The sequence below is a fragment of the Streptomyces sp. NPDC020362 genome (assembly GCF_040642095.1).
In the GTDB taxonomy this organism is placed as follows: Bacteria; Actinomycetota; Actinomycetes; order Streptomycetales; family Streptomycetaceae; genus Streptomyces.
Map to the genome: position 1 here is coordinate 1 of NZ_JBFAET010000059.1, position 47038 is coordinate 47038.

Sequence of the window (47038 nt, forward strand, 5' to 3'; positions counted from 1 at the left end):
ACACTATCCGGCAAATTCTCCCACTACCCGCCCCTCTTCCTATCTGCTGTGTTCTGTCCTGGGTTTTCACCTTCTCGCGCCGCGGGGCCGTGTGCACCACACGGCCGCGCGCGCCGTTCACCAGGGGAAGGAAGGGCGCCACGTGGCCGCATTCGACGTCGGCGACGATCGGGACGCCGAGCGGGCCGAGGGCGTCGAGGACGGCCTCGTGCTGGGTGAGGCTGCGGCCGGCAGGGGCGTGGGTGCGGCCCACGAGGACGGCGGCCGCGCGGTCGAAGAACCCGGCCAGGCGCATGCCGTGCAGGCCGCGGCAGATGGTGAACGCGTTGTCCTCGTCGGCCTCGACGTAGACGAGCAGCGGCTCGTCACCGGCGAAGCGCGAGGTGTCGAGGTACGGCGTACCCGCGAGGTTCACGAGGGTCTCGATGCAGCCGCCGATGAGCCGGCCCTCGACGTCCACGTCACCGTCCCCGTCGAGACGGGTCCAGGTGCCCTCGGCGTCCAGGGTGAGGTCGCGGATGCCGGGCTCCTTGGTCCAGTCGTCCCAGCCGCCGGACCGGTACCGGCCGGGCGGGATCTGGGCGAACGGCTCGCCCTGCGGCGCGGCCACGACGTCCAGCCAGGACAGCAGGCCCTCGGGGGTCCGGTAGGGGGTGTCCATGAGGTTGTTGCCGTGGACGGTCGCGACACCGGTGAGCAGGGTCAGCGGGGTGATCACGGTGGCCATGTCCGAGTAGCCGACGACCCAGGTCGGCTCGGCCCGCCCGATCCGCTCGAAGTCGAGCAGCGGCAGCAGGTCGATCGCGGTCTCCCCGCCCCACGGCGGCACCACGGCCCGGATCGTGGGGTCGGTCAGCATGCCGGTCAGTTCGGCAGCGCGCTCGTCGGCCGGGGCGCTGAGGTGCGTCGAGCCGTCCATGCACCGGCCGACGACCACCTCGTACCCCCGCGACTCGATCTCCCGGATCGCGACATCGAGTCGCCCCTGGAGTTCCTTGGCCACCCCGCTGGAGGGAGAGGTCACACCGACACGGTCACCGGGGCGCAGCGGACGCGGATATCGAACAGTCATGCGCCGGATTGTTTCAGGAGGTCAGCGGGGTCCGGCAACGCAATTACGGCCGGTCCAGCCGCAGTCGCTCCGCCTTCGGCAGGCCCGCGACGACGAGGTCGTACGAGTCCTCGATCAGCTCCTCGACCATGCGGTCCGACAGGCCGCCGTCGACCGTCACGGTGTTCCAGTGCCGCTTGTTCATGTGGTAGCCGGGGACGATCAGTCCCTCGTGCTCGCCGCGCAGCCGGACCGCGTCCTCCGGGTCGCACTTGAGGTTGACCGTCAGGGGCTGCGCGTCCAGCCGCGTCAGGGCGAACAGCTTGCCCCGGACCTTGAAGACGGACGTGTCCGGGTTGAACGGGAAGTCCTCCACCGCCGCGTTGAAGGACAGGCAGAAGGCGCGCAGTTCCTGCGGGGTCACTCGGGCGTCTCCTCCTGTGCCGGGGGCGCGGGCACCGGCTCCACCAGCACCGTCACGATCTTGTTCCGGCGGCCGGCCGCGGCCTCCGCCGTGAGCTGCAACCGGCGCTCGTCCGGCAGTTCGACCTCGGCGGACGCGCCCGCGATGGGAACCCGGCCGAGCGCCTTGGCGAGCAGCCCGCCGACCGTCTCCACGTCCTCGTCGTCGTACTCCTCCAGGCCGTACAGCTCGCCGAGGTCGGTGATGTCCAGACGGGCCGTCACCCGGAAGCGGTCGTCACCGAGGTCCTCGACCGGCGGGAGCTCCCGGTCGTACTCGTCGGTGATCTCGCCGACGATCTCCTCCAGGATGTCCTCGATGGTGACGATGCCTGCGGTGCCGCCGTACTCGTCGATGACGACGGCGACGTGGTTGCGCTCCTTCTGCATCTCGCGCAGCAGATCCCCGGCGTTCTTGGTGTCGGGGACGAAGACGGCGGGGCGCATGGCCGTGGAGACCAGGTCGTTCTCCGCTTCGCGGCTGATGTGCGTCTTGCGGACCAGGTCCTTCAGATAGACGACACCGACGATGTCGTCCTCGCTCTCGCCGGTGACCGGGATGCGGGAGAACCCGGAGCGCAGGGCGAGGGTGAGGGCCTGGCGGATGGTCTTGTACCGCTCGATGACGACCAGGTCGGTGCGCGGGACCATGACCTCGCGTACGAGGGTGTCGCCGAGTTCGAAGACCGAGTGCACCATGCGGCGCTCCTCGTCCTCGATCAGCGACTCCTTCTCGGCGAGGTCGACCATCGCGCGCAGCTCCGCCTCGGAGGCGAACGGGCCGCGGCGGAAGCCCTTGCCGGGTGTGAGCGCGTTGCCGATGAGGATCAGCAGCGACGGGATGGGGCCCATGATCCGGGCCAGTGGCAGCAGCACGTACGCCGCCACGGTGGCGGTGTTCAGCGGGTGCTGGCGGCCGATGGTGCGCGGCGAGACACCGACGGCCACGTACGACACGAGGACCATGACGCCGATGGCGACCAGCAGGGCCTGCCAGGTGGCGTCGAACTCCTGCAGGCAGGCGTAGGTCACCAGGGCCGCGGCCGCCATCTCGCAGGCGACACGGACCAGCAGGGCGACGTTGAGGTAACGGGTGGGGTCGGCGGCGATCTGCGCCAGTTTGGCGCTGCCGCGCCGGCCGGACTTGACGGCCTCCTCGGCGCGGAAGCTGGAGACGCGTGCCAGGCCCGCCTCCGCACAGGCGGCGAGCCAGGCGACGACGACCAGCGCGATCGCCCCGACCACGATCTGCGGACTCATCGCGGGACCGGCCCGCCTACGAGACGGTCGGCGCCGGCGACGGGCCGGTCAGCCCCCGCTCGGCCCGCCACCCGTCGACGATGGCGGCCTGGAGCCCGAACATCTCGGCCTTCTCGTCGGGCTCCTCGTGGTCGTACCCGAGCAGGTGCAGCACGCCGTGGACGGCGAGCAGCTGGAGCTCCTCGTCCATGGAGTGCTGCGTGGGCGCTTCCGCTCCCTGCTTGGTGGCGACCTCCGGGCACAGCACGATGTCGCCGAGCAGCCCCTGCGGCGGCTCGTCGTCGTCCTTGCTGGGCGGCCGCAGCTCGTCCATCGGGAACGACATGACATCGGTCGGACCCGGCAGGTCCATCCACTGGATGTGCAACTGCTCCATGGCATCGGCGTCCACGACGATCACCGAGAGCTCGGAGAGCGGGTGGATGCGCATCCGCGCGAGCGCGTAGCGGGCGATGTCGAGGATCGCCTGCTCGTCGACCTCGGTGCCGGACTCGTTGTTGACGTCGATCGACATGGTGCTGCCGTGTCTCTACTTCCCCTTGTGCCCGGACCTGCCACGGCCGCCCTTGTGGGTGCCGTTCTCGGTGCCGTGCTCGCTGTCGTACTGCTCGTACGCGTCGACGATACGGCCCACCAGCCTGTGCCGTACGACATCCTGGGACGACAACCGGGAGAAGTGGACGTCCTCGACGCCCTCCAGGATCTCCTGCACCTGCCGCAGACCGCTCTTCGTGCCGTTCGGCAGGTCGACCTGCGTCACGTCACCGGTGATCACGATCTTCGAGTCGAAGCCGAGGCGGGTGAGGAACATCTTCATCTGCTCGGGGCTGGTGTTCTGGGCCTCGTCCAGGATGATGAAGGCGTCGTTGAGCGTACGGCCGCGCATGTACGCGAGCGGCGCGACCTCGATCGTCCCGGCCGCCATCAGCCGCGGGATCGAGTCCGGGTCGAGCATGTCGTGCAGCGCGTCGTACAGCGGGCGCAGGTAGGGGTCGATCTTCTCGTAGAGCGTGCCCGGCAGGAAGCCGAGGCGCTCGCCGGCCTCGACCGCGGGACGGGTCAGGATGATCCGGTTGACCTGCTTGGACTGCAGGGCCTGCACGGCCTTGGCCATGGCCAGGTAGGTCTTGCCGGTACCCGCGGGGCCGATGCCGAAGACGATCGTGTGCTTGTCGATGGCGTCGACGTACCGCTTCTGGTTGAGCGTCTTGGGGCGGATGGTGCGGCCGCGCGAGGACAGGATGTTCTGCGTCAGTACCTGGGCCGGGGTCTCCGGGCCGTCGCTCGTCCCGTTCTCGCTCGCCTTGAGCATGGCGATCGAGCGTTCCACTGCGTCCTCCGTCATCGGCTGCCCGGTGCGGAGCACCAGCATCATCTCGTCGAACACGCGCGAAATGAGGGCGACGTCGTTGGGGTCGCCGACCGCGCTGATCTCATTGCCCCGGACATGGATGTCGGCTGCCGGGAAGGCCTTCTCTATCACGCGCAGAAGGGAGTCGCCGGAACCCAGTACGGTCACCATGGGGTGCTGGGCGGGGACGGTCAACTGCGCTCTCGCCTGCTCCTGCGCGGGGGTGTGAGCTGTGGGTGTCTGAGTCATGGGCCGGCGCTGTAGGCCTGCGGTTCCTCCTCGTCACGGCCGCACGGCTGAGGGCGGCCTCGCGATTCCAGAGTACGACGGTGCGCTCACAAGACCGTAGGCCTTTTCGGAGAGCCACTTCCCGGCCTTTTCCGAGGGGCGGTTCCCGGCCGGGAGGTTCGGCTGGGCGGGTGGGCAATCGGGGGTCCATGGGGCGGAGCCCCCCGGTACCTCACCCGGACCGACGGAACCCGATGGTCGGCACGGCCCGCCGAAGCGGCCACGGCCGGTCCAGCTCCTCCGGAACGAGCCGGTCCAAGAACGCGTACCGCCCAAGCGCCGCAGGCGCCTGCTCCTGCCCCGGAAGGGACTGCACCCTCCGCCACCACGCCCCGATCTCCGACCACCCCGGCGCCGACAGCGACCCACCGAACTCCTGCACGGACAGCGCCGCCGTGAGCCCGGCAAAGGCGAGCCGGTCGGCCAGCGGCCAGCCGGCCAGCGTGCCGGTCACGAACCCGGCCACGAAGACGTCCCCCGCTCCGGTCGGATCCAGCGCCTCCACCGCGATCGCGGGCACCTCCGCGGTCTCCCCGGTCCGCCGGTCCACCGCGTACGCGCCCTCCGGCCCGAGGGTCACGACGGCCACCGGCACGTGCTCGGTCAGCGCACGCGCCGCCGCCCGCGGGCAGGCCGCGCCCGTGTACCGCATCGCCTCCTCGGCGTTGGGCAGGAACGCCTCGCAGTGTTCGAGATCGGCGAGCCCCGTGAGATCCCACGCACCGGTGTCGTCCCAGCCGACGTCCGCGAAGATCCGGGTGCCCTCGCGGGCGGCCTGGGCGATCCAGGGGGCGCGCCGGCCCGGCGTGAGGGAGGCGACGGCGGCACGTGCGGGGGGCGGGTAGTCAGGCGCAGGCTCCTCCGGGGGCGGCTCGTGGCCGTGGGACACCATGGTCCGCTCGCCCTCGTAGGCCATGGAGACGGTCACCGGCGAGTGCCAGCCGGGCACCGTGCGCGAGGGCGTGAGGTCGATGCCCTCGCCCTGTTCGAGCGCGTCCCAGCAGTACTCGCCGTAGTGGTCGTCGCCGAAGGCCGCGGCGAGCGACGTCCTCAGGCCGAGGCGGGCGAGCGCGGTGGCCATGTTGGCGACCCCGCCGGGGCTGGAGCCCATCCCCCGGGCCCAGGACTCGGTGCCGCGCACGGGCGCCGAGTCCAGGCCGGTGAAGATGATGTCGAGGAAGACCGTGCCCGTGAGGTAGACGTCCCAGGGCGGATCGCCCGGTGTGCGCAGGGCGGCGAGCGGGTCGATCTGGGCCCGGCAGCGCGCTGCCTGCGTGAGGTGCTCGGGTTCCTCTCCGGCGATCGTGCGGGACGGGGTCACGGTGCGCTCCCTGGGGTGGTGCGGGTCTGGCCAGTGTGCACCACATCGCCCTCCGCGCACGGCCCCTCGCACGGGGAGCGGTGCTACCAGCGGGGCATCACCGGTGTCCGCCACCCCGGTTCGCCCACCCGCATCGCCGCCGCGTCGTCCCGCTCGCGCATACTGCCGTCGTCCTCGGCCCATCGCCGGTGCAGCCGGGCCAGTTCGTCCCGGTCGAGTTCGACGCCGAGGCCGGGTGCGTCGGAGACGGCGACGCGGCCGCCGGTGAAGGTGAGCCGCTCGGTGAGGACGTCCTCCGGCTGCCAGGGGTAGTGGGAGTCGCAGGCGTGTCGCAGGTTCGGCACGGTGGACGCCACCTGGGTCATCGCGGCGAGGCTGATGCCGAGGTGGGTGTTGGAGTGCATGGACACCTCGACGCCGAAGGCGGCGCAGATCGCGGCGAGGTGCTGGGTGTTGCGCAGCCCGCCCCAGTAGTGGTGGTCGGAGAGGACCACTTGAACGGCGTCCTTGGTGAACGCCTCCTCGATCTCCCCGAACGTCGTCACGCACATGTTGGTGGCGAGCGGGATGCCCGCCCGGTGCCCGCCGCCGCCCCTGCCCGGGGTGCTTCGCGCCGCCCCTCTCAGGGCCGCGGCCACCTCGGCCATCGCGGGCGTGCCCAGCGTGGGGTCCTCCAGGTACTCCAGGACGTCGCCGAGTTGCTCTGCCACCTTCAGCGAGGTCTCGACGGACCAGGCCCCGTTGGGGTCGAGCCGCAGCGGGTGCCCGGGGAAGGCCTCGGCGAGGGCGCGTACGGCCGCGATCTCCTCGTCGGGCGGGAAGACGCCGCCCTTGAGCTTGAAGGAGGTGAACCCGTACCGCTCCTTGAACTTCCGCGCCTGGGCGACGACCGAGGCCGAGTCGAGGGCGGCGCCCCAGTCGTCCGGCTCGGCCGCGACGCCCTCGGGGTGGCCGGCCCACTTGTAGAAGAGGTAGGCGCTGTACTCGACCTCGTCGCGCACCTTGCCGCCGAGCAGCGCGTGCACCGGCAGCCCGAGCGCCCTGCCCTGGGCGTCCAGGCAGGCCACCTCGAAGGCGGACAGCACGGACAGCCGCAGTTTGTCGGCGCTCTGCACCCCGCGCAGTCCCCCGGCGTCCAGGGCGCCCCGGACCCGGCTGTCGTCCACGGCGAGGTCCAGGGAGAACAGGCTGTTCACATCCATGACCGAGCGCCCGGTGACTTGCCCGGCGAGCGCGTGGGCCGGTTCCAGGTATTTGGTGTCGCCGTAGGTCTCGCCGAGGCCGGTGATCCCGTCGGCCGTCACGACCTCCACGATCAGCCGGGGGGTGTACGGCTGGTGCACGCCCTGGGTGTTGAGCAGCGGCTGGTCGGCGACCAGGATCGGCGTCAGACGCACCTCGGCGATGGTCAGGTCACGAGTCACAGGGAGGCTCCCACGAGGTCGAGTCCGGTGGCGAGGAGGGCCTTGAGGCCGGCGAGATCGGCGGGCGAGGGGTCGGCGAGCGGGGCGCGGACCGGGCCGACGCGCTGCCCGCGCAGCCGGGCCGCCGCCTTCACCAGCGAGACCGCGTATCCGGGTGCGCGGTCTCGGAGTTCGACGAAGGGGACGTAGAAGGCACGCAGCAGTTTCTCGGTCGTGCTGTGGTCGCCGCTCCGCAGGGCGGCGAAGAAGGCGTCGGCGATCTCCGGGGCGAAGGCGTGCACCGCGGAGGAGTAGGCGGGGACGCCGACGGTGGCGTAGGCGCGGGCCTGGATCTCGGCGGTGGCGGCGCCGTTGAAGAAGAGGAAGTCCTCGGGGGCGGCGAGGGTGAGGCGCTGGAGCCGGTCGAGGTCGCCGTGACCGTCCTTGAGGCCGATGACGTTCGGGATGCGCGCGATGCGCCGTACCGCGGCCACGCCGTAGGCGACCTGGCCGCGCTGGTAGGCGACGAGCGGCAGCCGGGTGCGGGCGGCGAGCTGCTCCAGCTGGGCGGCGAGGCCGTCCTGCGGGGCGGCGACCAGGTAGTGCGGCAGCACGAGGAGGGCGTCGGCCCCGGCCTCCTCGGCGATCCGCGCGAACCGGGCGGCCTGCGCCCAGCCGTATCCCGTGCCGGCCACCACGGGCACCTGCCCGGCCGTCTCCTCGACCGCGATGGCGACGACCTGCCGGTACTCGTCCTCGTCCAGCGAGAAGAACTCACCGGTGCCGCAGGCCGGGAAGACGGCGCCGGGCCCGGCGGCGAGCCGGTCGGCGACATGGGCACGGAAGCCCCCGGGGTCGAGGGAGCCGTCGTCGTGGAAGGCGGTCAGCGGGAAGGACAGCACGCCGTGCGCCATGCCCTTCCGCAGTCGCCGCGCCACACCCTCAGGACTCTGATCGCCGGCCACCAGACCATCTCCCCTTATGAATGTCGTCCATGTATGAGAACAGAGGTTAGATACACGAACACCGAGCCGTCAATGGGGCCCCGCGGGCGGGAGGGCGAAGGGAAACAAAAAAGAGCCCCACCCCGCACACAGCGGGATGGGGCTTTATCAGAGCGCCGGGCAGGCCTTGCACCTGCATTTCCCCGCAGGAAGCGGGGCGTCTTTCCTTGGACCACCAACGCACGGTCAGCCACCGGGAGTTCCGGCGACCGCGACGTGATCAACCATAGCGCATCCGGCCGGGTCCAGGCCAACCGCCCGACGAGCGCTCCCTTCTACCCCCGGCTTGTCGATCACAAACACAACAGTGACCCGGATCACTCATGTCGGCCTTCTTCTCGAACCGCGTGCTTGATACAACTTGCTCGCGCGTTCCTGTCCGTCGACGGTCGTCGCTCCCTCTCCCCTCTCCGAGCCGCCGCTCCTTTCGCATGCCCCGGGAACGCCCGTGTCCGCCCCCTGCTCCCGTCCCTGGCCCCTCGTCGCCCTTTTCACGGCCGGGTATCTCGCCCCGTACCTGCTGCCGACCACCGTCGGCCGGCTCGACACCGGGCTTCCGCTCACCACCGCCCAGGCCGGTGCCATCGGCAGTGCGCTGCTGCTGAGTTCGGCCGCGGCGGGCTTCCTGCTGGCCATGGGGGTCCCCCCGCTCGAGCGGGGGAGGGTCGAGCGGATCGGCGTCCGCGCCCTCGCCCGGATCGGGCTCGCGCTCGCCGTCCTCGGCTACGGCACTGCCGCCCTCACCGGGGTCGTCCCGCTGGTCGTCGCGGGCACGCTCGCCGGCGGCTTCGGTTCGGGGACGGTCACCGCGGTCGCCGCCGGCGGCATCGCCGCCCTGGGGGCGCCCCCGGCTCCGGCGAAGGCGAGAGCCCGGGGGAACGACCCGCAGCGGGTCACCACGCTCGGCCTGCTCGGCGTATCCGCCCTCGCGGGCGCCCTCTACCTGACGATCCCCCGCCTCGGCCCCGGTCACGGCCAGCCGCTGGCCGCGCTCGCCCTGACCGCACTCGCGGTGTGGCCGCTCACCGGCAGCCTGCCGGGCCGTACGGCACCGGCCCGCACCCACGCCGGGCCCGGCAGGCTCCCCCACCTGCGGTCCGGCCTGCTGCTGGCCGCCGCCATGCCCTGCTGGTCCCTGGCCCAGAACTCCCTGTGGGGCGTCAGCGGCCGCATCGGACTCGGCCAGGCGAACCTCACCGAGGTCACCGTCGGAGCGGTGTTCGCGGTCGCGCTCGGGGCCGGCCTGGTCGGGGTCGTGGGCGCGGGGGCGCTCGGTCCGCGGCTGGGCCGGGCGGTGCCGATCGGCGCGGGTACGGCGCTCATCGCGGGCTGTGTCGCGCTCAGCGCGTCGGCCACGGACCTGCCGTCCTTCGCCGGGGGCGAGATCGCCTGGAACCTGCTCTATCCGGTCGTGCTGTCGTACGTCATCGGCCTCGCCGCCTCCCTCGACCCGCGCGGCCGCTGGGCGGTGTTCGTCGGCTCGGCGTCCTCGCTGGGCACGGCGGCGGGCCCGCTGACCGGGAGCCTGCTGGCCGCGCAGGCCGGCTTCCCGGTCATGGGCGAGGTCCTGGCGGCGGGCCTGCTGGTGATGGCCGTTCCGATGACGGTGGTGGCGCTGCGGGCGGGCCGGCAGCCGCTGTCCGTCGTGGAGATCCACGTGGACTCCCCCGCCGTGCCCGCCCGGGACACCTACGGCACCGCCTACCCGAACTCGTACGCGTCCACCTCGGCGAGGTAACGGGCCCGCCGCTCCTCGTCGTCCTCCAGGAAGGAGGCGCGGAAGGAGTTGCGGGCCAGCTCGCGCATCTGCTCCCTGTCCAGCCCGAGGGCGTCGCGGACGGCGTGGTAGTTGTCGCCGACGTACCCGCCGAAGTAGGCCGGGTCGTCGGAGTTGACCGTGCACAGCAGACCCGCGTCGAGCATGGCGGGAAGGGGATGGTCCGCAAGGACGTCCACCGCCCGCAGCCGGACGTTGGACAGCGGGCACAGGGTCAGCGGGACGCGGTCCCGGACCAGCCGCTCGACCAGCGCCGGGTCCTCCATGCAGCGCAGGCCGTGGTCGATCCGCTCGACGCCGAGGACGTCCAGCGCCTCGGTGATGTACGCGGGCGGACCCTCCTCACCGGCGTGCGCCACCCGCCGCAGCCCGAGCGCGGCGGCGGCCTCGTACACCTCCCGGAACTTCACCGGAGGGTGTCCGACCTCGGCCGAGTCGAGGCCGATGCCGGTGATCCGGTCCAGGTACGGCCGGGCCGCCTCCAGCGTGCGAAGCGCCGAGTCGGCGGACTCGTCGCGCAGGAAGCACATGATGAGCCTCGTGGAGACGCCGTGGTTCTCCTCTCCCCCACGCTCGGCTTCGCTCGGGCGGGGGGACCCCCATCGGCCGAGCGCCCGCCACAGCCCCTCCACGACCGTGCCCATGCTCACGCCCCGGGCCAGGTGGGCCTGCGGGTCGAAGAAGATCTCCGCGTGCCGCACGCCCTGCGCGGCGGCGCGGGCGAGGTAGGCGTCGGCCAGATCCTCGAAGTCCTGCTCGGTGCGCAGGACGGCCATCAGCTCGTAGTACAGGTTCAGGAAGGACTGCAGGTCCTCGAACTGGTACGCCTTGCGCAGCTCGTCGGTGTCGGCGTACGGCAGCTCGACGCCGTTGCGGGCGGCCAGCTCGAACGCCAGCTCGGGCTCCAGGGTGCCTTCGATGTGGAGGTGCAGTTCTGCTTTCGGGAGAGGCATCAAAGCATCGTACGATCCCCCTCCCACCTGCGCTTTCAACGACGCTTGGGGACCGGCACCCGTTGCAGGTCGTGCGCCACGGTCAGCTCGCCCTGGAACCCGGCGGCGCGTGCCTGCCGCTCGAACTCGTCCGGGTCCGAGTAGCGCTGGCTGAAGTGGGTGAGGACGAGGTGCCGCACCCCGGCCTCCCGTGCCACGGCCGCCGCCTGCCCGGCCGTCAGATGGCCGTGGTCCGCGGCGAGCGGGGCGTCCTCGTCGAGGAAGGTGGACTCGATCACCAGCAGGTCGCAGCCTTCGGCGAGCGCGTGCACCCCCTCGCACAGCCGGGTGTCCATGACGAACGCGAACCGCTGCCCGCGCCGCACCTCGCTGACCTCGTCCAGCGTCACGTCCCCGAGCCGCCCCTCGCGCTGGATCCGGCCGACGTCCGGCCCCTTGATCCCGTGCGCGGCGAGCCGGTCGGGCAGTATGCGGCGCCCGTCGGGTTCGATCACGCGGTAGCCGTAGGACTCGACGGGGTGGGAGAGCTTGCGGGCTTCCAGGGTGTACGACGGGGTCTGCGCGAGGATGCCGTCCGCGGCGACCGGTGCCTCGGTGAGGCGGACCGTCTCCCGGTAGGCGGTCGCGTACCGCAGCCGGTCGAAGAAACGCTGACCGGAGCGCGGGTAGTGCGCGGTGACCTCGTGCGGCACCTGGTCGAGGTTGATCCGCTGAATGACTCCGGCGAGGCCGAGCGAGTGGTCGCCGTGGAAGTGCGTGACGCAGATCCGGTTCAGGTCGTGGGCGGCAACCCCGGCGCGCAGCATCTGCCGCTGTGTGCCCTCGCCGGGGTCGAACAGGATGCCCTCGCCGTCCCAGCGCAGCAGATAGCCGTTGTGGTTGCGGTGCCGGGTCGGGACCTGGCTGGCGGTGCCGAGGACCACCAATTCACGGACGGACATGGCGATTTATCCCGGGGGCCATTCCATGCCACGGCCGCCGAGGAGGTGCGCGTGGGCGTGCCAGACGGTCTGGCCGGCGCCGCTGCCGGTGTTGAAGACGATGCGGTAGCTCTCCAGCTCTTCCTCGTCGGCCACGGCCTGGGTCTCGGCGAGCACGTCGGCGGCCAGCTGGGGGGCACCGACGGCAAGGGCGGCGGCGTTTTCGTAGTGAGCCTTGGGAATCACCAGAATGTGGGTAGGGGCCTGGGGGTTTATGTCCCGGAAGGCGACGGTGGTCTCGGTCTCGCGTACGACGGTCGCCGGGATCTGGCCCGCGACGATCTTGCAGAACAGGCAGTCGTCCTGCGGTTCGCCTGGCATCGCCTGTGCGCTCCTTCTTTCGCCGGTGATCACTCAGGAGGCATCGTAGTCGCTCGGGTGCGGGCAGTCGGTGGCTGCTCGCGCCCACGCGGCGGAGCCGCACATCGACACGGCCCCGCGCCCCTCAAGTCGGCAGGACCGGCGGTGTTTTCGCCGGTACCGACTCCAGCGCTTCGAGCGCGAGCCGGACGGCCTCGTCCAGTTGGGCGTCCCGGCCCTGCGCCCAGTCCTGCGGGCGCTGGACGACCTCCACGTCCGGGTCCACCCCGTGGTTCTCCACGTCCCAGCCGTAACCCTCCAGCCAGATCGCGTACTTCGGCTGGGTGATGAGCGTGCCGTCGACCAGGTGGTAGCGGCTGTCGATGCCGATCACCCCGCCCCAGGTGCGGGTGCCGACGACCGGGCCGATGCCGAGGGCCTTGATCGCCGCGTTGACGATGTCGCCGTCGGAGCCGGAGAACTCGTTGGCGACGGCGACGACCGGGCCCCGCGGTGCGTCCAGCGGATAGCTGGTGGCCCGCATGCCACGCGGGACGTCCCAGCCGATGATGCGGCGGGCGAGCTTTTCCACGACGAGCTGGGAGGTGTGCCCGCCGCGGTTCTCCCGGACGTCGACCACGAGCCCCTCCCGGGTCACCTCGACGCGCAGGTCGCGGTGGATCTGCGCCCAGCCGGGCGCCTGCATGTCCGGGACGTGGAGGTAGCCGAGCCGGCCGCCGGAGGCCTGGTGGACGTGGGCGCGCCGGTCGGCGACCCAGGCGTGGTAGCGCAGCGGCCCCTCGTCGGCGAGCGGGACGACGACCGTGTGCCGCGGCTCGCCCCCGTCGGCCGGTGCGACGGTCAGCTCGACGGGCTGTCCGGCCGTGCCCACGAGCAGCGGTCCGGGGCCTCGCACCGGGTCGACCGGGTGGCCGGCCACGGCGACGACCGCGTCCCCGGGGCGTACGGCGACGCCGGGCGCGGCGAGCGGGGAGCGGGCGTCCGGGTCGGAGGTCTCCGCCGGGAGGATGCGGTCGATGCGCCAGCTGCCGTCCTCGTGGCGGGAGATGTCGGCGCCGAGCAGGCCCTGACGCGGGGCGCCGCCCGCGCCGCCGGACGGGCTGACGTAGGCGTGCGAGGTGCCGAGTTCGCCGTGCACCTCCCACAGCAGGTCGACGAGGTCGCTGTGGGTGGCGAGGCGGTCCAGCAGCGGGCGGTAGCGGTCGAGGACGCCGTCCCAGTCGACGCCGTGGAGGTCGGGCCGCCAGAAGTGGTCGCGCATGAGGCGGCCGGCCTCGTCGTACATCTGCCGCCACTCGGCGGCCGGTTCGACGGTCTGCCGGACGCGGGCGAGGTCGACGGTGACGCTGCTGTCGCCGTCGTCGTCGGATCCGGTGCGGCGGTCGCTGGGCACGACCCGGAGCCGGCCGTCGCTCCACAGCAGGACCCGTTTGCCGTCGCCGCTGACCTCGAAGTGGTCGGCGTCGGCGGCGAGGTGCTCCAGGCGGCGCTGGGCCAGGTCGTAGCGCTCCAGCTCGGAGTGCGGGCCGGGGTCCTCCGGCTGGGCGCGGGAGGCGCCGAGGACGCCGTGCACGGGGTGCCGCAGCCAGAGCACGCCGTCCTTGGCGGCGCGCAGGCCGGAATAGCGGCCGGCCTCGACGGGGAAGGGCACGATCCGGTCGGCGAGGCCGTCCAGGTCGATGCGGGTGACGGGAGTGCCCTCGCTGTCGGGGGTCTCGTCCTTGTCGGGGGCCTCGAAGGGGCGGCCGTGCCGCTGCGGGCCGAAGGGCGAGGGGGTGGTGGCGGCCAGGGTGATCAGGTGCGGGCGGGCGCCGACCACGAACGCGAGATCGAAGACATGTTCGTCGTAGACCGGGTCGAAGGCGCGGTTGGAGAGGAAGGCGAGGTGTTTGCCGTCCAGGGTGAAGGCGGGCGCGTAGTCCTGGAAGCGCAGCGGGGTCGCCTCGGTGACCGACAGGTCGGTGGTGTGGGCGAGCCGCAGCTGGGACAGCGGGCGGGGGCCGGGGTGGGTCCAGGCGAGCCAGCCGGAGTCGGGCGAGAAGGCGAGGCCGGAGACCTCGCCGTCGTCGCTGCGGTCCACTTCGCGCACCTCGCCGGTCTCCCGCTCGACCAGCAGCAGCCGTCCGTCGTGCGCGGCGACGGCGACCCGGCTGCCGTCGGGCGCGACGGCCAGCTCCAGGACCCGGCCGAGCCGGCCGGCGGCGAGCCGCCGGGCGGTCGTCCCCGGGGCGAGCCCGGTCGCGGGGGCGAACTCCAGGGCGTCGTCGCCCTCGGCGTCCGTCACCCACACCACCCACTCCTCGCCCTCGGCCCGGAAGGTGCGCGGCCGGCGGGCCCGGACGCCGGGGGTGGCGGCGAGGGCGCGGGCGGGCCCGGAGCGATGGGTGACCCAGTGGACGCCGCCGCGCACGCAGACGGCGCTCCCGCGCGCGGTGTGGTCGGGCGCCGCGGCCCCGAACCACCGCGCCGCGTTCACCGGGTACGGCCGCAGGTCCAGCCGTGGCCCGCCCAGCCGCACCTCGAGCCGGCGCGGCTCGCCGCCCTCCAGGTCGTCCAGCAGCCACAGTTCACCGGCCGAGCTGTAGACGACCCGGGTGCCGTCGCCGGCCGCGTGCCGGGCGTAGAAGCCGTCGATCGGGGTGTGCCGGCGCAGGTCGGAGCCGTCGGCGAGCGAGGAGTACAGCGCGCCCGTGCCCTCGTGGTCGCAGAGGAAGGCGAGGCGGTCCCCCGCCCACACCGGGCACTCGATGTTCCCGTCCAGCTCCGCGTGCAGCCGCTCGAACGCGCCGTCACCGGCGCGGTCGATCCACAGCTTGCCCGCGGTACCGCCCCGGTAGCGCTTCCAGTACGCGGCCTCCCGGCCCATCGGAGCGGACAGCAGGACGGTGGCGGGCCCGAACGCCACGTCGCCGACGGGACCGTAGGGCAGGACGGCCGCCGGGCCGCCGTCGAGCGGGACGGCGTGCGCCCACGTCCGGTCGGTGCTGGGCCGGCCCTGCGCGCTGAGCGCGAGCACCTGTCCGTCCGGGGTCCAGCCGCGCACCTCGGTACGCCGGTTGCCCCAGTGGGTCAGCCGCTCGGCGGGGCCGCCCGCCACCGGGGCGAGATGCACCTCGGGCGCGCCGTCGCGGGTGGAGGTCCAGGCGAGGGCGGTGCCGTCGGGTGAGATCCGGGGCAGTGTCACCGGCATGTTGTCGGCACTGACCCGCCAGGCCCGGCCGCCGTCGAGCGGTGCCAGCCATACGTCGTCCTCGGCGACGAAGGTCACCAAGTCGCCCTGCAGATGAGGGAATCGGAGATAGGCGGAAGATGCCGCGGAACCCGTCGAAGCGCCCTGAGTCACCCCGTCACCTTACGCAGCGGCGGCCCTGCCGCGCTCCCGGTTCTGATCACTTGCCCTGCACGGGCCAGCAGGTGGGGTCGCCCTTGCACCAGATGGTCCGGGTGACGGTGACGGTGGGGCCGGGCTGCTGATGGGTGGGGTGGTAGGGGGTCGGCGGCTTGTACGTCACGTGGGGCGCGGCGTCGCAGTTGCCGAGCCCGCTGACGTGGAACACCTGCCTGCCCCCGACCTTGGCCGTCAGATCCCCGCGCACACAGGCCCCGTCGACGGCCCGGGTCACCCTGCCGGTGACGGTGATCCTGCGCTTGTCCGTGGTCTGCCCCTGGCAGTCGACGGAGACGACGGTCTTCGTCGCCGACGGGGCGCCGGTCTTTCCGGAGCCGCCGTCGGTGCTCCCGGTGCAGGTGAGCCAACTCACGTTCACATCATGGTGTTTGAGTTCGGCGGTCGCGGTCCGGTCGGTGGTGTACGCCACCGTGGCCGAGTTGAGTCCGCCCGGATCGCAGGCCACCACGGCGCCCAGGGCCACCACCGCGAGCCCTGCCCCGGCCGCCACCCGAGTCCCGCGCGCCCGCCGTGTCCGCTGCCCACTGCGCTTCAAAGGCCCCATGCACGGCAGCGTCCCACCGGCGCCGGACCGGGCGGTAGACCGGAAACGGCCACGTGACTTGAACCTGCGCTCCGCCCCTGCCGGCCCGTACGCTGGTTCGATGAGCAGTGAACGCAGGCTCCGGCGGCTGGTCGTGGACGAGGGGCACGAGTGGCGGTGGACCGTCCGGCACCGGCACGCCCACGACGTGCCCTGCCAGGAGGTGCTGACGCTGTCCCGGGACGGGGTGGTGGTGCGGGTGGTCTTCCGGGGCGGCCCCGGGCGCGTGGTCGCCGACGGGGGCTACGCCCACTCCGGGCTCGTGGTCGACGAGCAGGGGCGCTGGGTCAATCTGCACGAACCCGGTGTCGTACGGGCCTTCGTGGACGAGGTGCTGGGGCGCGGGTGTGCGGCCGGTGACGTGGACGGCTGGGAGCTGTTGCCGGCCGTCGTCGTCAGGCGCGCAGCAGCAGCCACTCCTGAAGTTCCACCAGATTGCCCTCCGGGTCCTTGAGGTGGGCCACGCGCATGCGGTCGGTCATGGGGGCCGGGCCGTGCAGGAGGGTGGCGCCGCGGTCCGTGATCTGTGCGCAGTAGGCGTCGAGGTCGTCGACGCGCAGGACGACCAGGGAGCGGTGGCCGCAGGCCGTCTCGCCCAGTTCGCCCAGGACTTCGGCCATCATGGCGCGGTCCTGCAGCGCGATCCCGGCGGAGCCGGTGTGCGGGCTGAACTTCTCGTAGGGTCCCTCGGTCGCCCCGGACTGCGGCTTGAGTCCGAGGACTTCGGCGTAGAAGTGGTAGCAGGCGGTGAAGTCGGTGACGAGCAGCCGGACTTGGGCGAGTTCCACGGTGATTCCCCCTGGTGTCAGGACCAGCGGCCGGTGCGGCCCAGCAGCAGGGCCGCGGCGGCGGTGCCGGCGGTGGATGTGCGCAACACGGTGGGACCGAGCACGTAGGCCCGCGCGCCCGCCTCCTCGAAGAGCGTCAGCTCGTCCCGTGAGACACCGCCTTCGGGCCCGACGACCAGCACGATCTCGCCCTCGGTGGGGAGTTCGGCGGTGGCGAGCGGGGTGCTGCCGTGCTCGAAGTCGGAGTGGAGGACGGCGGCGAAGTCGGCTTTGGCGAGAAGTGCGGCAACCTGCTTGGTGGTCGCTGCGTCCGCGACCTCGGGGAAGCGGACGCGGCGGGACTGCTTGCCAGCCTCGCGGGCGGTGGCCCGCCACTTGCCGAGGGCCTTCAGCCCGCGGTCGCCCTTCCACTGGGTGATGCAGCGGGCCGCCTGCCAGGGCACGACGGCGTCGACGCCGACCTCGGTCATGGTCTCGACGGCGACTTCGCCCCGGTCGCCCTTGGGCAGGGCCTGGACGACGGTGATGCGCGGGGCGGGCTCCGGCTCCTCGGTCACGGAGGTCATGTGGACGATCAGCCGGTCCTTGCCCTCGGTGCCGATCACCTCGCACACCGCGTAACGCCCGGCGCCGTCGGTGAGGACGACCTCCTCGCCGGGCTGCAGCCGCTTCACGGAGACGGCGTGCCGTCCCTCGGGTCCGTCCAGGACGTAGCGGTGGCTGTCCGGGTCGAAGTGCTCGACGACGAAGACCGGGGCCGTCATCGCGCATCACCCCCGGCCGACAACGCTGTCCGCGCGTCGGCGAGTTCGCCCGCCAGGACCTCCACCAGCTGACCGGCCGGAAGCTCCCGGGCCATCCGGTGCCCCTGTCCCGCCCACAGTGCCATGCCCTGCGCGTCCCCGGCCTTGGCGGCGGCCTTGCGCAGCGGCGAGGTCAGGTGGTGGACCTCGGGGTAGGCCGCGGGGGCGTACCGGCCGTGTTCGCGCAGGAAGCGGTTGACCAGGCCGCGGGCCGGGCGGCCGGAGAAGGCGCGGGTCAGCTCGGTGCGCACGAACAGGGCGTCGGTGAGCGCCTGTTTGTGCACGGCGGCGGCGCCGGACTCGGGGGTGGCGAGGAACGCCGTGCCCAGCTGGGCCGCGCTCGCGCCCGCGGCGAGCACGGCGGCGATCTGGCTGCCGCGCATGATGCCGCCGGTGGCGACGATCGGGATGCCCACGGCCTCCCGGACCTGTGCGATCAGCGAGAGCAGGCCTATGCCGGAGCCGTCGTTCTCCGGGACGTCCCGGTGGGTGCCCTGGTGACCGCCGGCCTCCACGCCCTGCACGATCACCCCGTCCGCCCCCGCCTGCTCGACCGCGCGGGCCTCCTCGGCGGTGGTGGCGGTGACCAGGGTGAGGGTTCCGGCGCGGCGCAGGGAGTCGACGACCTCGCGGCTGGGGACGCCGAAGTGGAAGGAGACCACCGGCACCGGGTTGTCCAGCAGCACGGCGAGCTTGGCGTCGTAGCCGTCGTCCCGGCCGCTGTCGGGGTCGCCCAGCTCGGTCTCGTACCAGGCTGCCTCGCCCGCCAGCTGATGGGCGTAGACCTCGACGGCACCGGAAGGGGGCGCGGCATTGGCCGCTCCGGTGGAGCCGGTGCTTGCACCGGGGTACTCGGGCTGGGGCATGAACACGTTGACGCCGAAGGGCCGGCCCGTGAGGCCCCGCAGCTGCTTGATCTCCTGGTACATGCCGTCGGCCGTCTTGTATCCGGCGGCGAGGAACCCGAGACCGCCCGCCTCGGAGACGGCGGCGACGAGCTGCGGGACGGAGACACCGCCCGCCATGGGGGCCTGCACGATCGGGTGGGGGAAGAGATCGGTCAGCGCGGAGGACATGACGGCATGTTGTCACGTCCTCCGAACAAGTCCGAATCGGGGCTTCCCGCGGCATAGGCCATCGGCATACGGGGTGCCGAAGCACCCCGCAGACGACGACTCAGCGCCCGTTGAACGCGTCCTTCAGCCGCGAGAACAGGCCCTGCTGACCCGGCTGGAACTGCCCCTGCGGGCGCTCCTCGCCGCGCAGCTTCGCCAGCTCGCGCAGCAGTCGCTCCTGCTCGGGATCCAGCTTGGTCGGCGTCATGACCTCGACGTGCACGATCAGGTCACCCCGGCCGCCGCCCCGCAGATGCGTGACACCGCGGTTGTGCAGCGGGATCGACTGCCCGGACTGCGTACCGGGCCGGATGTCGACCTCCTCCATCCCGTCCAGCGTCTCCAGCGGCACCTTGGTGCCGAGGGCCGCCGCGGTCATCGGGATGGTGACCGTGCAGTGCAGATCGTCGCCGCGCCGCTGGAAGGTCTGGTGCGGCAGCTCGTGGATCTCGACGTAGAGGTCACCGGCCGGACCGCCGCCGGGCCCGACCTCGCCCTCGCCGGCGAGCTGGATCCGGGTGCCGTTGTCGACACCGGCCGGGATCTTCACGGTGAGGGTGCGACGCGAGCGTACGCGGCCGTCGCCCGCGCACTCCGGGCACGGCGTGGGCACGACCGTGCCGAAGCCCTGGCACTGGGGGCAGGGCCGGGAGGTCATGACCTGGCCCAGGAAGGACCGGGTGACCTGCGAGACCTCACCGCGGCCGCGGCACATGTCACACGTCTGGGCGGAGGTGCCCGGAGCCGCGCCTTCACCGTTGCAGGTGTTGCAGACGACGGCCGTGTCGACCTGGATGTCCTTGGTCGTCCCGAAGGCCGCCTCGTCCAGCTCGACCTCGATGCGGATCATCGCGTCCTGGCCGCGGCGGGTGCGCGAGCGCGGGCCGCGCTGCGACGCCGTGCCGAAGAACGCGTCCATGATGTCGGAGAAGTTGCCGAAGCCACCGGCCCCGAAGCCGCCCGCACCGGCGCCGCCGGACTGCGAGAGCGGGTCGCCGCCGAGGTCGTAGACCTGCTTCTTCTGCGGGTCCGACAGCACCTCGTAGGCGGCGTTGATCTCCTTGAACCGCTCCTGGGTCTTCGGATCGGGGTTGACGTCCGGATGCAGCTCGCGTGCGAGCCTGCGGAACGCCTTCTTGATCTCATCCTGCGACGCGTCGCGGCGCACGCCGAGAACGGCGTAGTAGTCCGTGGCCACTTACGACTCCGCCAGGATCTGTCCGACGTACCGTGCCACTGCGCGTACCGCTCCCATCGTTCCCGGGTAGTCCATGCGGGTCGGTCCGACCACGCCGAGCTTGGCAACCGCCTCGCCGCCCGAACCGTAACCGACCGACACGACGGAGGTGGAGTTGAGTCCTTCATGGGCGATCTCGTGCCCGATGCGCACGGTCATGCCCGGATCCTTGGCCTCGCCGAGGAGCTTGAGGAGCACGACCTGCTCCTCAAGGGCCTCCAGGACGGGCCGGATCGTGAGAGGGAAGTCATGTCCGAAGCGGGTGAGATTGGCGGTTCCGCCGATCATCAACCGCTCCTCGTTCTCCTCGACCAGTGTCTCCAGAAGGGTGGAGAGCACCGTGGAGACCGTACCGCGGTCCTCGGCGTCGAAGGCGTCGGGCAGGTCCTCGACCAGCTTCGGCACATCGGTGAACCGGCGGCCCGCGACCCGGCTGTTCAGCCGTGCCCGCAGATCGGCCAGGGACGCCTCGCCGAACGGCGCCGGGCAGTCGACCATCCGCTGCTCGACCCGGCCGGTGTCCGTGATCAGCACGAGCATCACACGCGCGGGCGCGAGCGAGAGCAGCTCCACGTGCCGCACGGTGGACCGGGTCAGGGACGGGTACTGCACGACGGCGACCTGCCGGGTCAGCTGCGCGAGCAGCCGCACGGTCCGCGCCACCACGTCGTCGAGGTCGACGGCGCCGTCCAGGAAGTTCTGGATGGCCCGCCGCTCGGGCGCCGACATCGGCTTGACGCCCGCGAGCTTGTCCACGAAGAGCCGGTAGCCCTTGTCGGTGGGGATGCGCCCGGCACTGGTGTGCGGCTGGGCGATGAACCCCTCGTCCTCCAGGGCGGCCATGTCATTGCGCACGGTCGCCGGGGAGACACCGAGGTTGTGCCGCTCGGTGAGCGCCTTCGACCCCACCGGCTCCTCGGTGCCCACGTAGTCCTGGACGATGGCGCGCAGAACCTGAAGCCTGCGTTCACTCAGCATCCGCGCGCACCTCCAGCACGTCGTCTCTCGGCTCTTCGGTCGTCTGCCTGGCACTCTGCGTGTGCGAGTGCCAGACTTCCCCGGCCCAGTGTACGGCCGTGGGGTACTGACTGGGCAAGGTCGGTGCCGCCTTACCTGGTTGAACGGCTAGCGTCGCGGTATGACGGTGACTTGGGAAGAGGTCGGGTGGGAGCGGCTGGCCGCCGGGGTCGGGCGGTGCCGGCTCCCCGGCTGGGACTGCACCGCGGGCCTGGTCCTCGGAGAGGGTACGGCGCTGGTGGTGGACGCCGGATCGAGCCTGGCCGAGGGCGCGCGGGTACGGGAGCGCGCGCAGCGGCTCGCGGGCCGCGGTGTGACCCATCTCGCGCTCACCCACCCCCACTTCGACCATGTCTTCGGCGCGGCCGCCTTCGCCGGCGCGCAGGTGTACGGGGCGGTGGGTATCGACACGGTGTTCGCGTACGAGCGCGACGAGCTGCGCCGGGACGCGATCGCGAACGGCCTGCCGGCGGCGGACGCGGACGAGGCGGTGGATTCCCTCGCCGCGCCCCGCCACCTGGTCTCCGGCGAGTGGACGCTGGACCTCGGCGGCGGCCGCCAGGCGCTGCTGGCCAATGTGGGCCCCGGCCACACGGCCCACGATCTCGCGGTACTCGTCCCCGGCTCGGTCTCCGGCGGGCCGGAGATCGTCTTCTGCGGCGACCTGGTGGAGGAGTCCGGCGAACCCCAGGCGGGCCCGGACGCCGTACCGTCGCGCTGGCCCGACGCCCTGGACCGGCTGCTCGCCCTCGGCGGCGAGGACGCGCTGTACGTGCCCGGTCACGGAGCGGTGGTGGACGCGGAGTTCGTACGACGGCAACGCGACGAGCTGACGGCGCGTTTCGGCGTGTCGTGAGTGCGCACCCGCCGCTTCTCCTATCGTCATCCGAATGCGCCAGTACTCCCCCGACCTGACCCCGCCGTGGAAGAAGCCCAGGCCCGTCCCCGAGGTCCCGGCGGAGCCCGGGCTGGTGGTGGAGGAGCCCGGTACCGGGTTCTGCGGGGCGGTGATCCGCTGCGAGGCGGGCACGGTGACCCTGGAGGACCGCTTCGGCAAGCACCGGGTGTTCCCGCTGGAGCCGCGCGGCTTCCTGCTGGAGGGGCGGGTGGTGACGCTGGTGCGCCCGACGGCCGGCGGCCCGGCCGGCCCGGCCCGTACGGCATCCGGCTCGGTCGCCGTCCCCGGCGGCCGCGCCCGCGTGGCCCGCGCCGGCCGCATCTACGTCGAGGGCCGGCACGACGCCGAGCTGGTCGAGAAGGTGTGGGGCGACGATCTGCGCATCGAGGGCGTGGTCGTGGAGTACCTGGAGGGCGTCGACGACCTGCCGTCGATCGTGTCGTCCTTCGCGCCGGGTCCGGACGCTCGGCTGGGCGTGCTGGTGGACCACCTCGTGCCGGGCACGAAGGAGTGGCGCATCGCGGAGTCGGTGACGAGCGAACACGCGCTGGTCGTCGGCCATCCCTACATCGACATCTGGGAGGCCGTGAAACCGTCCTGCCTGGGGATCCCCGGCTGGCCGCGGGTGCCGCGCGGGCAGGACTGGAAGACGGGGGTGTGCCGGGCGCTGGGGTGGCCGTCGGAGAACACCGGGGCCGTGTGGCAGGCGATTCTGAAGCGGGTGGGTTCCTACAAGGACCTGGAGCCGGAGTTGCTGGGGCGGGTGGAGGAGCTGATCGACTTCGTCACGGGTAGCGGTGAGGCCTGACCTTCTCGTACGTGGCGAATTCGCTGGTGTCCAGTTCGATACCCAGCGGCTCCAACGGCGTGAGGTCGCCGAACTTGGTGATCCGCTGACACCGGTGGTCCGCGTCCTCTCCATGGCCCGTCGGCTCAGTGAGCAACACACACTGGCCCATCACGGGGTCGATGACGAAGTAAGCGGGAATCTTCGCCGCTGCGTAGATCGACCGCTTGACGCCGTAGTCACGGTCCACGCTTGTCCTGGAGACGACCTCCACGAGCAAGGTGATGACCTCGGACGGCATCAGCCTTCCCTGACCGGGTCCGGCACCACGCTCAACGACCACAAGGTCAGGCTGCGGCTCGCTGGTCTCTTCGAGGATGGCGATGTCCTGGGTCTGGAGCCGCCGCCAGTGCCGCCGGGGGATCTGGTCGTCCACAGCGGTCATCTCCGCAGTCCTCCGGTTCCGCCACCATGCAATTACGGCGGCAGCGTACGAACCAGGTTAGGGACCGAACCGGCGCTCCGCACCGATTCACCCGCTGGAGCGATCAGTCCACCAGGTCCCGCACCACCGCGTCCGCCAGCAGCCGCCCCCGGAGCGTCAGCACGGCCCGCCCCTCCTCGTACGGCCCGGCCTTCAGCAGCCCGTCCGCCAGCGCCCGCCGCGAAGCCGCGAGCCCGTCCTCCTTCAGGAGCGACAGCGGCACCCCCTCCCTCAGCCGCAGCTCCAGCAGGATCCGCTCCACCCGGCGGTCCTCCTCGGAGAGCAGTTCCCGGCCCGCCCCCGGTGAGCGGCCGGAGGCGAGGGCCGCCGCGTAGGCGCCCGGGTGCTTGACGTTCCACCAGCGCACCCCGCCCACGTGCGAGTGCGCCCCGGGCCCCGCACCCCACCAGTCGGCGCCCCGCCAGTACAGCTCGTTGTGCAGGCAGCGCCCGGACTCGGAGGTGGCCCAGTTGGAGACCTCGTACCAGTCGAAGCCCGCCGCCGACAGGGTCTCCTCGGCGATCAGGTAGCGGTCGGCGTGGACGTCGTCGTCCGTCATCGGGACCTCGCCCCGGCGGATGCGGCGGGCGAGCTGGGTGCCCTCCTCGACGATCAGGGCGTAGGCGCTGACGTGGTCCGGGCCCGCGCCGATCGCCGCGTCCAGCGACGCCCGCCAGTCGTCGTCGCTCTCCCCCGGAGTGCCGTAGATCAGGTCCAGGTTGACGTGCTCGAAGCCCGCGGCCCGTGCCTCCGCCACGCACGCCTCGGGGCGCCCCGGCGTGTGCGTGCGGTCGAGCACGCGCAGCACATGCTGCCTGGCGCTCTGCATGCCGAAGGAGATCCGGTTGAAGCCGCCCTCGCGCAGCGTCGCCAGGTAGGCGGGGTCGACCGACTCCGGGTTGGCCTCCGTCGTGATCTCCGCGTCCGGGGCGAGACCGAACTCGTCGCGGATCGCGCCCAGCATCCGGACCAGGTCGTCCGCGGCCAGCAGCGTCGGCGTGCCGCCGCCCACGAACACCGTGCGGACCGCGCGCGGGTCGTCGCCGAGCACCTTGCGGGCCAGGCGGACCTCGTCGGTCAGGGTGTCCGCGTAGTTGTCCCTGGAGGCGAGCACGCCGCCGGTGCCGCGCAGCTCGGTCGCGGTGTAGGTGTTGAAGTCGCAGTAGCCGCAGCGGGTCGCGCAGTACGGGACGTGCAGGTAGAACCCGAGGGGTCGCTCGGCAGCGCCGGCGAGCGCGGTTGCGGGCAGCGCGCCGTCGTCGGGTACGGGCTCGCCGTCGGGGAGTGCGGAAGGCATGTCCTCCATTGTCCCGTACGACGGCACTCACTCCGCCTGGAGCACGAGGAGGGCCAGGTCGTCCTCGGGCTGGCCGCCGCCGAACTCGTGCACCATGCGCCGGATCCTTTCCGCGATCAGCTCGGCATTCAGGCCCGCACAGCCGGACAGGGCCCGCGCGAGCCCGTCGCCGTCGTCGAACTGGTGCGGGCCGGAGCGCCGCTCGGTCACCCCGTCGGTGACGCACAGCAGGCTGTCGCCGGGCCGCAGGTCGAAGGTCTCACTGGTGTACGTCTCGTCCTCGACCACCCCGAGCAGGGTCTGCGGCCGGGCGACGGTACGCACCTCGCCGTCGGGGCCGAGGACCAGCGGCAGCGGGTGCCCGGCCGAGGCGAGGGTGCAGCGGACGCCCTCGTCGTGCGGGGTCAGCTCGCCGTAGAGGAGGGACAGGAAGCGGGTCTGCGGGCTGTCTCCGGGCGCCACGGGCCGGCCGCCGGCGGCGACCAGGGCGCGGGCGGCCGCGTCGGCGGCCTCGGTGGCGTCGTCCAGGAGGAGCTGGTTGAGGCGGTCCAGGACGTCGGCGACCCGGTAGCCCTCGCGGGCGAGCAGGCGCAGCCAGGGCCGGGCGAGCCCGATCACGACCGCGGCCTCGGGGCCCTTGCCCTGGACGTCGCCGATCGCGAAGCACCAGCGGCCGTCGCCCGCCGGGAAGAGGTCGTAGAAGTCGCCGCTCGGTCCGCCCTTGTCGCAGGGCTCGTAGACGAGTGCGCTGCTCACCCCGGGGATCTCGGCGACCGCGCCGGGCAGCAGGCCGCGCTGCAGGACGGCGCTGATGGTGGCCTGCCGGGCGTACTGGCGGGCCGCACCGATGGCGAGCGCCACCCGGCGGCTGAGGTCCTCGACGAGTCCGGTGACCTCGTCGGGGAACCGGAGCAGCCCGCAGCGCCCGATGACCAGCGTGCCCAGGGGACGGCCGCCGGCGATGAGCCGGTAGGCGAGTGCGGTGCCGTCGGCGCCCTGCGGGCCGAGCGCATCGCCGGGCCAGGGGTAGGGCTCCGGCCCCGACCGCAGTCCCTCGCGCGGGCACGGCGGATCCTTCTCCAGGGCGCGGGTCAGTTCCTCGATGCGGTTCTCGCTGGCGTGCCACACGCGTGCGGGCGCTCCGTCGTCGCCGCCGCGCACGCTCGCCTCGTCCTCCAGCCACACCGCGCACCAGTCGGCCAGCCGGGGCACGATCAGCTGCCCGGTGAGGGCGGCGACCAGGTTCTCGTCCAGCTGTCCGGCGAGCAGGTCGGAGGCCTCGGCGAGGAAGGACAGCGCGCCCCGGCCGAGCCAGTCCCGGTCGGCTCCGGGGCGCAGCGGCTGCGGGGCGAGGGCCTCGGCGGCCTCCAGCGCGGGCACCGGGAGGGGACCCCGCGGCTCGTCGCGGCCGCCCGGCGGCAGCCGCGCCCACACGGTCTTCGTGCCCGTGCGGTAGGTGACGCCCCAGGACTCGGCGAGGGTGGCGACCAGGCGCAGGCCGCGCCCCTGCTCCAAGACCTCGTACGGGCCTTGGGCGCGGGCGCAGTCGCGTGGGGGGCGGGAGGGGTGCCGGTCGTGGACCTCGATGAGGAACTCGCCGGTGTCCTCCACGCGCCAGTCGATCTCCACGTCCGTACCGGCGTGGACGACGGCGTTGGTGACGAGTTCGCTGACGACGGCCATGGCGTCGTCGACCAGGCGTGCGCAGACCCCGGGGACCTCGGACAACGCGGCGCGCACCAGGACTCGGGCGGAGCCGGGCGCGAGGGGGCTTCCGGGCAGGGTGGTACGCCCCTGGGCCGCACTGGCCCGGGCTTCGTTCTCCCGCTGCGTCGGTATGGCCGCCATGTCCATGCGGCCAGGGTGACAGACCGGCCCCAGGGATAAGCGCAGAGTTACCGAAGTGGACAGCGGTGTGCGAAAACTGTGCTAAGAGAGCATCAGAAGACGGATGCTTTTGAGCGGGGCTGAGCGCAGTCCCCCGGGGGCGCGGGCCGTGTCGACATGCGGCTCCGCCGCGTGGCCGCGCCCCGCCAGGGCGCAACCGCAGCGGCAGCCGCAGCCGCAGCCGACAACCGGCCCGCAGTCCCCCGCGCTACGCCTCCCGCGTCCCCGCGTACATCTCGTCGATCAGCTGCTTGTACTCCCGCTCGACGACCGGCCGCTTCAGCTTCAGGCTCGGCGTGATCTCGCCGTGCTCCACGTCCAGGTCCCGCGGCAGCAGCCGGAACTTCTTGATCGTCTGCCAGCGCTGGAGCCCGGCGTTGAGCTCCTTCACGTAGCCGTCGACCAGCTCCACCGTCTGCGGCGCGGCGGCGACCTCGGCGTACGACTTGCCCTCCAGGCCGTTCTCCTTCGCCCACTGGAGGATCGCGATCTCGTCCAGGGCGATGAGGGCGGTGCAGTAGTTCCGGTCGGCGCCGTGCACCAGGATGTTGGAGACGTAGGGGCACACCGCCTTGAACTGACCCTCGACCTCCGCGGGGGCGACGTACTTGCCGCCGGAGGTCTTGATGAGGTCCTTCTTGCGGTCGGTGATGCGCAGGTAGCCGTCGGGCGTCAGCTCGCCGATGTCGCCGGTGTGGAACCAGCCGTCGGACTCCAGCACCTCGGCGGTCTTCTCGGGCTGCTGGTGGTAGCCCTCCATGATGCCGGGGCCGCGCAGCAGGATCTCGCCGTCCTCGGCGATGCGCACCTCGCAGCCGGGCAGCGGCTTGCCGACCGTGCCGGTGCGGTAGGCCTCGCCGGGGTTGACGAAGGAGGCCGCCGAGGTCTCGGTGAGGCCGTAGCCCTCCAGGATGTGGATGCCGGCACCGGAGAAGAAGTAGCCGATCTCGGGGGAGAGGGCGGAGGCGCCCGAGACGCAGGCGCGCAGCCGGCCGCCGAAGGCCGCCCGCAGCTTGGAGTAGACGAGCGCGTCGGCGGCCTTGTGCTTGGCGGCCAGGCCGAAGGGCACGGAGGCGGTGCCGGTGCGGCGGAAGTTGTCCTGGGTGGTCTTGGCGTACTCGCGGGAGACCTCGGAGGCCCACTGGAAGATCTTGTACTTGGCCCCGCCGCCCTCGCGGGCCTTGGCGGCGACGCCGTTGTAGACCTTCTCGAAGATGCGCGGCACGGCCGCCATGTACGTCGGCTGCACCACCGGAAGGTTGTCGATGATCTTGTCGACGCGGCCGTCGACGGCGGTGACGTGGCCGACCTCGATCTGGCCGGAGGTGAGCACCTTGCCGAAGACGTGGGCGAGCGGCAGCCACAGGTACTGCACGTCCTCGCCGCTGACCAGGCCGGTCGCGGCGATGGCCTTCGCCATGTACGCCCAGTTGTCGTGCGGCAGGCGCACGCCCTTGGGGCGGCCGGTGGTGCCGGAGGTGTAGATGAGGGTGGCGAGCTGGTCCTTGGTGATCGCGCCGACCCGCTCCTTGATCAGCTCGGGGTTCTCGTCCAGGTAGGCGGCGCCGCGCTGCTCCAGCTCGGTGAGGGTGATGACCCAGTCGTCCGTCTCGACGCCGGCCGGGTCGATCACCACGACCTTGGTCAGCGCGGGCAGCTCACCGCGCTTCTCCACCGCCTTGGCGAGCTGGGCGGCGTCCTCGGCGATCAGCACCCGGCTCTCGGAGTCGGAGAGGATGAACGCCGACTCGTCGGCGTTGGTCTGCGGGTAGACGGTCGTGGTGGCGCCGCCCGCACACATGATGCCGAGGTCGGCGAGGATCCACTCGACGCGGGTCGAGGAGGCGAGCGCCACCCGCTGCTCCGGCTGCACTCCCAGTTCGATGAGCCCGGCCGCGATCGCGTAGACCCGCTGTGCCGCCTGGCCCCAGCTCAGCGACTTCCAGTCGTCCGGGCCCTGCCCGGAGGCCGACGGGACGGGGTAGCGGTAGGCCTCGGCGTCCGGTGTGGCCGCCACGCGCTCCAGGAAGAGGGCCGCCACGGACGGCGGACGGTTCTCGATCAGGGTCTGTGTGTCGGTCACGACATCCTCCGGGGCCCGCGACGGTGCGGCTGGCTCAGGTGCGGCTGGGTTGACTCACGGTGGGGGTTCGCGTTTGTTGTTTAACTCGCGAGTAACTATCGAGCAGGCATCAGACTAAGCCGCGACCGGCCGCTGCGTAAGGGGCTTCGGCCTGTCACTTTCCACGCTGAGCGACGCTACGCACGCGTAGGGGCCCGCCGCGCTTTCGCACGACGAGCCCCCGTTGCACCCGGTTTGCGGACGCAGACCGCAGTTACCCGCGGTTACTTCTTGCTCTTGGCCGACCCCGCGCTGTCATCGCTGGACAGGACCGCGATGAAGGCCTCCTGCGGAACCTCCACGGAACCCACCATCTTCATCCGCTTCTTGCCTTCCTTCTGCTTCTCCAGCAGCTTCCGCTTACGGGAGATGTCACCGCCGTAGCACTTGGCGAGGACGTCCTTGCGGATGGCGCGGATGGTCTCGCGGGCGATGACCCGGGAGCCGATGGCGGCCTGGACCGGCACCTCGAAGGCCTGCCGCGGGATGAGCTCCTTGAGCTTGGCGACGAGCCGCACGCCGTACGCGTACGCCTGGTCCTTGTGGGTGATCGCCGAGAAGGCGTCCACCTTGTCGCCGTGCAGCAGGATGTCGACCTTGACCAGGCTGGAGGTCTGCTCGCCGGTGGGCTCGTAGTCGAGGGACGCGTAGCCGCGGGTCTTGGACTTCAGCTGGTCGAAGAAGTCGAAGACGATCTCCGCGAGCGGCAGCGTGTAGCGGATCTCGACCCGGTCCTCGGAGAGGTAGTCCATGCCGAGCAGGGTGCCGCGCCGGGTCTGGCACAGCTCCATGATCGAGCCGATGAACTCGGTGGGCGCGAGGATCGTGGCCCGCACGACCGGCTCGAACACCTCGTCGATCTTGCCCTCGGGAAACTCGCTCGGATTGGTGACCGTGTGCTCGGTGCCGTCCTCCATGACCACGCGGTAGACCACGTTGGGGGCGGTGGCGATCAGGTCGAGGCCGAACTCGCGCTCCAGCCGCTCGCGGATCACGTCCAGGTGCAGCAGGCCGAGGAAGCCGACGCGGAAGCCGAAGCCGAGGGCGGCGGAGGTCTCCGGCTCGTAGACCAGCGCGGCGTCGTTGAGCTGCAGCTTGTCGAGGGCCTCGCGCAGCTCCGGGTAGTCGGAGCCGTCGAGCGGATACAGACCCGAGAAGACCATGGGCTTCGGGTCCTTGTAGCCGCCGAGCGCCTCGGTGGCACCCTTGGCCTGGCTGGTGACGGTGTCACCGACCTTGGACTGACGCACGTCCTTCACGCCGGTGATGAGGTAACCCACCTCGCCGACGCCGAGTCCGTCCGCCGGGAGCATCTCGGGCGAGCTGACGCCGATCTCCAGCAGTTCGTGCGTCGCGCCGGTCGACATCATCCTGATGCGCTCGCGCTTGTTGAGCTGGCCGTCGATGACACGGACGTACGTCACGACACCGCGGTAGGAGTCGTAGACCGAGTCGAAGATCATCGCGCGGGCAGGCGCGTCGGCGACCCCGACCGGGGCCGGGATCTCCTTGACGACCTTGTCCAGCAGCGCGTCGACGCCGAGTCCCGTCTTGGCGGAGACCTTCAGCACGTCCGACGGGTCGCAGCCGACCAGGTTCGCCAGCTCCTCGGCGAACTTCTCCGGCTGCGCGGCCGGCAGGTCGATCTTGTTCAGCACGGGGATGATCGTGAGGTCGTTCTCCATCGCCAGGTAGAGGTTGGCGAGGGTCTGCGCCTCGATGCCCTGGGCAGCGTCGACGAGGAGGACGGTCCCCTCACAGGCGGCCAGCGACCGCGAGACCTCATAGGTGAAGTCGACGTGCCCCGGGGTGTCGATCATGTTGAGGATGTGCGTCCTGCCCTGGTCCGGGCCCTCGGTCGGGGCCCAGGGCAGACGCACCGCCTGGGACTTGATCGTGATGCCGCGCTCGCGCTCGATGTCCATCCGGTCGAGGTACTGAGCACGCATCTGCCGCTGCTCGACCACACCGGTCAGCTGGAGCATCCGGTCGGCGAGCGTGGACTTGCCGTGGTCGATGTGCGCGATGATGCAGAAATTGCGGATCAGAGCCGGGGCGGTACGGCTCGGCTCGGGCACATGGTTAGGGGTCGCGGGCACGCAGGGTCCTGTCTCTTGAGGCGCCTTATGCCTCGGGTCGGATCGATACGTAGTCTCCATGGTCCCACGCGGAGGGACCGGGGACCGTTTTGGGCCGCCCGTAGGGCCACTGGTACTGTAGATGGCTGTGCCTCATGCCCTCTCAGCGCGAGGCGCGACAGAAAATTCTTGGATCACCGGTACGGGACCCGAGCGGCCCCGCACCAGAACCTGAAAAGGCTCCTTCGTGGCGAACATCAAGTCCCAGATCAAGCGGATCAAGACCAACGAGAAGGCTCGGCTGCGCAACAAGGCCGTCAAGTCCTCCCTGAAGACCGCGATCCGCAAGGCCCGCGAGGCCGTTGTCGCGGGTGACGTCGAGAAGGCCGCCGAGCTGCAGCGCGCTGCAGCTCGTGCGCTCGACAAGGCCGTCTCCAAGGGCGTCATCCACAAGAACCAGGCCGCCAACAAGAAGTCGGCGCTTGCTTCCAAGGTCGCGTCCCTCAAGGGCTGAACCTCCTTCTGATCTGATCGCCGGAAGGACCCAGAGCGGGCCCTCTCTCATCCGCTCCCGTCCGGCACCCAAGAGCCTGTTCGCGGCCTGCGTTCGCCACGCGGGAACGGGCTCGACAGCTTGGTCCGAAGGCCCCGGCACCCTCCCTTCCCCAGGGCGGGCGGCGGGGCCTTCGGCATGCCCGCCCACGAGCCCGTGCGTCACGACCAGAACGCGTTGTCCAGGTCGATGTCGGGTACGCACGCGTCGATGTCGGTGATCTTGTCCCCGACGATCCGGAAGACGAGGCATCCGTCCTCGTGATAGCGCCTGCCCTCGCGCTCCGCGGTGACGTGGTGCAGGGCGACGGCGTGGCCCCGGCCGTCGACGAACACGCTGCGCAGGTCGGCGCGCAGGCTGCCGCTGCTCTCCTGGAAGAGCCTGCGGTACATGCCGATCACGGCGTCCTGGCCCTTGAAGTCACCGGACACCGGGTGGCTGCCGGGCACATGGTGGGTGACGTCCGCCGTCATCAGCTCGCGCAGGGCGTCCAGGTCGGCGTGGAACAAGGCGTCGTAACTCTTGCGGACCAACATCACGTGCGGATGTTCAGCCATCGCGATCGCCACCTTCCCGTGCCTCGGCGACATACGGCTGAGGAGATGCACGGCCGGGAGATGTCCCGCTGAGGAGATGTCCCGCTGATACGTACGATTCTCCTCGCAGGCCCCTGCCCGGCGACTGGATCAACACCGCGGACGGGTGGGCGAGGCCCTACGACTGGATCACTGCCGCGGGCGGGCGGGTGGGCGAGGCCTTGCGACTGGATCACCGGCGGGCGAGGGGGCTAGGCCGTGCAACTGGATCACTGCCGCGGACGGGTGGGCGAGGCCCTGCGATTCCGGCGTGCTCCGCCGGACAGGTGCTGGCTAACCGCGGCCGCGGGACCGGGCGGCCCGGGCGATCGTCACGACCGCCTTCTCCAGGGCGTACTCGGGGTCGTCACCGCCGCCCTTGACCCCCGCGTCGGCCTCGGCGACGGCTCTGAGCGCCACCGCGACCCCGTCGGGCGTCCAGCCCCGCATCTGCTGGCGCACCCGGTCGATCTTCCAGGGCGGCATCCCCAGCTCCCGCGCGAGATCGGCGGGCCGACCACCGCGCGCCGACGACAGCTTGCCGATCGCCCGCACGCCCTGCGCGAGCGCGCTGGTGATCAACACCGGCGCGACTCCGGTCGCCAGCGACCATCTGAGCGCCTCCAGCGCCTCCGCCGTACGCCCCTCCACGGCCCGGTCGGCGACCGTGAAGCTGGAGGCCTCCGCCCGACCGGTGTAGTACCGCCCCACGACGGCCTCGTCGATCGTCCCCTCGACGTCGGCGACGAGCTGCGCCACCGCCGATGCCAGCTCCCGCAGGTCGCTGCCGATCGCATCGACCAGGACCTGGCAGGCCTCGGGCGTGGCCGACCGGCCGAAGGAGCGGAACTCCCCTCTCACGAACGCCAGCCGGTCCGCCGGCTTGGTCATCTTCGGGCAGGCCACCTCGCGCGCGCCCGCCTTGCGCGCGGCGTCCAGCAGGCCCTTGCCCTTGGCTCCGCCCGCGTGCAGCAGCACGAGGGTGATCTCCTCGGCAGGGGACCCCAGGTAGGCCTTCACGTCCTTGATCGTGTCCGCGGACAGGTCCTGCGCATTGCGCACGACCACGACCTTGCGCTCGGCGAAGAGCGAGGGGCTGGTCAGCTCGGCGAGCGTGCCGGGCTGCAGCTGGTCCGGGGTCAGGTCCCGTACGTCCGTGTCGGCATCGGCGGCCTTGGCGGCAGCCACCACCTCCTGCACGGCACGGTCGAGCAGGAGGTCCTCCTGGCCCACGGCGAGCGTCACCGGGGCGAGAGGGTCGTCATTCACAGTCTTCCTGGCCATCGCCTACAGCATCCCACGCGGCACTGACAACGAACCGGCCGCGGACCCCGACCAGTCCCCGACCGGGTCCCCGACCGGGTCCCCGACCGCAACCGGAGTCCGCCTCGGAATCACGGCTCCTCGCGCCAGCCGTCCCACTCCCGCGCGAACCCGTCCAGCTCGGCAGGGTCCAGACGTTCGTCCTCGTCATGCAGGACGACCAGCCACTGGGCGTCCTCGGCGTCGTCCTCACCGGCCAGTGCGTCCCGGACGAGCTGGGGCTCCTCCGCGAGGCCGAAGCGCTCCCCGAGCGCCTCGGCCGCCTCCTCGGCGGCATCGCGATCGGGTAGCACCAGCACATGTCTCACATCGCTCACGGGCTCATTCTCCGGCACCCCGCCGAAGCCCGGACGCCAGGTCAGCTCCTGGACACCACCCTTGTTCGGCCCTGCCGTATTCAGCCCCGCCGTATTCAGCCTTGCCCTATCCGGTCCAGTCCTATCTGGTCCCTAGATATCCCGTCCTGCCTTATCCAGTCCCGCCTTCTCCCGTCCCGCCCTATCCGGTTCTGCCTTATATGGTCATGACCTATCCGGTGCTGTCCTATTGGGCTCTGTCGCACTCGGCTCTGTCGCTGCGGTTCCGGATCCGGACGGTCGGCACAGAGCCGAGGCCGATCCCGAACCGCTCCCGGTACACAGCCAGCACCTCCTCGTCGGTGCCCAGTTCCCGCGCCTCCTTCCTCCCGTCAGCGGCCGTCGTGATCAGCTTCCGCCCGCTGAGGGTGATCCGCCCTCCGTCCTCGGTCACCCGTGAACACACCAGGGACTGAGTGAAGTGCGATTGTGGCGAGGTGCTCTGCCACCAGACCCCGGACACGAAGTCCCCGAGCACCCTGGGCCGCCGCTCCAGCCGGTACTGCGGCGTGCCGTTCCGCAGGACATCCAGGTCCACAGAACCGGCCGCGCCCTCCCCACCACCGCGCACCCCGGCAGCATCCGGGCCGTCCCCGCCACCCCGCACCCCGGCAGCGTCCGGTCCGGCCTCCGCCACCCGGAACGTCCCACCGGGATCCGACTGCTCCCCGCGTTCCGCGAACGCCAGCGGATAGTGGCTGTGCGCCCCGAACCCGACATCCGCGAGCCAGTCACCGCCGTCGGCCGTCCGCACATGCAGCGCGAGATGGTCGTACGGGATCCCGAGCCGCCCTTCGTCCCCGTACACCCGCCCCGCGAGGAACTCGACCTGGTAGCCGAGGGCAGCGAGCAACGCCCCGAACGCTCCGTTGAGTTCGTAGCAGAAACCGCCTCGCCGCGCCTCGACCAACTTGTCCAGCAGCCGCTTCTCCTCCAGCACGATCTCCTCGCCGAGGTGGATCGACAGGTTCTCGAAGGGGATGGTCCGCAGATGGCGCATGTGCAGCTCGCGCAGCGCCTCGGTGGTGGGCTGCTGGGGGCGCGCTACTCCGAGCCGACGGAGATAGGCGTCGATCTGTGCTGAGTTCATGCCCCCAGTCTGTGCCCGGCTGCCCACCTGGGCTGCGGGACGGTCGCATCCTTGTCCCGGCCCGATCCGGCCTCCTCTTCGTCCGGCCCGATCCGAACTCCTCTTCGTCCGCGCAGATCCGCTCTCCTCCTCTTCCGGGTCGGGTCAGCCGTTACCCTCCGTCCGGCTCCGGCCTGCTGGTCCCTCCGTCCGAGTCCGGTCCGCTGGTCCCCCGTCCGGGGCCGGTCCGCCGTTCCCCCCGTCCGGGGCCGGTCCGCCGTTCCCCCGGTCCGGGGCCGGTCCGGTGGTCCCGGGCCACCCGCATCGCTAGTCCCGGGCCACCCGCACCTCCCCTCCCGCTCCTCCGGTCCCGCCCACGGCGAGCGCGCCGTCCCGGTCCGTGCGCAGCACCATCGCGCCGCCGGCCCGTAGCGCGGCCACGGTCGCCGGTGCCGGGTGGCCATAGGGGTTGTCGACGCCGCAGGAGATGAGCGCCACCCGGGGAGCTGCCAGCCGTATCAGGTCCGGATCCTGATAGGCCGAGCCGTGATGGGCCACCTTCAGGACGTCCACCCGGGCCAGCTCGGCTGCCACCGGTGACCGCAACAGCTCCTGCTGGGCCGGGGGTTCGAGGTCCCCCAGCAACAGCAGCCGCAGTCCGCCGGACCGTACGAGCAGGGTGACGCTGGCGTCGTTCGGGCCATCCGGCACCGGTGCGGGACCCTCGCCGAGACCCTCGCCGGGTGGCGGGGCCGCACGCGGCCACAGCACCTGCCAGGCGAGCGCTCCGGTGCGCCGTTCCTCCCCGGCCGCGGCCCGCGTGAGCGGGATGTGCCGTTCGGCTGCCTCCTTTCTTACGAACTCGGCCTGGTCCGCCGGCTCTTCGAAGTCCGTGGTCTCGATCGCGGCCACCGACCGGCCCCGCAGGACACCGGGCAGGCCCGCGACGTGGTCGGCGTGGAAATGGGTCAGGACGACCAGCGGGATGCGGGTGATGCCCAGCTCCCGCAGGCAGTGGTCCACCAGCGCGGGATCGGGTCCCGCGTCCACGACCACCCCCGTCCCCTCGCCGGCGGCCAGCACCGTCGCGTCACCCTGTCCCACGTCGCACATCGCGAACCGCCAGCCCGGCGGCGGCCACCCCGTGATGACCCGGGTCAGCGGCACCGGCCGCACCACCGCCAGCACGAGCAGCACGCCGACGACACCGGACCACCAGGGGTGGCGCAGCAGCCGGCGTCCGGCCAGGACCACGGCCACGGTGACCACCGCGAGCAACAGCGCCCCGGCCCAGCTCCCCGGCCAGTCCACGCCGCCGCCGGGCAGCGCCGCTCCGGTCCGGGCGACCCGGGCGATCCAACCGGCGGGCCAACTCGCCCCCCAGGCGAAGAGCTTGGCCACGGGCATCGCCACCGGCGCGGTCGCCAGCGCCGCGAACCCCAGCACCGTCGCCGGGGCGACCGCCGCCTCGGCGAGCAGATTGCAGGGCACCGCCACCAGGCTCACCCGGGCCGACAGCACCACCACGACCGGCGCGCACACGGCCTGCGCGGCGGCGGCCGCGGCCAGCGCCTCGGCCAACCTGGGCGGCACCCGGCGCCGCCGCAGCGCCTCGCTCCAGCCGGGCGCCAGCACGAGCAGTGCTCCGGTCGCCAGCACGGAGAGCAGAAAGCCGTAACTGCGCGCCAGCCACGGGTCGTACAGGACCAGCAGGAGGACGGCCGTGGCGAGCGCCGGGATCAGGGATCTGCGGCGCCCTGTTGCCAGGGCGAGCAGCGCGACCGTGCCGCAGGCCGCTGCCCGTAGCACGCTGGGGTCGGGCCGGCACACGATCACGAAGCCGAGCGTGAGCGCTCCCGCGGCCAGCGCGGTCGCCCGCAGCGAGAGTCCGAGGCGCGGGGCGAGTCCGCGGCGCTCGATGCGCTGGGCCAGGCCGGGCGGCCCGATGAGCAGGGCGAGCAGGATCGTGAGGTTGCTGCCGGAGACGGCGAGCGTGTGTGCCAGGTCCGTCTCCTTGAAGGCCTCGTCCAGTTCGGGTGTGATCCGCGAGGTGTCGCCGACGACCAGCCCGGGAAGCAATGCCCGGGCGTCCCCCGGCAGCCCGTCGGTCGCCTCCCTCAGCCCGGCCCTGAGGCGGCCCGCCAGTCGCTGCGGGCCGCTCGGCCCCGCGACGATCTCCGGCACCGTCTCGCGCCGCACACGCAGCACGGCCGCGGTGCGGTCGCCGCCGGTGAGGGCGGGTGCCAGCCGGGCGTGCACCCGCAGCCGCGTGGACGGCAGCAGCCCGAGCCAGGCCGGACGTGCGCCGCGCGCGCCCCGGGCGGCGGGCGCGTCCGCCGGACCCGTGGCCCACCTCTCGCTCCGGCCCTCGGATCCGCCGGGCGGCGCCCGTGGCGCCGGAACATCGGCGTCGACGACCACCAGCACCGGAGTCCGCGTGCGTACGCCCGCCCCGTCGCCCTCCTCCACGCGCCGCACCTCCGCCCGGGCCAGCACCGCGATCGGCGCCGCATGGTCCCCGAGCACTCGGGGCCTGCTCAGCCAGGGGTCCCCCGTCAGCTCGACCTCGACGGTCACCGTGGCGAACCGCCGGGCCAGCTCGGGCACGGGCCCGCGCCGTACGTCCGCCCCGTGCAGCCCCGCCGAGCCGGCTGCCGCGGCGGCACAGAGCAGCACGGCGGCGATCGGGGCACGGAGCAGGCCGGGCCGGTCCCTCGACCGCCGCGGCCACCATGCCGAGAGCACCGCGACTCCGGCGAGCAGGCAGACGACCGTGATGCCGGCACTCCAGCCCGGAGTGGCGTCCACGGCCAGCGCCGCCGTCCCCCAGGCTGCGAGCGCGGGCGGCACGAGCCGCAGATCGGCCGGAGCCGGTGGCCTCTTGCCGGAGGGGATGCTCCTGTCCGCATCGGCTCCCACGCGTCCCGGCGGCTCGACGCCCGCTGCGCCGCTCATGGGCGCACCAGAGCGCGCAGGTCGGAGAAGCGGCGGTCACCGATGCCGTTGACCTGGCGCAGTTCGTCCACCGAGCGGAAGCCGCCATGCCGGGTGCGGTAGTCGATGATGTGCTGGGCCAGCACGGGTCCGACTCCGGGCAGGGTGTTCAGCTGGTCCGCGGTCGCCGTGTTGAGAGAGACCGGGGCCGCGGGTCCCGCGCCCGCCGGGGCGGCACCCGCCCCGGCACCGGGCCCGGGTGCGGCGACCGCCGCACCCGGCGGCTCTCCGACGACGACCTGCTCTCCGTCCACCAGGAAGCGGGCCCGGTTGAGGCCATCGGTGCTCGCACCCGGCCGGACACCGCCCGCCGCGCGCAGCGCGTCGGCCACGCGTGAACCGGCCGGCAACCGCCGGAGCCCCGGCTTGCGGACCTTGCCGCTGACGTCCACGACGATCTCGCCGGCCGCGGTCGCCCCTGCGCTCGCTGGACCGCGCGACTTCGCGTCATCGCCCTTCTTGGCGTACGGCGCCTGCGCGCGCACCACTTGAGGAGCGCTCACGGTCTGCGTCCGGCCGCTCCAGAAGTGGTGGACGGCGAAGACGGCGGCTGCGACGAGCACTACGGCGAGCGCGATCACTCCCCGCCGCTCCATTGCGCACCGCGTCTGCAGCCAGACCGGCAACCGCTCCCGCAGAGCGAGCCCGGCCCGCTCCCGCAGGCCCGGTGCGGGAGACTCCGCCGGCCGCGAATGGCCTGTCGGCTCCGCCGGTTGGGTCCGAGGGGCCATGACCGCCGGGCCGGGCTCGGTGGACAGGGCGTGTGTCCCGCCCGGTCGGGGTGGCGTGCTTGCGGTGCTCGGCCAAGGCGCCGCCGTTGCCGTCGTTGCCGTACGCAACCCGGGCGCCCGCCCCGTCACAGTCGCCGTGGATGCGGGAGTGCGCCCGTCCGGCGGGGCGTTGCCCGACTCGCGCCATTGCACGGCCTGTTCCCCGAAGAGGAGTTCCGCGCGGCGGCGCAGTTCCTCCGCCGGGGCGGGCGGCCGGTGGCGGGCGCGGTTGCCGGGTCGCCGACGGGCGCGGCCGTCGGAGGCGGGGCCGCAGCCCGGCCCGCTGGTCGGGATGGCCGTGCGCGAACGTGATCGAAGTGCCATACGACGAGGATCGGGGATCACACCGTTTCACGATGATCTTGATCAATTCCCGGGGATTACCGCCCAGTTGTGGAAATCCCCACCACCCGCACGAGTGACGGCGGACCGAGGACCCGGGTCTCAGCGCGGCGAGACGACCGCTCCCAGAAGCCCGGGCCCGGTGTGTGCCCCGATCACCGCGCCGACCTCGCTCACATACAGGTCGGCCAGTCCGGGCACGCGCGCCCGCAGCCGGTCGGCGAGGGCGGAGGCCCTGTCGGGGGCGGCAAGGTGGTGCACGGCGATGTCGACCTCGGCCCCGCCCGCCCGGTCCACGGCGATCTCCTCCAGGCGGGCGATCGCCTTGGACGCCGTACGGACCTTCTCGAGGAGCTCGATACGGCCGCCTTCCAGCTGCAGCAGCGGTTTGACGGCCAGCGCTGAGCCGAGCAGGGCCTGTGCGGCACCGATACGGCCGCCACGGCGCAGATAGTCGAGCGTGTCGACGTAGAAATGGGCGGTCGTGCCCGCGGCCCGCTTCTCGGCGGCCGTGACGGCTTCGTCCACCGTCCCGCCGGCCTCGGCAGCTTCGGCCGCGGCGAGCGCGCAGAAGCCCAGGGCCATCGCGACCATCCCGGTGTCCACCACCCGCACCGGAACCGGCGCCTCGCGAGCCGCGAGGGCCGCGGCGTCGTAGGTGCCGGACAGCTCTGCGGACAGGTGCAGGGAGACGATGCCGCTCGCTCCGGACTCGGCGACCCTGCGGTAGGTCTCCGCGAACACCTGCGGGCTGGGGCGCGAGGTGGTGACCGGCCGCCGCCTCTGCAGCGCCTGGGCCAGGGAACGGGTCGAGATCTCGGTACCCTCTTCGAGCGCCTGGTCGCCGAGGACCACGGTCAGGGGCACCGCTGTGATGCCGTGGCGCTCCATCGTCCGCGGCGGCAGGTAGGCCGTTGAATCGGTGACGATCGCGACATGGCGGGACATGAGCTGGAGGTTACCTGGCGTAGTGCCCGTGCGGCAGCCCGGCCCCTGTTGTCCGGACCGGGAGCGGCCCGGTCATGTGGTGCTCTCGGGACGCGGCCTCTTGTGCCAGGGGTAGGGCCGGCTCCGCGTCGGCGGGGTGATCGCAGGTGTTGCCGGCTCCTCGGCCGGTCGGGAACCCGGGGCCGGCGGCCGGGTCTGCTGCTGCGCCGCCGGGTCGTCGGCGGCGGTCGGGGCGTCGGGCCACGGCTTGGGCTCCGGCCGGGGTTCGGCCTGTGTCCAGTGCCGCAGGGCTCCCGCCTCGACGTCGATCTGGGCGCTGAGCATGTCCAGGTCGTCGTCGGCGAAGCGGCGGGCCCGGTCACGGGCCGCCCAGCGCAGCGAGTCCGCGGACTTGGTGATGCGCTCGGTGCGGTCGCGCAGCTCGGGCAGCCGCGCGGCGAGCGCGGCCCGGTCCGGATCGGACTCCAGGCGCTTGAGCTCGGCGTCCAGTTCGTGCCCGTGTGCACTGAGCCGCTGGAAGAGGCTGAGGGATTCCTTCAGCGACTCGTCCTCGGCCGTGCCCGCATGCAGCGCGTCCTGGGTGGCGCGCATCGAGGTGCGCAGGGTCAGGCGCAGCTGGGCGATCTCGCCGGCCGGGCCGGGCTGGGCGAAGGACTTGGCGCGCAGGGTGTGGTCCTCGACGGTGCGGCGGGCCTGCGCGATCGTACGGTCCACTCCGCGCTTGGCGGCGCCGATCGCCTTGACCGTGGCGTACGCGCCGAGGCCGACGAAGATCAGGAAGAGCAGGGCGAACACGGTGATCACAGTTGCCATGACGCTCCTCCTCGGGCCGCGCGGCTCTGCCCGCCGCGCTCTCCACAGTAAACGCGGCGGGCAGGCCCGGAGTTCCAGAAAAACCCCGAACCTGCCCGTAGGGGACTACCCCGACGCCGGGCACACCCGGCATCCCGTGTCACCCGGAGACCGCCCGCAGACCGGCCGCAGGGAACCGCTACGCGGGAAAGGCCAGGGCCCGCGAGGGCGGCGCGGCCATCGTCACGCGGGAATCGTCACGCGGGAACGATGTTCACCAGCTTCGGGGCCCGCACGATCACCTTGCGGATGCCCGCGCCGTCCAGCGCCGCGACGACCTTCTCGTCGGACAGCGCCACCTTCTCCAGCTCCTCCTCGGAGATGGTCGGCGGCACCTCCAGCCGGGCCTTGACCTTGCCCTTGATCTGCACGACGCAGGTCACGGTCTCGTCCACCACGTACTGCGGGTCCGCGACCGGGAAGTCCCGGTGGACGACCGAGTCGGTGTGGCCCAGCTTGCGCCACAGCTCCTCGGCGATGTGCGGGGCCAGCGGGGCGGCCATCAGCACCAGCGCCTCGGCGACCGGGCGCGACACCCGGCCGCCGGCCTTGGTCAGGTGGTTGTTCAGCTCGGTGACCTTGGCGATGGCGGTGTTGAAGCGCAGGCCCTCCAGGTCCTGGCCCACTCCGTCGATCGCCTTGTGCAGGGCACGCAGCGTCTCCTCGTCGGGCTCGACGTCCGTGGCGGTGACCTCGCCGGTGTTCTCGTCGACGATGTTGCGCCACAGCCGCTGCAGCAGCCGGAACTGGCCGACCACCGCGCGCGTGTCCCAGGGCCGGGAGACGTCCAGCGGGCCCATCGCCATCTCGTACAGGCGCAGCGTGTCGGCACCGTACTCGGCGGCGATCTCGTCCGGGGTGACCGCGTTCTTCAGGGACTTGCCCATCTTGCCCAGCAGACGGGTGACCTTCTCGCCCTGGTGGTAGTAGGCGCCGTCGCGCTCCTCCACCTCGGCGGCCGGCACCGCGATGCCACGGCTGTCGCGGTAGACGTAGGCCTGGATCATGCCCTGGTTGAACAGCTTGTGGAACGGCTCCGCGGAGGAGACGTGCCCCAGGTCGTACAGGACCTTGGACCAGAAGCGCGCGTACAGCAGGTGCAGCACGGCGTGCTCGGCGCCGCCGACGTACAGGTCGACGCCGCCGTGCGGCTGGCCCTCGCGCGGGCCCATCCAGTACTGCTCGATCTCGGGGTCGACCAGCTTCTCGCTGTTGTGCGGGTCCAGGTAGCGCAGCTCGTACCAGCAGGACCCGGCCCAGTTGGGCATGGTGTTGGTCTCGCGGCGGTACTTCTTCGGCCCGTCGCCCAGGTCCAGGGTGACGTTGACCCACTCCTCGTTGCGCGACAGGGGGGTCTCGGGCTGGGTGTTCGCGTCGTCCGGGTCGAAGGTGCGGGGGCTGTAGTCCTCGACCTCCGGCAGCTCCAGCGGCAGCATCGACTCGGGCAGCGCGTGGGCGACGCCGTCCTCGTCGTAGACGATGGGGAAGGGCTCGCCCCAGTAGCGCTGGCGGCTGAACAGCCAGTCACGCAGGCGGAAGTTGACGGTGCCCTCGCCGATGCCCTTGTCCTGCAGCCAGTCGGTGATGCGGGCCTTGGCCTCGGCGACGCCCAGGCCGTCCAGGGAGATGCCGTCGTTGGAGGAGTTGATGATCTTCGCGTCGTACGACGCGAAGGCGTCCTCCCAGGTGGACGTGTCGGTGCCCCGGCCGTCGGTCGGCTCGACGATGCAGTGGATCGGCAGTTCGAAGGCGCGCGCGAACTCGAAGTCGCGCTGGTCGCCCGCCGGGACGGCCATGATCGCGCCGGTGCCGTAGCCCATCAGGACGTAGTCGGCGATGAAGACCGGGACCTTCTCACCGTTGACCGGGTTGGTGGCGTACGCGCCGATGAAGACGCCGGTCTTGTCCTTGGCCTCGGCCTGGCGCTCCACGTCCGACTTGGAGGCGGCCTGCGCGCGGTAGGCGGCGACGGCCTCGGCCGGGCTCGCGTGACCGCCGGTCCACACCTCGTGGGTGCCCTCCGGCCAGGCGGCCGGGGTGAACTTCTCGACCAGCGGGTGCTCGGGAGCCAGCACCATGTAGGTCGCGCCGAACAGCGTGTCCGGGCGCGTGGTGAAGACCCTGATGCGCTCGCCGTCGATCGGGAAGTCGACGCGGGCACCCTCGGAGCGGCCGATCCAGTTGCGCTGCTGCAGCTTGATGGCCTCGGGCCAGTCCAGCGCCTCCAGGTCGTCCAGCAGCCGGTCGGCGTAGGCGGTGATGCGCATGTTCCACTGGCGCAGCTTGGCCTTGAAGACCGGGTAGTTGCCACGCTCGGAGCGGCCGTCGGCGGTGACCTCCTCGTTGGCCAGCACGGTGCCCAGGCCGGGGCACCAGTTGACCGGCGCGTCGGAGGCGTAGGCCAGGCGGTACTCGCCCAGGACCTCGGCGCGCTCGGCGCCGCTCAGCTCGCTCCACGCGCGCGTGGAGCCCGGAACCGCCCGCTCACCGGACTCGAACTGGGCGATCAGCTCGGAGATCGGGCGGGCCTTCTTGGCCTCGCCGTCGTACCAGGAATTGAAGATCTGCAGGAAGATCCACTGGGTCCACTTGTAGTAGTCCGGGTCGATCGTGGCGAACGACCGGCGCTTGTCGTGGCCCAGGCCCAGCCGGCGCAGCTGGGACTTCATGTTCTCGATGTTGGCCTCGGTGGAGACCCGCGGGTGCGTGCCGGTCTGCACCGCGTACTGCTCGGCGGGCAGGCCGAAGGCGTCGAAGCCCAGGGTGTGCAGGACGTTGTGGCCGGTCATGCGCTGGAACCGGGCGTAGACGTCGGTGGCGATGTAACCCAGCGGGTGACCGACGTGCAGGCCTGCACCCGAGGGGTAGGGGAACATGTCCATGATGAACTTCTTGGGCTTCGCGACCAGCTCGGGGTCTCCGGCCAGGTCACCCTTCGGGTTCGGCGCCGCGTAGGTGCCGTCGGCATCCCAGAAGTCCTGCCAGCGTGCCTCGATCTCGGCTGCCATGGCGGCCGTGTAGCGGTGCGGCGCGGCCACCTCGGCGCTGGCAGCGGGGTTCGTCTCGCTCATGATCCTCAAAGCTCCATCGATCGTCTCTGCCTGCGGAAATGAAAAAGCCCCTCGCACAGGAGGGGACGCCGCGCCGATGCCGACCACCTGGCCGGAACCGGTGGTCGGTACTGATCAGCGCGGCCCGCTAAGCAGAAGGCGTACGGCACGCATGGCGTTAGGGTACCGCAGGCCTCGCGCAAGCCGCGACGCGCTTCCGCGGGCCTTGAGCAAGCCGGGACGCGCTTGCGTATGCCTTGTGGACATGCCACGAACCCGACCAGAACTGAACGAAGGTCAAGGATTACTTCGCGTAACAGCCACTAAGGGACATGGACTCAGTCAGATTGTCCTTTGATAACAACGCAATAACTCAAACCTCGTACTGATCGGTATGGCTCCACTTAGAGTTCGGCAGCGGGACCGCTTTCCCGAAACTGCTCGGAGTTGCCCCCATGAACCCTCGTCGTAGTAACAGCTCGCTCCCCAAGCCGGGCCGGTCGGCCTACGGAGTGGTGACCGCTGTCGTCCTGCTGCTCATACCCGTGGTGGTGGTGTACGGAGGCGGCTGGCTGCAGGACTTCCTGAACTTCGGTGCGGGCGTCCTGTCGCTCGTCAGCCTCACCAGCTCCGTGATCTGGGGTCTGGTCACCCAGGACCGGCTCATCCTCAACACCCGTCAGCGGATCGTCGCCCAGGCCATCCACCGGGTGCTCGCCGTCGCCTCGATCGCGTTCCTCCTGGTGCACGTCACGATCAAGGTGGCGCTGGGCCACACCGTCCTGATCGCCGCGCTGATCCCCTTCGGCCTCGGCGTCGAGGGCAGCGCGGGACTGATCGGCCTCGGCTCGCTGGCCGGCCTGCTCATGATCTTCGTGGGTGTCACCGGCGCGCTGCGCAACCAGTTCGCCTCCCCGGCGCCGGTGGCAGCGCGCTGGCGCGCCATGCACATGCTGGCCTACCCGGCCCTGTGCGCGGCGCTGGTCCACGGCCTGTTCGCGGGGCGCCCGGCAAAGACGTTCTTCATGGTGTCCTACGAGTTGTGCCTGCTCGGAATCATGGCGGCGCTCGCGCTGCGGGCCGCTCCGCGCCCGTTCAAGCGCAAGGTCGCCGACCGGATCGTCGCGATCATCGGGACCGAGGAGCGGCAGGGCCTCGAGGACCTGGACGCGAGCCGGGCCCGGCGGGGGGAGACCTCGTCCGCACTGCCGGGCTTCGAGGGCCGGCGCTCCGCCGAGCCGTCGTTCCCGGACCCGGCGAGGTCCCCCGCGGCAGCCTCGTACGACGCCCCCGCGGCCGCCGAACCCGCGAGCGGCTTCGCGGCGGCCTACCGGGCTGTGTCCACGCCGGGCCGCCCCCAGCAGCCGTTCCCGCCCGGCCAGACCACACGCATGGACCTGCCGCTCGATCTGCAGGCGACCGCGGCCATGCCGCGCATGGACGACCCCTCCAGCACCTCGGGCAGCTGGCCGATCCCGTCCCCGCCGCCGGTCGGCGAGGCCCCGCCGTCGGCGTACGACCCGCTCCAGGACACCGGATACAACATCCCCGCCTACGGCAATCCGGGCACCGGCGGGTACTCCGGAAGTGACATGTACGACACCGGTGAGACGAACCCCCTCTATGGGTCGTACAACTCGGGTGACACGTTCAACAGCGGTCCCGCCACCGAACCATCCCCCGGCGCCTCGTTCGACGCGCCGGGTTCGGGCGAACCTTGGAACATGCCTTCCGGAGGCTATAGGTGAACGAGGCCCTGCCCGACGTTCCTGAAGTCCGCGTGGTCGGACTTCCCCAGCTCACGTCGGGTTTCGACCTTGTGGAGCGGCTCGATCTGCCGATGCATCTGAAGGTGCACGGGCCGCTCGATCCGCTGGGCGGCGAACAGCTCGCCCAGCTGGCCGAAGCCATCAACCTCAAGGGCCGCGGCGGCGCCGGCTTCCCCTTCCACAAGAAGCTGCGCTCAGTCGCCGAATCCGCGATCAAGCGCGGGGTACGGCCGGTCGTCGTCGTCAACGGCAGCGAGGACGAACCGGCCTGCCGCAAGGACACGGTGCTCATCAACCGCGCCCCGCACCTCATCCTGGACGGCGCCCTGCTGTGCGCCGAGGCCCTCGGCGCCCGCACGCTCGTCATCGGGGTCACCCGGGAGTCCACCCAGCGCTCCATGGAGGCCGCGCTCGCCGAGCGGGGCCTGAGCAACAGCCGCAGGTCGGCGCTGCGTGCATGGGTGCAGCGCAACCCCGTGCGCATGGTCACCGGCGCCGCCGCGTCGCTGATCCGCTCGGTCGACGGCGGCCCTGCGATCCCGCCCGGCCGCAAGATCAGTGCCTCGCAGTCCGGTGTCGGCGGTGCGCCCACGCTGCTGTCGAACGCGGAGACGTTCGCGCAGCTGGCCATCGCCGCCCGCATCGGCCCCGAGCGCTACGGCAACACCGGCCTGTACGACGAGCCGGGCACCGTCATGCTCACGGTCTCCGGAGCGGTCGCCCGCCCGATGGTGCTCGAGGTGCCCACGGGCGTGCCGCTGCGCTACGTCCTGCAGCTGGCCGGCGCCCCGCCGGTGCCGCAGGGTGTGCTGACCGGCGGCTACCACGGCAAGTGGATCGACGCGGCGACCGTGAACGAGGCGATCGTCTCCCGCAACTCCCTGGACGCGGTGGGCGGTGCGCTGGGCGCTGGCGCGATCCTGCCGATCACTCAGGAGACGTGCCCGCTGGGCGAGTCGCTCCGGGTGGCCCAGTGGCTGGCCGAGGAGAGCGCCGGTCAGTGCGGCCCCTGCTACCTCGGACTGCCCGCCGCGGCGCGCGGCATGGAGGACATCCTGAACGGCGGCGGACCGGCCGCCCTGGAGGCGCTGAAGCAGGTCGCGAAGAACGTGAAGCGGCGCGGGGCCTGTTCGCACCCGGACGGCTCCGCGATGTTCCTGGAGTCGACCATCAAGGCGTTCACCGACGACCTGGCCGCCCATGTCCTCGGAAACGGCTGCGGACGGCCCGTGGAGGGCGTTCTGCCGCTCTTCGAGGGGGGCAGGGCCCCTGCGGGCATCCCGGGCGGCGGAGAGCCCGAGGAGACCGGCTCCAGCCGCCAGAAGATCTACGTCGACTGGACGCTGTGCCGGGGCCACGGCCTGTGCGCGGACATCCTCCCGGAGGTCTTCGAACTCGGCGCGGACGGCTTCCCGACCGTGGCGCAGGCGCAGGTGCCGCGCTACGCGGAGGCGAAGGCGCTGCGCGCGGTGCGCCGCTGCCCGGCACTGGCGCTGCGCATCGAGGAGGACACGCGCGGACAGGCGCCGGCGCGCAACCTTCCCGTCCTTTCCCAGGGCCGCGGCCGCCGCGCCCTGGGACGCTGAGCACACCACGGCGGGTCACCCGGACGGGGGTGACCCGCCGTCGCACGGCATCCCGGCATCGCACACCCCGGAACACGTCGAGGGCGGACCATCCGTTCGGATGGTCCGCCCTCGATTCCTGTGGAGCTAAGGAGAATTGAACTCCTGACCTCCTGCATGCCATGCAGGCGCTCTA

38 protein-coding genes and 1 pseudogene are annotated in these 47038 nt (G+C 71.9%); 7 read left to right on the plus strand and 32 right to left on the minus strand.

Annotated features, from left to right (window positions below; translation table 11 throughout):
* The 8 genes from AB0H32_RS21985 to AB0H32_RS22020 form a co-directional block, all read right to left on the minus strand.
* Nucleotides 1-1072: S66 peptidase family protein (locus AB0H32_RS21985; RefSeq protein WP_361123117.1), on the minus strand; the 1072-nt coding region annotated here is incomplete at its 3' end.
* A gap of 43 nt (nt 1073-1115) precedes the next feature.
* A complete protein-coding gene (locus AB0H32_RS21990) occupies nt 1116-1475 on the minus strand; it encodes an MmcQ/YjbR family DNA-binding protein (protein WP_361123120.1) in 360 nt (119 codons plus the stop codon).
* The gene (locus AB0H32_RS21995) at nt 1472-2773 is read right to left on the minus strand and encodes a hemolysin family protein (RefSeq protein ID WP_361123123.1); all 1302 of its coding nucleotides are present in this window, start codon (nt 2771-2773) and stop codon (nt 1472-1474) included. Before AB0H32_RS21995 ends, AB0H32_RS21990 begins: the two co-directional genes overlap by 4 nt.
* A 16-nt stretch (nt 2774-2789) precedes the next feature.
* Complete coding sequence (ybeY, locus tag AB0H32_RS22000; protein WP_361123126.1) at nt 2790-3287, minus strand: rRNA maturation RNase YbeY; 498 nt, start codon at nt 3285-3287, stop codon at nt 2790-2792.
* Nucleotides 3288-3302: 15 nt separating this feature from the next.
* Complete coding sequence (locus AB0H32_RS22005; protein ID WP_361123129.1) at nt 3303-4373, minus strand: PhoH family protein; 1071 nt, start codon at nt 4371-4373, stop codon at nt 3303-3305.
* A gap of 211 nt (nt 4374-4584) precedes the next feature.
* Complete coding sequence (locus tag AB0H32_RS22010; RefSeq protein ID WP_361123218.1) at nt 4585-5715, minus strand: PfkB family carbohydrate kinase; 1131 nt, start codon at nt 5713-5715, stop codon at nt 4585-4587.
* Between the two features lie 101 nt (nt 5716-5816).
* Nucleotides 5817-7157 (minus strand): glucarate dehydratase family protein, encoded by a 1341-nt coding sequence (locus AB0H32_RS22015; protein ID WP_361123132.1) that lies wholly within the window; start codon nt 7155-7157, stop codon nt 5817-5819.
* On the minus strand, nt 7154-8050 hold the full coding sequence (locus AB0H32_RS22020; RefSeq protein WP_361123221.1) for a 5-dehydro-4-deoxyglucarate dehydratase: 897 nt from the start codon (nt 8048-8050) through the stop codon (nt 7154-7156). The genes AB0H32_RS22015 and AB0H32_RS22020 overlap by 4 nt, the downstream gene beginning before the upstream one ends.
* A 538-nt stretch (nt 8051-8588) precedes the next feature.
* Here AB0H32_RS22020 and AB0H32_RS22025 point away from each other — a divergent pair.
* On the plus strand, nt 8589-9878 hold the full coding sequence (locus tag AB0H32_RS22025) for an MFS transporter (protein WP_361123134.1): 1290 nt from the start codon (nt 8589-8591) through the stop codon (nt 9876-9878).
* On the opposite strand, the gene AB0H32_RS22030 is transcribed toward AB0H32_RS22025, so the two are convergent.
* The 5 genes from AB0H32_RS22030 to AB0H32_RS22050 form a co-directional block, all read right to left on the minus strand.
* Nucleotides 9842-10870, minus strand: coding sequence for an adenosine deaminase (locus AB0H32_RS22030; protein ID WP_361123137.1), 1029 nt, complete (start codon nt 10868-10870; stop codon nt 9842-9844). The two genes, AB0H32_RS22025 and AB0H32_RS22030, sit on opposite strands and share 37 nt — an antisense overlap.
* A gap of 35 nt (nt 10871-10905) precedes the next feature.
* Nucleotides 10906-11811, minus strand: a complete 906-nt coding sequence (locus AB0H32_RS22035) for a ribonuclease Z (protein ID WP_361123140.1) — start codon at nt 11809-11811, stop codon at nt 10906-10908.
* Between the two features lie 6 nt (nt 11812-11817).
* On the minus strand, nt 11818-12171 hold the full coding sequence (locus AB0H32_RS22040) for a histidine triad nucleotide-binding protein (protein ID WP_361123143.1): 354 nt from the start codon (nt 12169-12171) through the stop codon (nt 11818-11820).
* A 124-nt stretch (nt 12172-12295) separates the two neighbouring features.
* The gene (locus AB0H32_RS22045; RefSeq protein WP_361123146.1) at nt 12296-15514 is read right to left on the minus strand and encodes a S41 family peptidase; all 3219 of its coding nucleotides are present in this window, start codon (nt 15512-15514) and stop codon (nt 12296-12298) included.
* A gap of 46 nt (nt 15515-15560) precedes the next feature.
* A complete protein-coding gene (locus AB0H32_RS22050; RefSeq protein ID WP_361123149.1) occupies nt 15561-16124 on the minus strand; it encodes a hypothetical protein in 564 nt (187 codons plus the stop codon).
* Between the two features lie 100 nt (nt 16125-16224).
* On the opposite strand from AB0H32_RS22050, the gene AB0H32_RS22055 reads away from it, so the two are divergent.
* Nucleotides 16225-16617 carry a hypothetical protein gene (locus AB0H32_RS22055; RefSeq protein ID WP_361123152.1) on the plus strand — a complete coding sequence of 131 codons (393 nt, stop codon included), beginning with the start codon at nt 16225-16227 and terminating at the stop codon, nt 16615-16617.
* On the opposite strand, the gene AB0H32_RS22060 is transcribed toward AB0H32_RS22055, so the two are convergent.
* The 5 genes from AB0H32_RS22060 to hrcA all read right to left on the minus strand — a co-directional run bounded on the left by AB0H32_RS22060 (nt 16559) and on the right by hrcA (nt 21084).
* Entirely contained in the window at nt 16559-16951 is a 393-nt protein-coding gene (locus AB0H32_RS22060; protein WP_361123154.1) for a VOC family protein, read from the minus strand. The genes AB0H32_RS22055 and AB0H32_RS22060 overlap by 59 nt on opposite strands.
* 17 nt (nt 16952-16968) lie before the next feature.
* Complete coding sequence (locus tag AB0H32_RS22065; protein ID WP_361123157.1) at nt 16969-17715, minus strand: 16S rRNA (uracil(1498)-N(3))-methyltransferase; 747 nt, start codon at nt 17713-17715, stop codon at nt 16969-16971.
* Nucleotides 17712-18830, minus strand: a complete 1119-nt coding sequence (locus AB0H32_RS22070) for a nitronate monooxygenase (protein ID WP_361123160.1) — start codon at nt 18828-18830, stop codon at nt 17712-17714. The genes AB0H32_RS22065 and AB0H32_RS22070 overlap by 4 nt, the downstream gene beginning before the upstream one ends.
* Nucleotides 18831-18930: 100 nt before the next feature.
* On the minus strand, nt 18931-20067 hold the full coding sequence (gene dnaJ, locus AB0H32_RS22075) for a molecular chaperone DnaJ (protein ID WP_361123163.1): 1137 nt from the start codon (nt 20065-20067) through the stop codon (nt 18931-18933).
* The gene (hrcA, locus tag AB0H32_RS22080) at nt 20068-21084 is read right to left on the minus strand and encodes a heat-inducible transcriptional repressor HrcA (RefSeq protein ID WP_361123166.1); all 1017 of its coding nucleotides are present in this window, start codon (nt 21082-21084) and stop codon (nt 20068-20070) included.
* Nucleotides 21085-21244: 160 nt separating this feature from the next.
* Between hrcA and AB0H32_RS22085 the strand changes: the two genes are divergently transcribed.
* The gene (locus AB0H32_RS22085; RefSeq protein ID WP_361123169.1) at nt 21245-21979 is read left to right on the plus strand and encodes an MBL fold metallo-hydrolase; all 735 of its coding nucleotides are present in this window, start codon (nt 21245-21247) and stop codon (nt 21977-21979) included.
* 34 nt (nt 21980-22013) lie between these two features.
* Nucleotides 22014-22829, plus strand: a complete 816-nt coding sequence (locus AB0H32_RS22090) for a DUF3097 domain-containing protein (protein WP_361123172.1) — start codon at nt 22014-22016, stop codon at nt 22827-22829.
* On the opposite strand, the pseudogene AB0H32_RS22095 reads toward AB0H32_RS22090, so the two are convergent.
* The 5 genes and pseudogenes from AB0H32_RS22095 to lepA form a co-directional block, all read right to left on the minus strand.
* Nucleotides 22807-23247: pseudogene (locus tag AB0H32_RS22095) on the minus strand (Uma2 family endonuclease); the annotation flags it as partial. The gene AB0H32_RS22090 and the pseudogene AB0H32_RS22095 sit on opposite strands and share 23 nt — an antisense overlap.
* A gap of 109 nt (nt 23248-23356) precedes the next feature.
* Entirely contained in the window at nt 23357-24589 is a 1233-nt protein-coding gene (gene hemW / locus AB0H32_RS22100; RefSeq protein WP_361123175.1) for a radical SAM family heme chaperone HemW, read from the minus strand.
* Between the two features lie 27 nt (nt 24590-24616).
* On the minus strand, nt 24617-26437 hold the full coding sequence (locus AB0H32_RS22105; protein ID WP_361123224.1) for a SpoIIE family protein phosphatase: 1821 nt from the start codon (nt 26435-26437) through the stop codon (nt 24617-24619).
* 247 nt (nt 26438-26684) lie between these two features.
* Nucleotides 26685-28559: an AMP-dependent synthetase/ligase gene (locus AB0H32_RS22110; RefSeq protein WP_361123178.1), complete on the minus strand. Its 1875-nt coding sequence runs from the start codon at nt 28557-28559 to the stop codon at nt 26685-26687.
* 263 nt (nt 28560-28822) lie between these two features.
* On the minus strand, nt 28823-30697 hold the full coding sequence (gene lepA, locus AB0H32_RS22115; protein WP_361123181.1) for a translation elongation factor 4: 1875 nt from the start codon (nt 30695-30697) through the stop codon (nt 28823-28825).
* Nucleotides 30698-30923: 226 nt separating this feature from the next.
* Between lepA and rpsT the strand changes: the two genes are divergently transcribed.
* Nucleotides 30924-31190: a 30S ribosomal protein S20 gene (rpsT, locus tag AB0H32_RS22120; RefSeq protein WP_361123184.1), complete on the plus strand. Its 267-nt coding sequence runs from the start codon at nt 30924-30926 to the stop codon at nt 31188-31190.
* A gap of 200 nt (nt 31191-31390) precedes the next feature.
* Here the strand turns inward: rpsT and AB0H32_RS22125 are convergent, their stop codons facing one another.
* The 9 genes from AB0H32_RS22125 to leuS form a co-directional block, all read right to left on the minus strand.
* The gene (locus AB0H32_RS22125; RefSeq protein WP_361123187.1) at nt 31391-31786 is read right to left on the minus strand and encodes a nuclear transport factor 2 family protein; all 396 of its coding nucleotides are present in this window, start codon (nt 31784-31786) and stop codon (nt 31391-31393) included.
* Between the two features lie 312 nt (nt 31787-32098).
* Nucleotides 32099-33088 (minus strand): DNA polymerase III subunit delta, encoded by a 990-nt coding sequence (holA, locus tag AB0H32_RS22130; protein ID WP_361123190.1) that lies wholly within the window; start codon nt 33086-33088, stop codon nt 32099-32101.
* Nucleotides 33089-33198: 110 nt separating this feature from the next.
* Nucleotides 33199-33444: a hypothetical protein gene (locus tag AB0H32_RS22135; protein WP_361123193.1), complete on the minus strand. Its 246-nt coding sequence runs from the start codon at nt 33442-33444 to the stop codon at nt 33199-33201.
* Between the two features lie 226 nt (nt 33445-33670).
* Nucleotides 33671-34573, minus strand: a complete 903-nt coding sequence (locus AB0H32_RS22140) for an arylamine N-acetyltransferase (protein ID WP_361123196.1) — start codon at nt 34571-34573, stop codon at nt 33671-33673.
* 306 nt (nt 34574-34879) lie between these two features.
* A complete protein-coding gene (locus tag AB0H32_RS22145; RefSeq protein ID WP_361123198.1) occupies nt 34880-37507 on the minus strand; it encodes a ComEC/Rec2 family competence protein in 2628 nt (875 codons plus the stop codon).
* Nucleotides 37504-38640 carry a helix-hairpin-helix domain-containing protein gene (locus AB0H32_RS22150; RefSeq protein ID WP_361123200.1) on the minus strand — a complete coding sequence of 379 codons (1137 nt, stop codon included), beginning with the start codon at nt 38638-38640 and terminating at the stop codon, nt 37504-37506. Before AB0H32_RS22150 ends, AB0H32_RS22145 begins: the two co-directional genes overlap by 4 nt.
* A gap of 120 nt (nt 38641-38760) precedes the next feature.
* Nucleotides 38761-39606 (minus strand): DegV family protein, encoded by an 846-nt coding sequence (locus AB0H32_RS22155; RefSeq protein ID WP_361123203.1) that lies wholly within the window; start codon nt 39604-39606, stop codon nt 38761-38763.
* 72 nt (nt 39607-39678) lie between these two features.
* Entirely contained in the window at nt 39679-40419 is a 741-nt protein-coding gene (locus tag AB0H32_RS22160; protein WP_361123206.1) for a hypothetical protein, read from the minus strand.
* A gap of 236 nt (nt 40420-40655) precedes the next feature.
* Nucleotides 40656-43529, minus strand: a complete 2874-nt coding sequence (leuS, locus tag AB0H32_RS22165; RefSeq protein WP_361123209.1) for a leucine--tRNA ligase — start codon at nt 43527-43529, stop codon at nt 40656-40658.
* Between the two features lie 434 nt (nt 43530-43963).
* On the opposite strand from leuS, the gene AB0H32_RS22170 reads away from it, so the two are divergent.
* Together AB0H32_RS22170 and AB0H32_RS22175 are read left to right on the plus strand one after the other, a co-directional pair.
* Nucleotides 43964-45256 carry a cytochrome b/b6 domain-containing protein gene (locus AB0H32_RS22170; RefSeq protein ID WP_361123212.1) on the plus strand — a complete coding sequence of 431 codons (1293 nt, stop codon included), beginning with the start codon at nt 43964-43966 and terminating at the stop codon, nt 45254-45256.
* The gene (locus AB0H32_RS22175) at nt 45253-46863 is read left to right on the plus strand and encodes an NADH-ubiquinone oxidoreductase-F iron-sulfur binding region domain-containing protein (RefSeq protein ID WP_361123215.1); all 1611 of its coding nucleotides are present in this window, start codon (nt 45253-45255) and stop codon (nt 46861-46863) included. Before AB0H32_RS22170 ends, AB0H32_RS22175 begins: the two co-directional genes overlap by 4 nt.
* Nucleotides 46864-47038: the final 175 nt, after the last annotated feature.

Bases quoted from the DNA above. Each gene is read 5' to 3' on its own strand.
- AB0H32_RS21995 (WP_361123123.1), bottom strand. From the start codon at position 2,773: ATGAGTCCGCAGATCGTGGTCGGGGCGATCGCGCTGGTCGTCGTCGCC.
- ybeY (WP_361123126.1), bottom strand. From the start codon at position 3,287: ATGTCGATCGACGTCAACAACGAGTCCGGCACCGAGGTCGACGAGCAG.
- AB0H32_RS22005 (WP_361123129.1), bottom strand. From the start codon at position 4,373: ATGACTCAGACACCCACAGCTCACACCCCCGCGCAGGAGCAGGCGAGA.
- AB0H32_RS22020 (WP_361123221.1), bottom strand. From the start codon at position 8,050: ATGGCGCACGGCGTGCTGTCCTTCCCGCTGACCGCCTTCCACGACGAC.
- AB0H32_RS22030 (WP_361123137.1), bottom strand. From the start codon at position 10,870: ATGCCTCTCCCGAAAGCAGAACTGCACCTCCACATCGAAGGCACCCTG.
- AB0H32_RS22035 (WP_361123140.1), bottom strand. From the start codon at position 11,811: ATGTCCGTCCGTGAATTGGTGGTCCTCGGCACCGCCAGCCAGGTCCCG.
- AB0H32_RS22040 (WP_361123143.1), bottom strand. From the start codon at position 12,171: ATGCCAGGCGAACCGCAGGACGACTGCCTGTTCTGCAAGATCGTCGCG.
- AB0H32_RS22050 (WP_361123149.1), bottom strand. From the start codon at position 16,124: ATGGGGCCTTTGAAGCGCAGTGGGCAGCGGACACGGCGGGCGCGCGGG.
- AB0H32_RS22055 (WP_361123152.1), top strand. From the start codon at position 16,225: ATGAGCAGTGAACGCAGGCTCCGGCGGCTGGTCGTGGACGAGGGGCAC.
- AB0H32_RS22065 (WP_361123157.1), bottom strand. From the start codon at position 17,715: ATGACGGCCCCGGTCTTCGTCGTCGAGCACTTCGACCCGGACAGCCAC.
- AB0H32_RS22070 (WP_361123160.1), bottom strand. From the start codon at position 18,830: ATGTCCTCCGCGCTGACCGATCTCTTCCCCCACCCGATCGTGCAGGCC.
- hrcA (WP_361123166.1), bottom strand. From the start codon at position 21,084: ATGCTGAGTGAACGCAGGCTTCAGGTTCTGCGCGCCATCGTCCAGGAC.
- AB0H32_RS22085 (WP_361123169.1), top strand. From the start codon at position 21,245: ATGACGGTGACTTGGGAAGAGGTCGGGTGGGAGCGGCTGGCCGCCGGG.
- AB0H32_RS22090 (WP_361123172.1), top strand. From the start codon at position 22,014: ATGCGCCAGTACTCCCCCGACCTGACCCCGCCGTGGAAGAAGCCCAGG.
- hemW (WP_361123175.1), bottom strand. From the start codon at position 24,589: ATGCCTTCCGCACTCCCCGACGGCGAGCCCGTACCCGACGACGGCGCG.
- AB0H32_RS22105 (WP_361123224.1), bottom strand. From the start codon at position 26,437: ATGGCGGCCATACCGACGCAGCGGGAGAACGAAGCCCGGGCCAGTGCG.
- AB0H32_RS22125 (WP_361123187.1), bottom strand. From the start codon at position 31,786: ATGGCTGAACATCCGCACGTGATGTTGGTCCGCAAGAGTTACGACGCC.
- holA (WP_361123190.1), bottom strand. From the start codon at position 33,088: ATGGCCAGGAAGACTGTGAATGACGACCCTCTCGCCCCGGTGACGCTC.
- AB0H32_RS22140 (WP_361123196.1), bottom strand. From the start codon at position 34,573: ATGAACTCAGCACAGATCGACGCCTATCTCCGTCGGCTCGGAGTAGCG.
- AB0H32_RS22145 (WP_361123198.1), bottom strand. From the start codon at position 37,507: ATGAGCGGCGCAGCGGGCGTCGAGCCGCCGGGACGCGTGGGAGCCGAT.
- AB0H32_RS22150 (WP_361123200.1), bottom strand. From the start codon at position 38,640: ATGGCACTTCGATCACGTTCGCGCACGGCCATCCCGACCAGCGGGCCG.
- AB0H32_RS22155 (WP_361123203.1), bottom strand. From the start codon at position 39,606: ATGTCCCGCCATGTCGCGATCGTCACCGATTCAACGGCCTACCTGCCG.
- AB0H32_RS22160 (WP_361123206.1), bottom strand. From the start codon at position 40,419: ATGGCAACTGTGATCACCGTGTTCGCCCTGCTCTTCCTGATCTTCGTC.
- leuS (WP_361123209.1), bottom strand. From the start codon at position 43,529: ATGAGCGAGACGAACCCCGCTGCCAGCGCCGAGGTGGCCGCGCCGCAC.
- AB0H32_RS22170 (WP_361123212.1), top strand. From the start codon at position 43,964: ATGAACCCTCGTCGTAGTAACAGCTCGCTCCCCAAGCCGGGCCGGTCG.